General features: G+C 59.3%; 53 protein-coding genes (2 of these 53 running past the window's edge). 34 read left to right on the forward strand and 19 right to left on the reverse strand.

All coding sequences use genetic code 11. The features are described from left to right. Together ACZ5A6_RS22780 and ACZ5A6_RS22785 are read left to right on the forward strand one after the other, a co-directional pair. Positions 1-496: the 3' portion of a transporter substrate-binding domain-containing protein gene (locus ACZ5A6_RS22780; protein WP_112290755.1), read on the forward strand. Its footprint begins 227 nt before the window's first position; the window shows 496 of its 723 coding nt (coding positions 228-723); its start codon lies off the left edge, out of view; the stop codon is at positions 494-496. A gap of 28 nt (positions 497-524) precedes the next feature. Continuing rightward, entirely contained in the window at positions 525-1,565 is a 1,041-nt protein-coding gene (locus ACZ5A6_RS22785) for a DUF2332 domain-containing protein (protein WP_112290752.1), read from the forward strand. Here the strand turns inward: ACZ5A6_RS22785 and ACZ5A6_RS22790 are convergent. From ACZ5A6_RS22790 to ACZ5A6_RS22810, 5 genes are read right to left on the reverse strand one after another with little or no spacing between them, the layout of a single operon-like run. Then, positions 1,562-2,116 carry a sarcosine oxidase subunit gamma gene (locus ACZ5A6_RS22790; RefSeq protein WP_013762067.1) on the reverse strand — a complete coding sequence of 185 codons (555 nt, stop codon included), beginning with the start codon at positions 2,114-2,116 and terminating at the stop codon, positions 1,562-1,564. The two genes, ACZ5A6_RS22785 and ACZ5A6_RS22790, sit on opposite strands and share 4 nt — an antisense overlap. Continuing rightward, the gene (locus ACZ5A6_RS22795) at positions 2,109-5,069 is read right to left on the reverse strand and encodes a sarcosine oxidase subunit alpha (RefSeq protein ID WP_013762066.1); all 2,961 of its coding nucleotides are present in this window, start codon (positions 5,067-5,069) and stop codon (positions 2,109-2,111) included. Before ACZ5A6_RS22795 ends, ACZ5A6_RS22790 begins: the two co-directional genes overlap by 8 nt. After that, positions 5,066-5,380 (reverse strand): sarcosine oxidase subunit delta, encoded by a 315-nt coding sequence (locus tag ACZ5A6_RS22800; protein WP_111804732.1) that lies wholly within the window; start codon positions 5,378-5,380, stop codon positions 5,066-5,068. Before ACZ5A6_RS22800 ends, ACZ5A6_RS22795 begins: the two co-directional genes overlap by 4 nt. Positions 5,381-5,393: 13 nt before the next feature. Further along, positions 5,394-5,804: a hypothetical protein gene (locus tag ACZ5A6_RS22805; RefSeq protein ID WP_162696522.1), complete on the reverse strand. Its 411-nt coding sequence runs from the start codon at positions 5,802-5,804 to the stop codon at positions 5,394-5,396. Further along, positions 5,804-7,057 carry a sarcosine oxidase subunit beta family protein gene (locus ACZ5A6_RS22810; protein ID WP_004431781.1) on the reverse strand — a complete coding sequence of 418 codons (1,254 nt, stop codon included), beginning with the start codon at positions 7,055-7,057 and terminating at the stop codon, positions 5,804-5,806. Before ACZ5A6_RS22810 ends, ACZ5A6_RS22805 begins: the two co-directional genes overlap by 1 nt. A gap of 315 nt (positions 7,058-7,372) precedes the next feature. Between ACZ5A6_RS22810 and rpsU the strand changes: the two genes are divergently transcribed. Together rpsU and ACZ5A6_RS22820 are read left to right on the forward strand one after the other, a co-directional pair. Continuing rightward, complete coding sequence (rpsU, locus tag ACZ5A6_RS22815) at positions 7,373-7,600, forward strand: 30S ribosomal protein S21 (RefSeq protein WP_003498359.1); 228 nt, start codon at positions 7,373-7,375, stop codon at positions 7,598-7,600. Between the two features lie 121 nt (positions 7,601-7,721). Beyond that, the gene (locus ACZ5A6_RS22820) at positions 7,722-8,618 is read left to right on the forward strand and encodes a tetratricopeptide repeat protein (RefSeq protein WP_004431770.1); all 897 of its coding nucleotides are present in this window, start codon (positions 7,722-7,724) and stop codon (positions 8,616-8,618) included. A gap of 73 nt (positions 8,619-8,691) precedes the next feature. Here the strand turns inward: ACZ5A6_RS22820 and ACZ5A6_RS22825 are convergent, their stop codons facing one another. Then, on the reverse strand, positions 8,692-8,958 hold the full coding sequence (locus tag ACZ5A6_RS22825) for a DUF6074 family protein (RefSeq protein WP_004431768.1): 267 nt from the start codon (positions 8,956-8,958) through the stop codon (positions 8,692-8,694). A 338-nt stretch (positions 8,959-9,296) separates the two neighbouring features. Between ACZ5A6_RS22825 and ACZ5A6_RS22830 the strand changes: the two genes are divergently transcribed. Together ACZ5A6_RS22830 and ACZ5A6_RS22835 are read left to right on the forward strand one after the other, a co-directional pair. Continuing rightward, positions 9,297-9,575, forward strand: a complete 279-nt coding sequence (locus ACZ5A6_RS22830) for an exopolysaccharide production repressor protein (protein WP_019566541.1) — start codon at positions 9,297-9,299, stop codon at positions 9,573-9,575. A gap of 110 nt (positions 9,576-9,685) precedes the next feature. Continuing rightward, positions 9,686-10,675 (forward strand): glycosyltransferase family 2 protein, encoded by a 990-nt coding sequence (locus tag ACZ5A6_RS22835; RefSeq protein ID WP_112492814.1) that lies wholly within the window; start codon positions 9,686-9,688, stop codon positions 10,673-10,675. 192 nt (positions 10,676-10,867) lie between these two features. Here the strand turns inward: ACZ5A6_RS22835 and ACZ5A6_RS22840 are convergent, their stop codons facing one another. Both ACZ5A6_RS22840 and ACZ5A6_RS22845 read right to left on the reverse strand, forming a co-directional pair. After that, on the reverse strand, positions 10,868-11,821 hold the full coding sequence (locus ACZ5A6_RS22840; protein WP_111802033.1) for a polysaccharide pyruvyl transferase family protein: 954 nt from the start codon (positions 11,819-11,821) through the stop codon (positions 10,868-10,870). Between the two features lie 51 nt (positions 11,822-11,872). Continuing rightward, complete coding sequence (locus ACZ5A6_RS22845; RefSeq protein WP_004431756.1) at positions 11,873-12,838, reverse strand: glycosyltransferase family 2 protein; 966 nt, start codon at positions 12,836-12,838, stop codon at positions 11,873-11,875. Positions 12,839-12,957: 119 nt separating this feature from the next. Here ACZ5A6_RS22845 and ACZ5A6_RS22850 point away from each other — a divergent pair, with 119 nt between their 5' ends. The 10 genes from ACZ5A6_RS22850 (at position 12,958) to ACZ5A6_RS22895 (ending at position 25,467) form a co-directional block, all read left to right on the forward strand. Then, positions 12,958-14,436, forward strand: coding sequence for a lipopolysaccharide biosynthesis protein (locus ACZ5A6_RS22850; RefSeq protein WP_025595239.1), 1,479 nt, complete (start codon positions 12,958-12,960; stop codon positions 14,434-14,436). 371 nt (positions 14,437-14,807) lie between these two features. Further along, on the forward strand, positions 14,808-15,956 hold the full coding sequence (locus ACZ5A6_RS22855) for an acyltransferase family protein (RefSeq protein WP_149910691.1): 1,149 nt from the start codon (positions 14,808-14,810) through the stop codon (positions 15,954-15,956). A gap of 4 nt (positions 15,957-15,960) precedes the next feature. Continuing rightward, entirely contained in the window at positions 15,961-16,752 is a 792-nt protein-coding gene (gene exoK, locus ACZ5A6_RS22860; protein WP_004431747.1) for an endo-1,3-1,4-beta-glycanase ExoK, read from the forward strand. Positions 16,753-16,812: 60 nt separating this feature from the next. Further along, complete coding sequence (locus ACZ5A6_RS22865) at positions 16,813-17,994, forward strand: glycosyltransferase family protein (protein ID WP_004431744.1); 1,182 nt, start codon at positions 16,813-16,815, stop codon at positions 17,992-17,994. Between the two features lie 17 nt (positions 17,995-18,011). Next, a complete protein-coding gene (locus tag ACZ5A6_RS22870; protein WP_004431741.1) occupies positions 18,012-19,010 on the forward strand; it encodes a glycosyltransferase family 2 protein in 999 nt (332 codons plus the stop codon). Further along, on the forward strand, positions 19,007-19,951 hold the full coding sequence (locus ACZ5A6_RS22875) for a glycosyltransferase family 2 protein (RefSeq protein ID WP_004431738.1): 945 nt from the start codon (positions 19,007-19,009) through the stop codon (positions 19,949-19,951). Before ACZ5A6_RS22870 ends, ACZ5A6_RS22875 begins: the two co-directional genes overlap by 4 nt. Beyond that, positions 19,951-20,946, forward strand: coding sequence for a glycosyltransferase family 2 protein (locus tag ACZ5A6_RS22880; protein WP_004431734.1), 996 nt, complete (start codon positions 19,951-19,953; stop codon positions 20,944-20,946). Before ACZ5A6_RS22875 ends, ACZ5A6_RS22880 begins: the two co-directional genes overlap by 1 nt. 81 nt (positions 20,947-21,027) lie before the next feature. Beyond that, positions 21,028-21,933: a UTP--glucose-1-phosphate uridylyltransferase gene (locus tag ACZ5A6_RS22885; protein ID WP_004431732.1), complete on the forward strand. Its 906-nt coding sequence runs from the start codon at positions 21,028-21,030 to the stop codon at positions 21,931-21,933. 107 nt (positions 21,934-22,040) lie between these two features. Beyond that, complete coding sequence (locus tag ACZ5A6_RS22890; protein WP_464111414.1) at positions 22,041-24,389, forward strand: polysaccharide biosynthesis tyrosine autokinase; 2,349 nt, start codon at positions 22,041-22,043, stop codon at positions 24,387-24,389. Between the two features lie 133 nt (positions 24,390-24,522). Next, positions 24,523-25,467, forward strand: coding sequence for a 2-hydroxyacid dehydrogenase (locus ACZ5A6_RS22895; protein ID WP_174060213.1), 945 nt, complete (start codon positions 24,523-24,525; stop codon positions 25,465-25,467). A gap of 18 nt (positions 25,468-25,485) precedes the next feature. Here the strand turns inward: ACZ5A6_RS22895 and ACZ5A6_RS22900 are convergent, their stop codons facing one another. Continuing rightward, positions 25,486-28,461, reverse strand: coding sequence for a PAS domain-containing protein (locus ACZ5A6_RS22900; RefSeq protein ID WP_013762051.1), 2,976 nt, complete (start codon positions 28,459-28,461; stop codon positions 25,486-25,488). 317 nt (positions 28,462-28,778) lie between these two features. Between ACZ5A6_RS22900 and ACZ5A6_RS22905 the strand changes: the two genes are divergently transcribed. From ACZ5A6_RS22905 to ACZ5A6_RS22915, 3 genes are all read left to right on the forward strand, one after another. Continuing rightward, positions 28,779-29,777, forward strand: coding sequence for an ABC transporter substrate-binding protein (locus ACZ5A6_RS22905; RefSeq protein ID WP_004431723.1), 999 nt, complete (start codon positions 28,779-28,781; stop codon positions 29,775-29,777). Between the two features lie 122 nt (positions 29,778-29,899). After that, positions 29,900-30,787 carry an ABC transporter permease gene (locus ACZ5A6_RS22910; protein ID WP_004431720.1) on the forward strand — a complete coding sequence of 296 codons (888 nt, stop codon included), beginning with the start codon at positions 29,900-29,902 and terminating at the stop codon, positions 30,785-30,787. Then, on the forward strand, positions 30,780-31,835 hold the full coding sequence (locus ACZ5A6_RS22915) for a quaternary amine ABC transporter ATP-binding protein (RefSeq protein ID WP_174060212.1): 1,056 nt from the start codon (positions 30,780-30,782) through the stop codon (positions 31,833-31,835). Before ACZ5A6_RS22910 ends, ACZ5A6_RS22915 begins: the two co-directional genes overlap by 8 nt. On the opposite strand, the gene ACZ5A6_RS22920 is transcribed toward ACZ5A6_RS22915, so the two are convergent. Then, positions 31,832-33,061 (reverse strand): TIGR03862 family flavoprotein, encoded by a 1,230-nt coding sequence (locus ACZ5A6_RS22920; RefSeq protein ID WP_464111415.1) that lies wholly within the window; start codon positions 33,059-33,061, stop codon positions 31,832-31,834. The two genes, ACZ5A6_RS22915 and ACZ5A6_RS22920, sit on opposite strands and share 4 nt — an antisense overlap. A 66-nt stretch (positions 33,062-33,127) precedes the next feature. Between ACZ5A6_RS22920 and ACZ5A6_RS22925 the strand changes: the two genes are divergently transcribed. The 3 genes from ACZ5A6_RS22925 to ACZ5A6_RS22935 are packed head-to-tail and all read left to right on the forward strand — an operon-like array spanning position 33,128 to position 35,074. After that, positions 33,128-33,715: an IMPACT family protein gene (locus tag ACZ5A6_RS22925; RefSeq protein WP_174060210.1), complete on the forward strand. Its 588-nt coding sequence runs from the start codon at positions 33,128-33,130 to the stop codon at positions 33,713-33,715. A 55-nt stretch (positions 33,716-33,770) separates the two neighbouring features. Further along, entirely contained in the window at positions 33,771-34,439 is a 669-nt protein-coding gene (locus tag ACZ5A6_RS22930; RefSeq protein ID WP_174060209.1) for a pseudouridine synthase, read from the forward strand. Positions 34,440-34,447: 8 nt separating this feature from the next. Next, complete coding sequence (locus ACZ5A6_RS22935; protein ID WP_174060208.1) at positions 34,448-35,074, forward strand: class I SAM-dependent methyltransferase; 627 nt, start codon at positions 34,448-34,450, stop codon at positions 35,072-35,074. Here ACZ5A6_RS22935 and ACZ5A6_RS22940 read toward each other — a convergent pair whose 3' ends face one another. Next, positions 35,075-35,260, reverse strand: a complete 186-nt coding sequence (locus ACZ5A6_RS22940; RefSeq protein WP_004431706.1) for a hypothetical protein — start codon at positions 35,258-35,260, stop codon at positions 35,075-35,077. It lies immediately after the preceding gene. A gap of 188 nt (positions 35,261-35,448) precedes the next feature. Here ACZ5A6_RS22940 and ACZ5A6_RS22945 point away from each other — a divergent pair, with 188 nt between their 5' ends. After that, complete coding sequence (locus ACZ5A6_RS22945) at positions 35,449-36,678, forward strand: PQQ-dependent sugar dehydrogenase (protein WP_013762046.1); 1,230 nt, start codon at positions 35,449-35,451, stop codon at positions 36,676-36,678. A gap of 86 nt (positions 36,679-36,764) precedes the next feature. Next, positions 36,765-37,781 carry a DNA topoisomerase IB gene (locus ACZ5A6_RS22950; protein WP_060641902.1) on the forward strand — a complete coding sequence of 339 codons (1,017 nt, stop codon included), beginning with the start codon at positions 36,765-36,767 and terminating at the stop codon, positions 37,779-37,781. Between the two features lie 3 nt (positions 37,782-37,784). Here the strand turns inward: ACZ5A6_RS22950 and ACZ5A6_RS22955 are convergent, their stop codons facing one another. Together ACZ5A6_RS22955 and ACZ5A6_RS22960 are read right to left on the reverse strand one after the other, a co-directional pair. Continuing rightward, the gene (locus ACZ5A6_RS22955; protein WP_004431697.1) at positions 37,785-38,507 is read right to left on the reverse strand and encodes a response regulator transcription factor; all 723 of its coding nucleotides are present in this window, start codon (positions 38,505-38,507) and stop codon (positions 37,785-37,787) included. A 1-nt stretch (position 38,508) separates the two neighbouring features. Further along, complete coding sequence (locus tag ACZ5A6_RS22960; protein WP_112959625.1) at positions 38,509-39,744, reverse strand: GAF domain-containing sensor histidine kinase; 1,236 nt, start codon at positions 39,742-39,744, stop codon at positions 38,509-38,511. Between the two features lie 295 nt (positions 39,745-40,039). Here ACZ5A6_RS22960 and ACZ5A6_RS22965 point away from each other — a divergent pair, with 295 nt between their 5' ends. The 6 genes from ACZ5A6_RS22965 (at position 40,040) to recX (ending at position 46,123) form a co-directional block, all read left to right on the forward strand. Continuing rightward, positions 40,040-41,056, forward strand: coding sequence for an ABC transporter substrate-binding protein (locus ACZ5A6_RS22965; protein WP_004431691.1), 1,017 nt, complete (start codon positions 40,040-40,042; stop codon positions 41,054-41,056). 102 nt (positions 41,057-41,158) lie between these two features. Further along, complete coding sequence (locus tag ACZ5A6_RS22970; RefSeq protein ID WP_013762043.1) at positions 41,159-42,622, forward strand: ATP-binding cassette domain-containing protein; 1,464 nt, start codon at positions 41,159-41,161, stop codon at positions 42,620-42,622. Beyond that, a complete protein-coding gene (locus ACZ5A6_RS22975) occupies positions 42,619-43,560 on the forward strand; it encodes an ABC transporter permease (protein ID WP_004431684.1) in 942 nt (313 codons plus the stop codon). Before ACZ5A6_RS22970 ends, ACZ5A6_RS22975 begins: the two co-directional genes overlap by 4 nt. Further along, complete coding sequence (locus ACZ5A6_RS22980; protein ID WP_004431681.1) at positions 43,557-44,504, forward strand: ABC transporter permease; 948 nt, start codon at positions 43,557-43,559, stop codon at positions 44,502-44,504. Before ACZ5A6_RS22975 ends, ACZ5A6_RS22980 begins: the two co-directional genes overlap by 4 nt. Positions 44,505-44,539: 35 nt before the next feature. After that, positions 44,540-45,460, forward strand: a complete 921-nt coding sequence (locus ACZ5A6_RS22985) for an SMP-30/gluconolactonase/LRE family protein (RefSeq protein WP_111788777.1) — start codon at positions 44,540-44,542, stop codon at positions 45,458-45,460. A 72-nt stretch (positions 45,461-45,532) separates the two neighbouring features. Further along, positions 45,533-46,123, forward strand: coding sequence for a recombination regulator RecX (gene recX, locus ACZ5A6_RS22990; RefSeq protein ID WP_013762039.1), 591 nt, complete (start codon positions 45,533-45,535; stop codon positions 46,121-46,123). A 3-nt stretch (positions 46,124-46,126) separates the two neighbouring features. Here the strand turns inward: recX and ACZ5A6_RS22995 are convergent, their stop codons facing one another. From ACZ5A6_RS22995 to ACZ5A6_RS23015, 5 genes are all read right to left on the reverse strand, one after another. Beyond that, positions 46,127-46,537 carry a c-type cytochrome gene (locus ACZ5A6_RS22995; protein ID WP_013762038.1) on the reverse strand — a complete coding sequence of 137 codons (411 nt, stop codon included), beginning with the start codon at positions 46,535-46,537 and terminating at the stop codon, positions 46,127-46,129. 92 nt (positions 46,538-46,629) lie between these two features. Continuing rightward, positions 46,630-47,157 carry a DUF992 domain-containing protein gene (locus ACZ5A6_RS23000; RefSeq protein ID WP_004431668.1) on the reverse strand — a complete coding sequence of 176 codons (528 nt, stop codon included), beginning with the start codon at positions 47,155-47,157 and terminating at the stop codon, positions 46,630-46,632. A gap of 248 nt (positions 47,158-47,405) precedes the next feature. Then, on the reverse strand, positions 47,406-48,215 hold the full coding sequence (locus ACZ5A6_RS23005; protein ID WP_004431665.1) for an ATP-binding cassette domain-containing protein: 810 nt from the start codon (positions 48,213-48,215) through the stop codon (positions 47,406-47,408). 34 nt (positions 48,216-48,249) lie between these two features. After that, complete coding sequence (fhuB, locus tag ACZ5A6_RS23010) at positions 48,250-50,214, reverse strand: Fe(3+)-hydroxamate ABC transporter permease FhuB (RefSeq protein WP_004431664.1); 1,965 nt, start codon at positions 50,212-50,214, stop codon at positions 48,250-48,252. Beyond that, on the reverse strand, positions 50,211-51,113 hold the full coding sequence (locus ACZ5A6_RS23015; RefSeq protein WP_174060207.1) for an iron-siderophore ABC transporter substrate-binding protein: 903 nt from the start codon (positions 51,111-51,113) through the stop codon (positions 50,211-50,213). The genes fhuB and ACZ5A6_RS23015 overlap by 4 nt, the downstream gene beginning before the upstream one ends. 347 nt (positions 51,114-51,460) lie before the next feature. Here ACZ5A6_RS23015 and ACZ5A6_RS23020 point away from each other — a divergent pair, with 347 nt between their 5' ends. The 4 genes from ACZ5A6_RS23020 to ACZ5A6_RS23035 all read left to right on the forward strand — a co-directional run bounded on the left by ACZ5A6_RS23020 (position 51,461) and on the right by ACZ5A6_RS23035 (position 55,655). Then, on the forward strand, positions 51,461-51,724 hold the full coding sequence (locus ACZ5A6_RS23020) for a spike base protein, RCAP_Rcc01079 family (RefSeq protein ID WP_065663213.1): 264 nt from the start codon (positions 51,461-51,463) through the stop codon (positions 51,722-51,724). Positions 51,725-51,936: 212 nt separating this feature from the next. Further along, positions 51,937-53,592 carry a phosphoethanolamine--lipid A transferase gene (locus ACZ5A6_RS23025; protein ID WP_174060206.1) on the forward strand — a complete coding sequence of 552 codons (1,656 nt, stop codon included), beginning with the start codon at positions 51,937-51,939 and terminating at the stop codon, positions 53,590-53,592. Positions 53,593-53,657: 65 nt separating this feature from the next. Then, a complete protein-coding gene (locus ACZ5A6_RS23030) occupies positions 53,658-54,311 on the forward strand; it encodes a response regulator transcription factor (protein WP_004431644.1) in 654 nt (217 codons plus the stop codon). 6 nt (positions 54,312-54,317) lie between these two features. Continuing rightward, positions 54,318-55,655, forward strand: a complete 1,338-nt coding sequence (locus ACZ5A6_RS23035) for a sensor histidine kinase (protein WP_019566566.1) — start codon at positions 54,318-54,320, stop codon at positions 55,653-55,655. A 61-nt stretch (positions 55,656-55,716) separates the two neighbouring features. Here ACZ5A6_RS23035 and ACZ5A6_RS23040 read toward each other — a convergent pair whose 3' ends face one another. Beyond that, positions 55,717-56,175: the end of an MFS transporter gene (locus ACZ5A6_RS23040; protein WP_004431639.1), read on the reverse strand. The gene runs 846 nt beyond the window's last position; the window shows 459 of its 1,305 coding nt (coding positions 847-1,305); its start codon lies beyond the right edge, outside the window; the stop codon is at positions 55,717-55,719.

A 56,175-nucleotide genomic window follows, 5' to 3' on the forward strand; every position in this document is an offset into this window, starting at 1 on the left:
GTTCAGCCATCCCATCTGGGCGTTGCCTGATGGACTCTTGGTGAGGAAGGGCAACCTCAGAGATCTGGACGGATACGCATCGGCAGCTAAAAATCCGGAATGTACGCTGGTCGCGATCCGTGATCAGATCCAACATCGCGCAATTATGGAAGCGGGCGTGCCCGATGACCGCATTCTCATTTGCGAGACCTACGACGAGGCCGCTCAGGCCGTATTGGATGGGCGTGCCGACGCCTATGCCAGCGTGGCCATGGCCCATCTCGGTTTTATGCAGCAAAATCCAGAGCTCGATTTGGAAGTTGTCTCTGTTTTACCGAAAGAGAGACCAGCAGCCCCAGGCGCATTTGCTTTCCGCCAATCCGACCGGGAACTCCAGAGCGCGGTCGATGCGGCGCTTCTTTGTTATATCGGATCAGACGAGCACCGTGTGCTGATGCGCAATTTTGGTTTTGATGATCAAGCCCTCGTCAACGGCGAGGCCAGTCTGGCAAAGTAACGCCGGACTGCGCAAAGGAGACGGCCCAATGCATGATGAAGCCGTAAGAGACGCGTTTCTCGCACAGGCAAGAGCCTGCGACAGCCTCGGTTCGCCCTTTACCGCACGGCTTTGCCGCGCGGTGGCGGCGCGGCTGGATCGCCAGACGGACGTTGGCGAGATGATTTTGTCCTGGCCTGGCGATGTCGGCCCGTCCGGCGATTCCGTCCCACTGCGGCTTGCCGGTGCCCTGCATGCGCTTGTTATCGAGGACAAGATCACTCCTCTTGTCGATATAGCACCCGAAGACGAGAATGCGCTCTGGCAGGCTTGCGCAAGTGCCTTGCGCTTCCATTCGGGCTTCATCCTCGAAAGGCTGAAATCGCCGCCGCAGACCAACGAAGTCCGCCGTTCCGCTGTGCTGCTGCCGGGTTTTCTTTCCATTGCGGCGCTTTTCGGCAAGCCGCTGGTCCTTTCAGAGGTCGGCGCCAGCGCCGGTCTGAACCTGCAATTTGACCGCTACCAGTATCGTCTTGGCGATCTTGCCTGGGGCAGGCAATCCGAAGTGTCCATGTCGCCGGAATGGCGCGGAGACACTCCGCCCGACAAGCGGATAGAGGTCATCGAGCGCGCCGGCTGCGATCTTAACCCACTCGATCCGTCGTCTGCCGAGGACCGGTTGCGGCTGATGTCATATGTCTGGGCCGATCAGACCGACAGGCTGGAGCGCACGGCGGCCGCCCTGCGTATTGCGGTGGAGAACGGCTTGCACGTTGAAAAGGCTGACGCAATTGACTGGCTGCAACGCCGCCTTGCCGCGCAACATTCGGGCGCTGCCCATGTGGTCTACCATTCTGTCGCCTGGCAATATCTGCCCGATGCGCTGAAAGAGGCCGGCGAAACGCTGATCGCCGGGGCTGGAAGCCGTGCCACCCCTGAGGCTCCGCTTGCCCGCCTGCAGATGGAGGCAGATACGACGCCGGGAAGCGCCGCAATCACCCTGCAAATCTGGCCGACCGGTAAGAAACAGGAAATCGGCCGCGCCGATTTCCATGGGCGATGGGTGGAATGGCAGGGGTGGAAAAGCTAGACCGCCACGTCCTGCGCCGCTTCCTGCAACAGGCCGCCGACATATTCGGCGAAGGAGCGCCAGCACTCTACCCGGAACGTATCGTCAGCCACGCGCAGCAGCACCACTTCCGCCTTGCCGAAAACCGTTCGCGAGCAGGCGCCGATCGGGAACTGTGCGATAGACAGATCCTGCGGGCAACCGGCGTTCAGGGCTGCCTCAGCGCCGGGGCCGGAAACGATGACAGCCGTGTTGCGGTGGGAAACGTCGGTCGCCGAAAACAGGCCGGGAACGGTGGCGAGCGCCGCCATCAGGTCGCTTTCGCCCTGATCGATCACCAGCCATTCGTCCGGACCAAGCCAGAGAGCGGAGCGCAAACCCGATGTGACAGAGCTTTTCGGGCTGTTGGGCAATAACAGGCCGAGTGCATCCGAGAGGGCCGGCAGTGCGCTTTCCCTTGCGCGCAGCGACAGCCGCGACGCCGAGGCGGCGGGCTTCAGCGAGACGAAGGGCGAACCACCGTGGAAATCCTCGAGTACGGATTTGCGTTTTGCGTGAAGTGTGTCAGCCATTGAGACGGGCTCCTTCCTTGTCGAGGAAGACCATGTCGGTCACTTCGACGGCAATTGTTTTATCGGCAAGCGGGATGTAGAGCGTTTCGCCCATGCGCGCCCTGCCATCCGCCACCAGCGCAAAGGCGATGGAGTGGCCGAGATTTTCCGACCAGTAGGCGGAAGTGACATGGCCGAGCATGGTCATGGGTTTCGGCTGGTTTGGATCAGCAACGATCTGGCCACCCTCTTCGGGAACAGTCAGCCGGTCCTTCGTCTTGAGGCCCACAAGCTGCTTTCGACCGGAGCGCATGAGATCCGGGCGTTTCAGACCGCGGATACCGACGAAATCCGTCTTCTTCTTGGAAACGGCCCAGGCAAGCCCGGCATCGTCAGGCGTCACGGTGCCGTCGGTATCCTGTCCGACGATGATGTAACCCTTTTCGGCACGCAGGATGTGCATGGTCTCGGTGCCATAAAGGCATCCGCCCACCGCTTCGGCCCGTTCACGGATCGCGGTCCAGACGGCAGCGCCGTAATCGGCCGGAACGTTGATTTCGAAACCAAGCTCTCCCGTGAATGATACACGGAAGAGACGCGTGGGCACACCGCAGAAGGTGCCTTCCGCGACCGCCATATGCGGGAAGGCTTCGGGCGAAATATCGATACCCTCGACGAAAGGCGCGATCACCTCGCGCGCTTTCGGTCCCTGCACCGCAATCACCGCCCATTGTTCGGTCGCCGATGTCAGCCAGACATTCAGCTCGGGGAATTCGGTCTGGAGATAATCCTCCATGTGCTGGAGAACGCGCGGTGCGCCGCCCGTCGTCGTCGTCACATGGAAACGGTCCTCGGAAAGACGACCGACAACACCGTCATCGTAAACGAAACCGTCCTCGCGCGTCATGATGCCATAGCGGCAACGGCCGGGTTTCAGTGTGTCCCAGGCATTTGTGTAGATGAGGTTCAGGAACTTAGCCGCATCGGGGCCGACCACCTCGATCTTGCCGAGCGTGGAGGCATCGAACACGCCGACGCTTGTCCGCACCGTCTTGCATTCGCGGTTGAGCGCCTCGTGCATATCCTCGCCGCCGCGCGGGAAGAACCATGCGCGCTTCCAGTTGCCGACATCCTCGAAAAGGGCGCCTGCCGCAGCCTCTTCGTCATGCATCGGCGTCTTGCGGGTCGGGTCGAACAGCGCACCGCGCGAATGGTTGATGAGCGTGCCGAAAGTGACCGGCGTATAGGGTTGGCGGAAAGTGGTGAGACCGACCTTCGGCAGATCCCGCCCAAGCGCTTCCGAGGCAATGGCAAGGCCATGCATGTTGGACATCTTGCCCTGATCGGACGCCATGCCATTGGTGGTGAAGCGCTTGATATGCTCGACCGAATGCATGCCTTCACGCACGGCCAGGCGAATATCCTTGGCGCAGACATCGTGCTGGAAATCGATGAAGGCCTTGACGCCGGTGCCTTCGCCTGCCCCTTCCGCAGCGCCGATCATGCCGCCGGTCCAGGCGCGCGCATTCTCGCCGGAGAATTCCGCTGCACCGCCACCTGCGGCAGCAGCCTCGGCGATCAATGCGGCGAGATCGTCCGTGCCGTTGCAGGCGCCGACTGACACACAATTCTGCACATGGATGTCAGGCAGGAACCGCTGGTTTGCCGCGTCAAACTTCAGCTTGCCGCGCGATTGCGAGAAGAGATGCACCGAAGGCGTCCAGCCCGCTGAAACGACGAGCGCGTCGATGGCAATCTTGCGCTTGTTAGAGCCGCCATTGCGGCCAACGCTCATGGAAGAAACGCGCAGCCGCCCTGACGTATCGTAAACACTGTGACCCGCCAGTACCTCGATGCCCAGCGCCCGCGCCTCGTCCAGCAGCCGCCGATCGGGGTTCTCGCGGCAATCCACGATAGCGGCGATCTTCACACCCGCTTTCTTGAGATCGAATGCCGTCTCATAGGCAGAATCATGGGCTGTGTAGACACCGACATTATTGCCGACGGTCACGCCGTAATGGTTGAGATAGATGCGCGCAGCAGAAGCCAGCATGATGCCGGGACGATCATTATTGGCAAAGACCATGTGCCGCTCGATCGCGCCTGCCGCCAGAACGACTTTCTTGGCGCGGACCTGCCACAGTCTTTCACGTGGCTGGTGTTTGGCCGGCGTGGCGAGGTGATCGGTCACACGCTCGGCCAGCGCCACGAAATTGTGGTTGTAATAACCGAACGCTGTCGTGCGGGTCAGAACACGCACATTGGGCAGCGATTTCAGTTCAGTGAAAACTTTTTGCGCCCAGTCATATCCGGACAGGCCGTCGATGACCGCACCGGTATCAAAACGCAGCGCGCCGCCAACTTCGGCATTCTCATCAACCAGAATGACGCTGGCGCCAGTTTTTGCAGCGGCGAGCGCCGCTGTCAGCCCGGCCACACCGCCACCGGCCACCAGCACGTCGCAATGGGCATAACGGCCGGAATAATGATCCGCATCCGGCTCGGTCGGCGCCTTGCCGAGACCGGCTGCGCGACGGATGATCGGTTCATAAATCTTGTGCCACGCGGCCTTCGGCCACATGAAGGTCTTATAGTAGAAACCAGCCGCAAACATCGGCGACAGGAAATCGTTGATCGCACTGATATCGAAGGACAGCGACGGAAAGCGGTTCTGCGAGGCGATGATGGCGCCGTCGAATACATCCTGCACCGTGGCGCGCACATTCGGCTGCTTGCGCAGGCTGTCACGCGATACGTCGATCAGCGCATTCGGCTCCTCCGGGCCGGCGGAAAGGAAACCGCGCGGCCGGTGATATTTGAACGAACGGCCAATCAGATGCACGCCATTCGCCAGAAGTGCGGATGCAACGGTGTCGCCTTCCAGCGCCTGATAGATCTTGCCGTCGAAGGTGAAGCGTGCCGTTCTGGCAGGTGTCAGGCGACCGGCGCCCTTGATACGATAATCGCCGCTCATTGCGCAGCTCCCTTTTGGGCGGAAAGAACCGCGTCGGCATCCGGTTTCGGCTCGCCTGCCTTGTAGGTCATCAGGAATTTGTCGCTGACGGAATCGCGGGCGGCGTTGAAAAAGCGGCCGCAACCGTGAATGTGGCGCCAGCGCTCGAAAACGAGACCTTTGTCATTGTCGCGAATGAAGAAATATTCGGCAAAGGCCTCGTCCGAAATATCGGTAATGTTTTCCGGCCGGGCGATATGGGCTTCGCCCGCCCAGCGAAATTCGAGTTCGGAACGGTCTTCCCGGCAATAAGGGCAATGGATCAGAAGCATCGTGGCTCCACCTTCAAAGAGAACTTTCCGGAAGCATGCTCCCGGCGGGTTGGTCACACAGCCGCTTTCCCATCGCAACGAAGGGGGAAAGCCGCTTCAAGAGCTGCTCGAAATTATCGAATGGTTTCAGCGCCGAGGCCCGACCCATATTGATGATGGCAACCGCCATCATGTCGGTGTCGATCGCGAAGGGCTCGTCCTGCGCACCATTTGCCTTCTCGCCGACGAAATAGACCAGCTTGTCCGCGAGACTCGGCGCGCAGAGCAAAAGGCCTTTTTCAGCCACGAAAGGCCAGTCGCGTTCACCCTGCATTCTCTGGATTTTCTGGCTACGAAAATCCCCCATCTCGGGGATGAGATTGCCCGCCGGCACGACCGCCGCCGCAACACCCATGTTTGCCGAAAGCACAACCGCCGCCAGCATCAGTGCGCCACGGCGGCGGCAGCGGCCTCGTCGATGAGGCGTCCGGTGCGGAAACGATCGAGCGTCAGCCCCGCCGCCAGACGGTGCGGTTCGCCGCGCGCGATGAGATGCGCAAACAGATTGGCCGAGCCCGGTGTCGCCTTGAAACCGCCCGTGCCCCAACCGCAATTGACAAAGAGATTTGGCACCGGCGTCACACTCTGAATGGCGGAGCGATCGGGTGTATTGTCGGTAATGCCGCCCCATTGGCGCATCATCTTGACGCGGCGGAAAATCGGGAACAGCTCGCAGATGGCGTCAAGCGTATGCGTGATGATCTGCAGGCCGCCAGTCTGAGAGTAGGAATTATACTGGTCGGTGCCAGCACCGATGACCAGCTCGCCCTTGTCCGACTGGGAGATATAGGCATGCACCGTATTGGACATGACGACACAGGGGAAGATCGGCTTCAGCGGCTCTGATACCAGCGCCTGTAACGGGTTGGAATGCAGAGGCACACGCACATCCGCCATTTTCATCAGAACGGAGGAGTGGCCGGCGGCGGAAACGCCGATTTTCTTTGCGCCAATGAAACCGCGATTGGTCTCGACGCCCGTGACCGCGCCATCAGGTCCGCGCCTGATGGCCGTGACTTCGCAATTCTGGATAATGTGCACGCCGCGATCGGAAGCCGCACGCGCATATCCCCAGGCCACCGCATCGTGACGCGCCGTGCCGCCGCGCCGCTGGAGGGCAGCACCGTTGATCGGATAACGCGCATTGCCGGAAATCTCGAGCGGCGGGCAATAGGCCTTGGCCTGTTCCGGCGTCAGCCATTCATTGTCGATGCCATAGAGACGGTTGGCATTGATATGGCGCTTGAAGGACTGCTGGTCGTGAATATTGTGCGACAGCATCATAACGCCGCGCGCCGAATACATGACGTTGTAATTGAGATCCTGGCTCAGGCCTTCCCATAATTTCAGGGAATGCTCGTAGATATCCATGCTCTCTTCATAGAGATAATTGGAGCGGATGATGGTGGTGTTGCGGCCGGTATTGCCGCCGCCTAGCCAGCCCTTTTCCAGCACCGCTATATTGGTAATGCCGTGTTCCTTGGCAAGATAATAGGCGGCCCCAAGACCGTGGCCGCCGCCACCGATGATGATGACGTCATATTCCTTGCGCGGCTCGGGCGAAGCCCATTGCGCATCCCACCCCTTATGACCCCGCAACGCCTCGCGCGCCACGGCAAAAACGGAATATTTGCGCATTCGCAGTCTGCTCCTCAAGAACCGGCCAGAAGCCGAAAGCATAGCTCCGGCACATATTATACACATGGCAAATCGGCATCGGAGGCAATATCCATTTTGCGACGCCGCAATGCTTTTGTTTCGACATTGCAGGCAGAATGCCGGGATAGCTGGATTTTGGCTGTTGAATATGCGGTACCGTATGGACTTGCTGCAAATGTTCTGATATTGCACGTCACCAATCGCTAGGCTCGACGGCCGAACGAACGATTTTATTTGCGTGCGAATGCCTTTATTCTCACAGCAAGACAACCAAACAAAAGGAACGGGTTTCACGTGCAGGTACTAGTCCGCGACAATAACGTTGATCAGGCGCTTCGCGCTCTCAAGAAAAAGATGCAGCGCGAAGGCATTTTCCGTGAAATGAAAATGCGCGATTATTACGAAAAGCCTTCCCAGAAGCGCGCCCGCGAAAAGGCTGAAGCTGTTCGTCGCGTTCGCAAGCTGGCACGCAAGCGCGCACAGCGCGAAGGTCTGGTTGCAGCTCCGCGCGCAGGCCGTTAATAGGCCGTCTTTTGGACGTTTTTGAATGCTTGTTGGGCGGGGGCGATCAATTCGCCGCCGCTCTTTGTGTTTGTGGCCGGAGAATGATCTTGAGACCGGCCTGCGAGGGAACCCCCACCGAATGACCGCTGTTGATGCCTGTGTTGTGAAAAACTCCGATGCCTCCACGCGCCGGGTGCTCCTGAAAAACAACAAGAGATTCCGTGTTTCCCTTGTCGTCTGTACCGTCCTTGCCGGTCTTTCCGGCTGCGCTACGTCCAACCAGACTGACGATGTCTTCAGGATCGACCGTGCCCAGGGCTCGCAGGAAAACATTGCCTCGCTCACCTCGGTCATCAACGCCAATCCTCAGGATCCGGAAGGCTATAACGTCCGTGGCTCCGCTTACGGCCGCGCCGGCGATTCGCGCCGCGCTATCGAGGATTTCAACAAGGCGCTGCAACTGAACCCGCGCTTTTATCAGGCCTACGCCAACCGCGCCCTCGTGTATCGCAATTCCGGCCAGCAGCAGCAGGCCTTGCAGGATTACAACGCCGCTTTGCAGATCAATGCGAGCTATGACGTAGCCCTGATCGGCCGTGGCAATCTTTACCGCCAGTCCGGCCGCGTCAACGAAGCTTTCAACGACTTCTCCCGCGCCATCGAACTCGAAACCACCGATGGCCGCGCGTGGCACAATCGTGGCCTGATCTACCAGCTGCGCAACCAGCATGCCCAGGCCATCGAGGACTTCTCCAAGGCCATCTCGCTGTCCTCAACCTCGCCGGAACCCTATAACGGCCGTGGCCTTTCCTATGTCGCGCTGAATGACGACGAAAACGCTTTCGCCGATTTCAACCACGCCATTTCGCTTGATGGCAATGTCGCAGAATCATGGGCCAACCAGGCACTGGTCTATGAGCGCCGCGGCGAGATGGCGAAAGCCGCAAAGTCCTATTCGCATGCGGCACGGCTTGATCCGAAATATAAGCCCGCGCTCGACGGCATTGCCCGCACGCGCGGTGCCGGCGCATCCTGATCAAAAACAGATACGAACAGAAAAGCCGGCGGTGCGACACCTGCCGGCTTTTTTATGGGAAACGCTTAAAGCCTCAATGGCTGTCGCGGCGCGCCTCGGGCGTGGCATCCCCCGCCCACAACTCCGCCTGCACCGCATTTTGAAACTCCATGACCTCGCGCCGCATGGCGGCGTCCTCATAGCCGAGGCCCGTCAGATAGGCGGCCAGTTCACGGCATTCCCTGCGCCAGAAATCATTCGCCTCCACACCATGCAGCCGGTCGAGCATGGTTGCGCACCGTTTTACGTTGGCAATACGGTTCTTTGCCGGAAAGGCGATTACTTCCGAATTCGTCGTCACGCGGGCACCTTGCTCTTCGAGGAATCAATACCGACTTTTTAAAGGCTGGATGGTTAACGAAGTCTGCTACGCAGGAGAGAAGGCCGCTAACGCCTTGCAGGGACGGGTTCTGCAGCCTGTCAGACGCAAGAATCTGCGCTGCCGGAGGACACCGATTCGGGCAAATCGCCGATTACCAAGGAATTTACCAATCAAGATTACCGAAATTTCATGCCGTGGGAGATAGAAGAAGTATATGTGTGTTGAAACAACACCGGTCTCATCGTATATTCTTGCAAAGAAAAAAAATGCCGCAGCGCAGCCAAAAACGGAGAAATCGTTCTCGGGAGGAGAGCACCATGTATGCACCTCGTGTATTTTTCAGCATGATTGGTGCATTGCTTGCCTTTGCGGTCGCTACATATTTCATCCACGGGTCGTTCTATACGGCATTCATCCAGACCCTCATCTGCGCCGTCATTCTGCAAACCGGTTATTTTATTGCACTTCTGGTTCTGGTCGCCCGGGAGAAACGCCGGATGCGCGAAACCTTCGCGCTTGATCGCAGCGCCGAGATCATGACGCCGGACACGGTAAGCAGCGCCCCGCCACATGGCGCGAAACTGACCGATATGTGACCTCTCACGCACATTCTTTTATTGCGCCGCAAAAAAATCACTTGCATCCACACCCCTGACACTTTCTGCTGAGCAAATCCTGACGGTTCGTCACAGCAGAAGGACAACACATGGTGAGCGGTTCACAGCCCATTTGCGTCATCATCGCTGCGAAAAATGCATCTGATACGATAGATATCGCCATCCGCTCCGCCCTTGTGGAGCCGGAGGTCGCCGAAGTCATGGTGATCGACGATGGCTCCACCGATACGACCAGCGATGTCGCGCATGCGGCGGATGACGGCACCGGCCGTTTGCGGGTCGTGCGATTCGATGTCAATCGTGGCCCTTCGGCCGCCCGCAACCATGCGATCTCGATTTCATCCGCGCCGCTCATCAGCATTCTCGATGCGGACGACTTTTTTTTCAGAGGCCGTTTTGCCGCCATGCTGGAAAATGACGACTGGGATCTGGTGGCCGACAATATCGCCTTCATCCAGCAATCGGTTCCGGGCGCGTCGTCCATGCAGCCGGCCCGCTTCGAACCACAGGCCCGGTTTCTGTCGCTGACGGAGTTCGTGGAAGGCAATATTTCCAGACCCGGCGTGGAACGCGGGGAAACCGGCTTTCTGAAACCGGTGATCCGCCGCGCCTTTCTGGACAAACATGCGTTGCGGTACGACGAGCGCCTGCGTCTCGGCGAAGACTACGAACTTTATACCCGCGCGCTTGCCGCCGGTGCCCGTTACAAGGTCATCCGTCATTGCGGTTACGGGGCGATTGTCCGCGGCAATTCGTTGAGCGGCCGTCACAGCACGGAAGATCTTCGCCGTTTATACGAAGCGGACAGGGACATTCTCACCAGCTGCAAGCTGTCGGCCAGCGAGACGGCGATCCTGCTCGAGCACGAAAAACACATCCGCGCGAAATTCGAGCTTCGCCATTTTCTCGATGCGAAAAAGCAGAAAGGGATGGGCGGCGCGTTGAGCCACGCTCTTGCGCGCCTGCCTGCCCTGCCGGCCATCACGCGCGGCATCTGGACCGACAAGACCGCCCGTTTTCGCAAACCGGCGCCGGTTCGGGATATTCGTTATCTGCTGGACGGCACGCCGGTTTCCTGAGGGAAAACCTCCAGCGGCGAGGATGATGGCAAGTTCGATATTCTCTCATTCGTCATGCCGGACTAGATCCGGCATCCAGTCATGGCGCGTCTGCGCCATGAAGAGAGTCTTTTGCGATCAAGGACTTGAGCGCGCTGGACCCCGGACCCAGGCCGGGGTGACTGTGTCCGAAATTGCTGAGGCAACCCGCCTTCAGAGATAATCGCGTTTGACCGTTTCCAGAACAGCGGAAAAACGCTCCTTGCGTTCCTCCAGCCTGCCATCCGGGCTGAGACGCGGTTCGGCACGGCTTGCCTGCCACAGCGCCAGCGTGGAAGGTGCTGCCAGCACTTGCTTGGCCAGTTTGCGCAGCGATAGGGATTGGCTTGCCTGCGGCCGCACCAGCACATCGCCCTCAAGCGCCGGACCGGATCCAGCCTCGGCAATAACGGGGGCTGGCGGCGGCGGGAAGCTCATACCCCAGAAACGCGACCCCTTTTTCGCCGCCTCGGCGCGGGTGGAAACTGGCACGTAACGCGGCTGATACTCCACACCGACCGTGCCTGCCCAATCGCTCCACTTGAAACTGTTGATCGAGGGAGATGTGCTCACCGCCACCCATGGCACGCGGAACGCATCGGCAAGAATGGCGCCATGCATGGATTCGGCCACGATAAATTCAGATTGGGCGATGGCGCGGATGACCGACATCGCCTCGCCGCGCGGGTCGAGATAGGTCAGTCCCGCCGGTTCGCAAACCGTTTCCCACATGCCGAATTCCGCCGATTCCCAATGGGGAACGAAGGTTTTCTTGTAGAGTTTCGGCAGGCCTTTGAACTCTGGCATCTCGGTCACCATCACGGCGGGATCGACAATGCCCTTTTCGGGAGAAAGTCCCAATTTGGCTGCGGTTTTTTCGCCGCGCACGCAGCGAATGTCCCAAAATCCAGTGCTTGTATCCGGCACCGCGCCGTAGCCATAACCGCTGCCGATCACAAGCTTGCGCTGCTTTGCGGGCAACAATGTATCATTGAGAACCGTGCCGACACCGACGAGCATCACATCGTCATGCACGTCCCGCAGCCCGGGCAGCAGAAAGTCCCACAGCCACAGATTGAGATCGTCGCCAAAATTTCCGTGATGCGATTCCCAGTGGTAAGGTTTCATGAAGTCACTCCTGGGTGAAAAACATATAAATTCTTGCAGGCAAGAATTCGATTATCTTGTCCGCACTATTTTGCCTGCGCCGAGCTCAAAAGCCGCTCGCAGGAGTGCCGGATCGCGCATCGCCCACTTCAGCAGCAGTCCGAATTCGGGCACCTTGCGCCGTTTCAGATTGCCCGCTTGGCTCCAGAGCGCCTGTTTGCGCGCCGTATTTTTATAGGAAGCGATCGAGGCCACATCGTCCGGCCGCCGCGAAAATCGCCCCTCCAGCGTATCGAGCGCAACCCAGGTATTGAACTGCTGGCGCAGGAATTCCGGCGAGGTATTGTCGATGCTGTGGAAGATATTGACGCCCATTCCGCGCATGGCACCGGCATCGTCACACAGAAGCGTGCGCTTGGATGCGAGGATGGAATCGCAGAAAAACAGCACATCTTCCGCCGCAAGCCGGAGCGCCGGATCGAAGCGTATCTTTTCAAAAAGCGGGCGGCCGATCACCATGCAGGAGAGATGCAAGAAGCTCCAGTTGCGCAGCATCACGCTCGCCAGATCCGGCAGCTCGATCACCAGAGGCCGCTCGGAAAGCCTTGCGGCGCCCTCGTTCTTCTCCAGCTCGGAAATGGCGAAATGATAATAAAATTCGTCACTTGCCTGCATGGATGCCCAATAGCACTCACCGCCAAATGTCTTCAGCGCGAAGGCCGCATTCTGGAGATGATCGGGCGTCCAGATGTCGTCCGAGTCAAGAAATGCGACGTAATCGCTGCCAGCAGGAACGTGGTCGAGACCGGTATTGCGCGCACCACCCGGCCCGCCATTGGCCTGCTTAATGACGAGAATCCGCTCTTTCTGCGCTTGCGAAAGTTCTGCAAGCTCATTGTCTATCGGATATGGCGATTCGTCATCGACGATGACAAGATCGAAATCCTGGTAAGTCTGCGCAAAAACCGATGCGAGCGCACGTCCAAGAATTCCGTGCTGCTTTTGGTAATAGGGAATGACGACAGTAAATCTTGCCATTGTTTCGCCCCTTGCGTTGATCAAGAAGTGTCGGGCCCGATCCTAAAAGCGGCCCCGATGGTATCGGCAACTCCCCACCGGCGTTCCTCCCCGCCGGCCTCCAGAAACAGGATGCTTGTATGCCCCCAGCTCCAAATGTAAAGACCATCACCACGAATGTCGGCTGGAGCGTCTTGTCTAAGACAGGGACATTCGGGCTTAAATTTGTCACCGTTCCCATTCTTGCACGACTGCTGACACCGGAAGAATTTGGTGTGGTTGCAGTCGGCTTAACGGTTGTACAATTCCTGACCATGATAGCCGGAGCGGGGCTGACCTCGGCGCTGATCGTCGAGAAAGAAGAGGATATGGATACAATCCATACCGTCTTCTGGGCAAATCTGGCGATTTCCTGCACCATGGCCGCTGCGCTCTACATTTTCGCGGAGTTCTTCGGTGGGCTTCTGGGTGCGGTGGAAAGTGCCTATCTGCTGCGTATCATGGCCTTTCTCATTCCGTTGCAACTTGCGGGTGATGTCGCCTATTCACTGCTTGCCCGGCGCATGAACTTCAGCCAGGACGCGCTGTGGAGCATGGCGTCTGAAAGCATCGCGGCGGTTGTCGCCGTGGCTATGGCGCTTCTCGGCTTCGGCGTCTGGGCGCTCATCATCCAGCTTTTCGCCGCCGCACTCATCAGGCTTGTCGGGCTATATGCCGTTTCCCGCTATTGCCCGCGTTTCGTCATGAAACCGCGCCGTCTGGTGCCGCTTCTCGGTTTCAGCTCCGGCCTGATGGGATCGGAAATCGCCAATTTCGTCACCTTCCAGTCGCCGATGGTGGTGATCGCCCGGCATCTCGGCCTTGCCGATGCGGGCGCCTATTCCGCCTCCAACCGTTTTGCCAGCATTCCCAATCAGGTCGTGCTGTCGGCCGTCATGGGCGTGCTGTTTCCCGCCTTCAGCCGTATGATGGACGATCCGCAGCGCCGGCGTGATGCCCTGATGTTCAGCACGCAGGTTCTGACCGTCCTGCTTGCGCCGATGATGTTCGGCCTCTGGGCGGTGGCCGAACCGGCCATGCTGGTGATTTTCGGGCAGAACTGGGCTTATGCCTGGCCGGTTCTCGGTCTCCTTGCCCTCTCGAAAGCCATTCTGACCCCATGCAGCACCTTTATCCCCTATCTCAAGGGTGCCGGCTATGGGCGTGTTCTGTTCTGGTCGGCCACGATCCGCGCCATCGTCACCACAGTTGCCGTCTGGGCTGCAGCCGTCTACGGCAGCCTGATCGACGCGATGATTTGGCTCTGCATCGTCAATGCGGTGACGCTGGTTGCCTACTCATGGGCGGTGTTCAAGGCAAGCGATACACCCTTTCTCAGCGGCCTCTATGTCAGCAGCAGACCGATGATTGCAGCGCTGGTCATGGCCGTTTCGGTGCGTTACCTGCTTCACATCATTGCCGAACGCATCCCCAGCGCAACGCTTCAGGTGCTCGTTGGCGCCGCAGTCGGCGGCGTCATCTATGCGGCGCTGATTTTGCTGACCGAACGCGCCCTGCTTGGAAAAATCCTCGGGATGGTCAAATCGCGGCGAATGCGTGAAAACGCAACCCAAGGTTAGTGTCTCGTAACCGAAAGCGCCTCATTTCGGCCGTTAACAGGTCTCACCCGTCACGGATATGTGTTTCGTGACGGCATGGCAAAGCCATTTTTTTGCGGTGCAATATCGCGTACAATGATAATATCGCTTCCTTTGGCGATTTTTAGTGACGACTTAAATCTAGAAAAAATTAAATATTTTCAGTTGCTTAATTTTTTAAAGTCGCACGGAATGCCGGAACGCCAGACAATCACCCGCAATATCTAAGCTTGTGTTTTTCCCGCGTCGCCACATTTTACCCTAAAGTCGAAACCAGACTTACGAGTGCGGGCTTAAGTTCGCTCTGGTTGCAACGCGGCGTGGGTGGACGCCGCCCAATAGGGGTGACTGATGTGACTGTCGATCAGAACCTATCCTCCCGTATCAATTTGATGCGTATATTGCTGATCTCTGGAATCGTGTTCGTCCATGTGCCGCACGATGCCGAAACCAGCCCTTTTCTTGGCCTTTACGGCTTCTTCGACTGGCTGCGTGTTTTTCTGGGCGACGCCCTGTTTCGCATCGGTGTGCCCTGTCTCAGCGCGATATCCGGCTATCTGCTGTTTCGTCGCGGCATGAGCGGGTTCGATTATCCGGCGACGATCCGTTCGAAGTCGAAAACGGTGCTGCTGCCCTTCCTGCTGTGGAATGGCGTGTTGTTTGCCGCAATTTTGCTTATCCAGCTGTTTGACGTTGGTGTGGGTTATTTCCCGGACCTCTGGAACGCCAGCCCGCGTGAAATCATCAGCCATGGCACGGCGCTCGAAGAACTGCCGGTAAACGTGCCGCTTTATTTCCTGCGCGACCTGTTCGTCTGCATCCTGCTGTCGCCGGTGCTCGCATTTCTCATGCGCCGCTTTGCGCTGCCAACGCTCGCTATCCTGCTCTTCATAACCGCCATGCCTGATCTGACGATCTTCATAGTCCAGAAGAAATCGATCCTGTTCAGCTTCTCACTGGGCATCGCACTTGCGCTGCACCGCGTCGATGTCAAGGCACTCGATCCCTACGCCTTCCCGATCATGGCGCTGACCTTTGTCGCTGCGGCCATGCTGGCAACAGGCCTCTATTTCACCGGCCCGGAGTTTACCTTCTGGCTGAACATGTCTCGCAATTTGCTCGCTGTTTTCGGCGCGCTCGGTTTCTGGGCGTCGTCGGCGCTTTTGATCCGCAGCAGGCTCGGCAAGCGGCTTTCCGAAACCGGAAGCCTCAGCTTCTGGATATTCTGCGCTCACTATCCGTTGCTCGTCATCATGTGGATGGTCTGGAACAAGGGCGGACCCGATTTCTACCCCGCCTTCTATGTCATCGCCACGCTGTCCGCCTTTGTCATTCTGGTGGTGAGCAATGCACAAACCCGCAAATACCTGCCGGCCGTCTATGCCGTGCTGACCGGAAGCCGGAACGGCAAACGCAAGACAACGTCCGAATTCGCTGCAAAACGGGCCTCCATGATCGGCCCGCCCACATCCGAAACACTTTATTCGCAACGACAGAGGTGAACCAATGACAACATTTGTCACCCGCGTTCAGACACGCATTCTTCTCGCCGCCGCCCTGCTGGCGACACCCTTCACGACACCGAGCCAGGCACAAGAAGGCAACGGTGCATCCTTCATCGAGAATTTCGATCAGATGGACCGGTCGTTCTGGTACGTCTCCGACGGCTGGAACAACGGTGCGCATCAGAACTGCACCTGGTCGAAGAAACTGGCCACGGTGGAAAACGGCCAGCTGACGCTTGGTTTTGAGGAAGCAAAGTCCGGCGACCGCAACTTCGCCTGCGGTGAAATCCAGACCAAGGGGCGTTATCGCTACGGCACCTATGAAGCACGGATGAAAGCCGCTACCGGCTCCGGATTGAACTCCGCCTTCTTCACCTATATCGGCCCGACCGACAAAAAGCCCCATGATGAAATCGACTTCGAGGTTTTGGGCAAGAATACGGGCAAGGTACAGCTGAACCAGTATATTTCCGCCAAGGGCGGCAATGAGAAACTGGTGCCGGTAGAAGGCGGAGCTGATGCTGGCTTCAACGATTACGCCTTCGTGTGGGAGCCTCAGCGCCTGCGTTACTACGTCAACGGCAAGCTCGTTCACGAAGTCACGGATGAGACCAAGATTCCGCAGAATGCCCAGAAGATTTTCTTCAGCCTGTGGGGAACCGACACGTTGAAGGACTGGATGGGTGCCTTTTCCTATTCCGGCGCAACACAGATGATTGTTGACCGCTTCGCCTTCACGGCGCTCGGCGACAAATGCCAGTTTCCCGAATCCATCGCCTGCGCCCTTAACTGATTGCTTTTTTAAACCTGAGCCTCGGCGTCCTTGACGTATGAAACCAACCGGAACCCATGCATGATCCATGTTCTTTATCTCGCGCATGATCTGTCGGACCCCGCCATTCGCCGGCGGGTGTTGACCTTGCTTGCGGGCGGCGCGCGGGTCACGCTGGCGGGCTTCCGGCGCGGACAGAACCGGCTTGCAGAGATCGAGGGCGTGGTGCCGGTCATTCTCGGAGAAACCGCCGATGGGCGGTTTCTTCAGCGCATGGCAGCCGTCGCCAAAGCCAGCCTCTCGCTCGGCAAAACATTACGCGGCATCCCCATGCCCGACGTCATTCTTGCCAGAAACCTGGAAATGCTGGCTCTCGCAAAACGGGCCATGTCGCTTTACGACCGCCAGCCGGCACTGGTTTACGAATGTCTCGACATTCACCGCCTGCTTCTCAATGAGGGCAAGCCGGGGCAGCTTCTCAATGCGGCCCAGCGCTATTTCGCCCGGGATGCCAAGCTGCTGGTGACGAGTTCTCCAGCTTTCGTCGAGCATTATTTCAAACCCGTTTCCGGCCTGAACCTTCCCGTGCTGTTGCAGGAAAACAGGGTGCTGGCGCTTGATGCCGCTGTAGCAGCCACCCCACAACCGCGCCCACCTGCCCCCGGCGAACCGTGGAAAATCGGCTGGTTTGGGGCGCTTCGCTGCCGCAAATCGCTCGAAATCCTCGCCGATTTTGCAAGGCGCATGGATGGCAAGGTCGAAATCATCCTGCGCGGCCGGCCGGCCTATTCGGAATTTGCGGATTTCGATGGTTTCGTGGCTGCCGCGCCGCATGTGCATTTCCACGGGGCCTACAAAAACCCTGAAGATCTGGCCACCATCTATAATGAAGTGCAGTTCACCTGGGCGATCGACTTCTTCGAGGAAGGCCAGAATTCAAGCTGGCTGCTGCCCAATCGGCTCTATGAGGGATGCCTTTACGGCACCCTGCCGATTGCACTTGCAGGCACGGAAACGGCTCGTTTCATCGAAAAGCGCAATATCGGTTTTGTTCTGCAAAATGCCGGTGCAGATGATCTGGCCGCTCTTTTCAACACTATGACTCCACAAACGTATACGGACGCCTTCGACGCCCTCTCGGCACTCGATAAGAAACAATGGCTGACCGACCGCGACGATTGCCGTCAGCTGGTCCAGCAATTGTCCTCTCTTACAAAATCCGCTTCCGGCCATGCCCGTGAAGCTGCGTTTTCACCCGTGTAGTGCGTAGGGGGCAAATCATGGAAGGTCTTGGTCATTCCGGCATCAGAACTCTGATCGTCATTCCCTGCCTCAACGAGGCAAAGACGATCGAGGCGTTGCTGCGAAAATTCACCGGCGCGATGGATGGGCGTATTTTCCGCATCGTTGTTGCCGATGGCGGCAGCACGGACGGCACGCGCGACATCGTTTCCGCCTTCGCCGTAACGGATGACCGCGTTACGCTCCTTCCCAATCCCAAGCGCATCCAGAGCGCCGGCATAAACCTGGCCGTATCCACTTTCGGCGAGGATTTCGACTACCTCATCCGCATCGACGCCCATGGCGATTATCCGGATGATTATTGCCAGCGGCTGATTGAAGACGCGGATCGCACCGGCGCGGATTCCGTCGTGGTCGCCATGGATACGGTCGGGCACGGCCTGTTCCAGAAGGCGACGGCGATTGCGCAGAATTCCAAACTCGGCAATGGCGGCTCAAAGCACCGCGAAGGCGCCAAGGGACACTGGATCGACCATGGCCACCACGCGTTGATGCGGATCGCCGCCTTCGACGCGGTCGGTGGTTACGATGAAAGCTTCAGCCACAACGAGGATGCCGAACTGGATTTCCGGCTGCGCAAATCCGGTTTCCGTATCTGGATGACCGACAAGACCCGCATGACCTATTATCCGCGCGCTAGCGTCATGCCTCTGTTCAGGCAATATCTCGCCTATGGCCGTGGCCGGGCAAAGAACCTGCTGAAACATCGCTCGATCCCGAAGATCCGTCAGATGATTCCGCTGGCTGTCCTGCCGGTCTTCGTGCTTGCCCTGCTGTCGCTTGTGCATTGGGCAGCACTTATTCCGCTTGGCCTCTGGATCGCCGCATGTGTGGGTTATGGCTTGTGGATGGCAATAGGTCAGAAAAACCCATACGGCCCGCTCGCCGCCTTTTCCGCAATGGTGATGCATCTGGCGTGGTCCACCGGCTTCTGGCTGGAACTCCTGAAATTCCGGGGAAAAAAGGCTGTCTCATGACCGACCTCATCGTCACCGAACCACACAATTCAAAGACCGTCGATATCGGCATCTGTACCTACAGACGTCCGGCGCTGGTCGCCACACTTCTGTCACTGTTCGAACTGGAAGTGCCCGAAGGCGTGACAGTTCGCCTGATCGTTGCCGACAATGATGAGGAACCAAGTGCCAAGGCAAGTGTGGATCGGCTGCGCGAAACTTCGCCTTTCGAGATCGCCTATGTCCATTGCCCGAAATCGAATATCTCGATTGCCCGCAACGCCTGCCTCTCTGAGAGCCGGGCGGACTATCTGGCCTTTATCGACGATGATGAGACCGCCCCGCCGCACTGGCTGGCCGCACTTATGGAAAAGGCAGGCGAAACCGGCGCGGATGTCGTTCTTGGCCCAGTGACGGCGGTTTACCGTGAGAATGCGCCGGGCTGGATGAAACGTGGCGATTTTCACTCGACCGTGCCCGTCTGGGTGAATGGCGAGATCATCACCGGCTACACCTGCAACACGCTTCTCAAGATGGACGCCCCATCGGTAAAGGACCGGCGTTTTGCGCTGGCGCTCGGCCAGAGCGGCGGTGAGGACACGCATTTCTTCTCGCATCTCCATGCTTCGGGCGGTCGCATCGTCTTTGCGCAAAAGGCCGTGCTCTCCGAGCCGGTGCCGGAAAACCGCGCCCGTTTCATGTGGCTTGCCAAACGTCGCTTCCGCTCCGGCCAGACCCATGGCCGTGTGCTTGCCGAAAAGAAACCCGGCGCAAGACGCGTGATGCAGGTGCTGAAGGCAGGATCGAAAGTTCTCTATTGCGCCGTCTTTGCCGCGCTGAACGGTTTCAACGCCGTGCGCCGCAACCGCTATGCCCTGCGCGGCGCCTTGCATCTCGGCTCGGTAAGCGGCGCCTTCGGAGTGCGCGAAATCCGCCAATACGGCGCGGTGGAGGCAACCTGATGGAGAACCTTAACCCTCAGCCCGATATCAGCTTCGTCATTGCCGCCTATAATGCCGCAGAGACGATCGAAGCCGCCATTCAAAGTGCGCTTGAACAGCAGGGCGTGACACTGGAGGTGATCGTCGTGGACGACCGCTCCGCCGACGAGACGATCTCGCTCGTCGAGGCCATTGCGGCCAACGATCCGCGTGTCCGGCTGCTTGCGCTTGAACAGAACCTCGGACCGGGAGGCGCGCGCAATGCCGGTATCGACGCAGCAACCGGACGCTTTATCGCAGTTCTCGATTCGGACGACGTCATCCGCCCCGACCGTTCCGCCTGCATGATGTGCCGGGCAGATGCGGCCAATGCGGTGATCGCTGTCGACAATCTCGATGTCGCCTATACGGACGGCAGGCCGATGGAAACGATGTTCGCAGAGGAGTTTCTGGAGGAAAGACCCGTCCTTACCCTTGAGGACTTCATTTCCTCCAACATCCTTTTCCGCTCCACCTTCAACTTCGGCTACATGAAGCCGATGTTCCGGCGCGATTTCCTAAATAGCGAGGGATTGCGTTTTCGCGAGGACATCCGCATCGGCGAGGATTACATCCTGCTTGCCTCGGCGCTTGCCGCCGGCGGCCTTTGCGTCATCGAGCCGAAACCGGGCTACATCTATAATATTCGCGAGGGTTCGATCTCGCGCGTCCTCGAAATCCACCACGTCGAAGGAATGATGCGGGCGGACCAGGAGTTTCTGAGCCACTACGCGCTGTTGCCCGCCGCCATGGATGCGCAGCAGGCCAGAAGCCGTAGCCTGCAACTGGCCCGTAACTTCCTGACATTGGTGGAAGACATCAAGCGCCGCTCGATTATCGGCGCGCTGAAGACAACGATCAGAGATCCCGCCGTGCTGGGGCATTTGAGAATGCCCATTGCCGTGCGGCTGAAGAGGTTGCGGAACGCGATGTTTGCGCCCGCGGCAAATACTGGGGTGAAAAGGCAGATTTCGTAAAATTTGTGAGCGGACAAATCTGTACGCGAAAAATCTGCAAGCGGACTGGGGACAGATCAAACCTTGATGAAGGAGAACGCGATGGACCTGAACAAAACTGTCAGAAAAGCCGTCATTCCCGTAGCCGGCAACGGCACGCGGTTTTTGCCCGCCACCAAGGCGATGCCGAAGGAAATGCTCACGATCGTCGACCGGCCGGTCGTGCAATATGCCGTCGATGAGGCCATGCAGGCCGGCATCGAGCACATTATTTTCGTAACCAGCCGTAACAAGACCGCCATCGAAGACTATTTCGACAGCGCGCCCGAGCTTATCAACACGCTCACCCGCTCCGGCAAGACGGTGCAGGTGCTGCAGCTTGAAAAGATGCTGCCAGTCGCAGGCACAGTCAGCTACACCCGCCAGCAGGTGCCGCTCGGCCTCGGCCACGCGGTTTGGTGCGCGCGCGAACTGGTGGGCAAGGAGCCTTTTGCGCTGCTTTTGCCTGATATGGTTTCCTATGGCGCACGCGGCTGCATTGCCGGGTTGATGGAACTCTACGACGAAGTCGGCGGCAATATCCTCGGTGTTGAGGAATGCCTGCCGGAAGAAGTGTCATCCTACGGCGTCGTTGGTGTCGGCCAGAAGGTCAATCACGGCTTTGCGGTGACCGAAATGGTCGAGAAGCCGGAACCATCCAGGGCGCCTTCGAATTATTATCTCAACGGCCGTTATATTCTGCAGCCGGAAATCTTCGACATTCTCGCCAAACAGGAGCGTGGCGCGGGCAACGAAATCCAGCTGACTGACGGCATGAAGCGGCTCGCTGAGAAGCAGGCCTTCCATGCGCAGAAGTACAGCGGTCGCACATTCGACTGCGGCAGCAAGCAGGGCTTCATCGCCGCCAATGTCGCTTTCTCGCTGATGCGTGCCGACATGGAGGCGCAGGTTCTCGCTTCCGTCAAGGAACTCGTCGCAAACCATGAAAGCCGCGTTCAGGCGGCCTGACTTTAATCGTGCTGCCGGGGAGGCGGTCGGCACATCAATAACGGGGGGCGGGAAGCCGAGCGTTGCTCGGCTTCCCGCGTACCATTTTTAATTCACAAGGTAGGTCCATGCACCACAAGACCTTTAAATCCAGCATCGGTTTTCCGGATCCCGGCAAGGATGCCGACACATTTATTGACCTCGATCGCCTCTGGGCAGCCGTGGTGCGCCGCGCCAATGTCATTGCCGCCTCGGTCATCGCCGCTGTGGTTCTGGCCGGCCTTTATCTGGTGCTTGCAACCCCCGTTTACACCGCGATGACTCAGGTGCTTCTGGATGAAAGCCTTTCCCGTTACGCGGAAGAGGAATCGCCGGTACCTGCCGCCCAGATCGTCGACAACCGTATCGCCAGTGCTGTGGAAATTCTGAAATCCAAGGAAATGGCGCTGACCGTGGTCGACAAGGCCAAGCTCGACGAGAACGACACCATCGTCAATCCGTCGCTGTCGCCGGTCGATCTCGTGAAATCTTCCGTGCGCGGTATCGTCGATCTCATCCTGCCCGGAGATCCGCCGGCCTCCGAAGCGGCAATCCGCGCCGGACGCCGCGAAAAGGCAGCCGCCGTGCTGCAACAATCGCTGATCGTAGAGCGTGTCGGCCGCAGTTCGGTCATCGCCATTTCCACCCGTTCGACGGATCGGCAGCTTGCCGCGCTCATCGCCAAGACCTATGCGCAGGCCTATCTGACCGAACAGCTGAACGCCAATTTCGACGCCAGCGAGCGCGCTTCCGTGTGGCTGCAGGAGCGCATGAGCGACCTGAACCAGCGTGCGCAGGCCGCACAGCTTGCTGTCGAAAAATTCAAGACGGACAATAATATCGTTTCTTCGCGCGGCGAGCTGATGTCGGAAGGCCAGTTGGCCGATCTCAACGGCCAGCTGATTGCCGCGCAGGCGGATGTCGCGACGGCTGCTGCACGTTATGGCCAGTACAAATCCATCATCGACCGGGGACCGGATGCAGCCGTTGACAATGCAGTCGTTTCCGCGCGGGATGCCGATAACTCGGTCATTCAGGACCTTCGCAAGCGCTACATCACGATCTCTGACCGATTGCAGGGCGTCGTCCAGCAATTCGGCGCCGACCACCCTCAGGCGGTAGCGCTGGAGAGTGAGAAGAAAGAGATTGCAAGGCAGATCTTCCAGGAACTGCAGCAGGTTACGGGCAGCCTGAAGAACGAATACGACGTCTCCAATTCCCGTGTGCAATCGCTTCGCGACAATATCGACCGCGTGGCGGGCCGCAATTCGCAGGCCAATATCACCATGGTGCAATTGCGTGAGCTGGAGCAGCGGGCAACCGCTCTGCGCACACTTTACCAGTCCTACCTCGGCCGCTTCGAAGAAGCATCCCAGAAACAGTCGCTGCCGATCGCCAAGGCCCGCATCATCTCCGAAGCGGGTCTGCCGACAGCTCCGTCCAGCCCGAAAAAGACGATGACCATGGCGCTTTCCGTCATTCTCGGCCTTATGCTGGGCGTCGGCATCGCAGCGCTTCTTGAGTTCCGGGATCGCTTTTTCCACACCGGCAACGATGTGCGCGACAATCTGCGCATGCGTTTTCTGGGCTACCTGCCCTTTATCGGGGAACGGGGTGCAGAAACCGCAAAGTCGGGTACCCCTGCCGCCACCCCCGGCAGCGAGAGCACGACCATCGACGAAAACGGTCAGGTCTCGTTCCAGAAAATGCTACGCCTTGCCGTCGACAGCCCGCGCTCAAGCTTTGCCGAGACGCTGCGCAACGTGAAGCTGACGGCTGATGTCGTTATCCAGGAACGCCAGTGCCGGGTAATCGGCGTCATCTCGTGCCTGCCGAACGAGGGTAAATCGGTCGTGGCGCTCAATCTCGCCGGTCTGATCGCCTCCACCGGCAAGCGCACGCTTGTGGTGGATGCCGACATCCGCAACCCCGGCCTCAGCCGCATGCTGACAACGCGGCAATCCGCCGGTCTGGTGGAGGTCGTGCTTGACGAGATACCGTGGACGCAGGCAGTGAAGGTCGATACCCGCACGAAAATGGGCATCCTTCCGGTTTCCACAAGCAACCAGTTTGCCCATTCAAGCGAGCTTCTTGCCTCCTCCGGCATGCGCAAATTCATCGAATCGGCGCGTGAGGCCTGCGACTACATCATTGTCGACCTTGCACCCGTCGTTCCCGTCATCGACGCAAAAGCCTTCGCACCGCAGGTCGATGGTTTCGTCTTCGTGACGGAATGGGGCAAGACGCCGATCCAGATGGTGCAGAACCTGATGGCCAACGAACCACAGATTGCCAACAAGACGTTGGGTATCGTGCTCAACAAGACCGATATGACGGAATTGCAGCGTTATGCAGGCCCCGGTGGTTCTGAGCATTATCACGAGACATTCGCGGCCTATTACGGCGACGCCAAACCGCCGGTGAAGGAAAACGCCTGAATGGTGTAGCGGCCCGGTGCAAACCGGGCCGCTTTTTTTTGCAGCTCAAATTTTGCTATCCAGCCTATGGCGTTGCCCGCAAAATTACGCATTGATGGCGACCAACCAATCGCCAGCAAGCAGGACCAGTTTCATGCCATCACCCATCGCCCTTGTTTCGCGGATGAATGCGCAAGCGGAAGCCATCTGGAAGCAAGCGCTTCGCGACGCCATGCCGGAAGAGGAAATCCTCTCCTTTTCCGAATTAAGCGGGGAGCAGAAACGCGCGGTGGACTTCGCCATCGTCGCCAATCCCGATCCAGCCGATATTGCAGCCTTGCCGGGTCTTTCGTGGATTCACAGCCTGTGGGCGGGTGTCGAACGGCTCGTTCTGGAACTGGGAGACAAGGCGCCGCCGATCGTGCGGCTGAAAGACCCGGAGCTTTCACGCGTGATGGCGGAAGCCGTGCTGGCATGGACATATTACCTGCAACGCGACATGCCGGCCTATCGCGTAAACCAGCAAAAAGCCCTCTGGCAGGAACTCGATTATCGGCATCCGGGCGAGATGACCATCGGCCTCCTCGGCCTCGGCGCGCTTGGAACGGCTGCGGCGCAACGCCTGCTTCATGCAGGCTTCAACGTTTCCGGCTGGAGCCGCTCGGCCAAGGCAATCGAGGGAGTGGCAACGCTGACGGGCGATGACGGGCTGGAGGACTTGCTGGAAAAAAGCGACATTCTCGTCTGTCTGGTGCCGCTGACCGATGCGACGCGCGGCCTTCTGAATGCCGACCGTCTCGGCGCCATGAAAAAGGGAGCCGCACTCATCAATTTCGCCCGCGGAGCCGTCGTCGTCGCCGATGACCTGATCGCGGCGCTTGATTCCGGCCAGCTTTCGCATGCGGTTCTCGATGTCTTCGAACAGGAGCCGCTACCTCCCGCCTCCGCATTCTGGCAGCACCCGAAAGTGACCGTCCTGCCACATATTTCCGCGCCGACAAGCCGGGAAAGTTCCGCGAAAATAGTGGCAGGCAATGTCAAGACATGGCGTGAAACAGGCACGCTACCGGAAACGGTCGATATGACGCGCGGTTATTGAGACACGATGGCGGGCGGTTTATTCGCCCGCCATCGTGTTTGCCGTATGGGCCAGTTCGACAGCTGAGACGATCTGCTGTTCGTCATAGGGCTTGGTCAAAAGCACTGCCGTTTCCGGCGCCCCGTTCGGCAGTTGGTTGTCTCCCGTGGCAAACACAATGGCTAGTCCTGGTTTCCGGCGCAATGCCTCAACCGCCAGCTCGCCGCCCTTCATGTCCGGCAGGCCTATGTCGGTAACGAGAACATCGATCTCTTCCGTCTCGATCGCCTTTAGCGCCTGCACAGCATTTCCGGCCTCGACGACGGCAAAGCCGTTATCGGCCAGCATCTCGGTCGAATTCATCCGGATCAACTCGTCATCCTCAACAAGAAGCACGCAAACCGATCTGGTCTCGTCTCCGACGACCTGCGCGGGTTCGGGGGTTTTGGAATGACGCGGTGATGATACCGGCCTCGTCTTGGCGAGAGAAACCTGCTTGCGATTGGCGATGACATGGCGGATGCGCCGCGCCAGCGCTTCGCGCGTGTAAGGCTTGGAGAGCAGTTCCACCCCGGAATCCAGCTTGCCGCCATGCACGATGGAGTTTTCCGTATAACCGGATGTGAAGAGAACGGCGAGATTAGGCAACCTTTCCTGCGCACGGCGCGCCATTTCCCGGCTTTTCAAAGGTCCCGGCATCACCACATCGGTGAAGATGACGTCAATCGGAATGCCGCTTTCGACCACCGTCAAACCAGCCTGCGCATCGCGGGCAGTGAGCACGCGGTAACCGAGATCGCTCAGTGTCTCGACGACGGTGCTGCGCACCTCCTCGTCATCCTCCACCACAAGGATCGTTTCCGTGCCACCCTCGACGGGGCCGGTCGGTATCACCACTTCCCTGTCCTCGTCGGCGGCGGATCGCGGTAGATACATCTTCACCGTCGTGCCCTGCCCCACCTCGCTATAGATGTTGACGTGGCCACTGGACTGTTTTGCAAAGCCGTAGACCATCGAAAGGCCGAGACCGGTGCCTTTGCCTTCCGGTTTCGTCGAAAAGAACGGCTCGAACACCTTTTCCAGAATGTCCGGCGACATGCCCGATCCGGTATCGGTAACAGCCAGCATGACATATTGCCCCGGAGAAACTTCCGAATGCTTGCGCGCGTAATCGCGATCGAGAACCGCATTGCCGACCTCGATCGTCAGCTTGCCGTGCCCTTCCATGGCATCGCGCGCATTGATCGCGAGATTAAGGAGAGCGTTTTCCACCTGGTTGGGGTCGGCATAGGTATTCCACAGGCCGCCGGAGGTGATGACCTCAACCTCGATCGCCTCACCAAGCGAACGGCGCAGGAGATCATCCATGCCGGTAACGAAGCGGGAGATGTTGATAACGCGCGGTTCCAGCGCCTGACGGCGGCCAAAGGCCAGAAGCTGGCTTGCAAGCTTGGCACCGCGATGAACGCCGGCCAGCGCATTTTCCAGCCGCCGTTCGGCACGCTCGTTGCCAATCACGTCCTTTGACAGCAATTGCAGATTGCCCGCGATTACCTGAAGAAGATTGTTGAAATCATGCGCGACGCCACCGGTCAACTGGCCGATGGATTCCATTTTCTGCGCCTGCTGCAACGCCCTTTCGGTCTGGCGGCGCTCGGCGATTTCCGTCTCGACCCGCGCTTCCAGCCCTTCATTCAATTGGCGAAGCTGCTCTTCCGCTCTTATGCGGTGGCGAATCTCGCGTTCCAGATTGCTGGCATGTTCTTTAAGCGTGTTCTCGGCCAGCCGCTGTTCGGTGATATCCGTGTGGACACCCACCCATTCCGCAATATCACCGGAATTGTCGAAAATCGGAACGCCACGGATCGCAAATGTGCGGTAGACGCCGTCATGGCGGCGAACGCGATGCTCCCAAATATAGGTCGCCCGCGCGGAAACGGCTTTTGTCCAGCTTTCCAGCGAATGGTCCCTGTCTTCGGGATGAACCGCTTCGACCCAGCCGAACCCCTGATACTCGTCGAAGCTCTGCCCGGTAAGTGCACCCCACGCAGGCTGCTCACCCAGCATCATGCCGTCGGCGGTATTGGTCCAAAGCACGCCGTGGACCGCATCAACAGCGGCGCGGAAACGGTTATTGCTAAGCACAATTTCGTGCTCGGAACGTTTCCGGTCCTCGATATCGATGATCAGCACATAAATGCCGTCAACCGAGCCATCGGCGATATAGCGGGGAACATAACGGATTTCGGCGGCTCGCTTGCTGCCATCCGGTCTGCTGATCACCGTATCCGAAACGATCTTTTCGCCGCCGAGCGCACGATCGAGATAGGCCCTGCGCGAACTGAAGAACGCGTCTCCAACGATTTCCGGAACGCTGCGGCCGATCACCTCCTCGGCGCTGCGGCCGAACCACTCCAGATAACCGTCATTGGCGAATTTATAGACATAGTCGCGATCGACATATCCCACCAGGATCGGCAGGGCATTGGTAAGCCGGCTCAGCTCCTTGCGGCTCTGCTCCAGCGCCTCCACGGCCTTCACCTTTTCGGTGTTTTCAAGCACCGTGCACAGGACGCCGTCCACCGCGCCGCCATCATTGTAGATCGGCGTATAGAACAGATCGAAGATCACCTCTTCCGGCTGACCGTGCCGCATCAGCGTCATCGGCTGGTCGCGATAAGCCATGACCTCGCCACGAAAGCCAGCCTCCAGAATGCGGCTGTTCCAGTCCCAGATCTCGGGCCAGATACCTGGCACCGTTCCGCCCAGCGCCCGCGGGTGATAATTGCCGGCAATTTCCGCATAGCCGTCATTGTAGATCATCACATGATCCGCACCCCACATCAGCACCTGCGGAATGGGAGAGTTGACGACGGAATTGGCCTTCTGCCTCAAATTCTGCGGCCAGTCGCTAATCGGACCGAGCGATGTCTTCGACCAGTCGAAGCCACGCACAAGCTCACCCGTTTCACCGCCGCCGATCGGCCATACCGGGGCAGCACGAAGATTGGTCATTCAATATCACCACAAAAAAGAGACGAAATTTTCCGTAGTACAGAACGGAATAAATGTCCAAGAAAACAGAAACTTCTGCTTGTTGTTCACGGCTTTTCAGAAGCGCGACCGGCAAGACTGGGGAATTCGCACGCCGCAAATTTCGCAGAAGCACCCCACAAGCGTGATGATTGATTGACGATTGCCATCCTCAATACGCCAAAAACTGCCGCAAACGGAACGGCAACAAAGTAATTATTAACGCTCAATGCGGGTGCTGGCGGTCGCGGTGCCGTCAGCGCCCGGGTCTTCGCACACCGCGACCAGAGGGAACAAAAATGAAAATACTTTTGGGTGCCACAATTCTTTCCGCCGGCTTCGCCCTTACAGGCGGTGCAGCCTTTGCTGCGGACTGTGGAAACGTCACGATCGCCAGCATGAACTGGCAATCCGCTGAAGTCGCCGCCAATCTCGACAAGATCATTCTGGAAAAGGGTTACGGTTGCAGCGCTGAAATCGTCACAGGCGACACCGTACCGACATTGACCTCCATGGCCGAAAAGGGCCAGCCTGATATCGCGCCGGAGGCCTGGGTCAGCCTGCAGCCGGAAATCGTCAAACAGGGACTTGAGGGCGGCAAGGTCGTGGCGGCCGCCAAGATCCTGTCGGACGGCGCTGTGCAGGGATGGTGGATCCCGAAATATGTCGCTGATGCCAACCCCGATCTCAAGACCATTCCTGATCTCTTCAAGCATCCCGAGCTCTTCCCCTCGCCTGAAGACAAGGCAAAGGGCGCCGTCTTCAACGGCCCGCAGGGCTGGGGCGGCACCGTCGTCACCGCCCAGCTCTTCAAGGCTTTTGGTGGTGAAAAGGCTGGCTTCACCCTGGTGGATACCGGTTCTGCCGCAGGTCTCGACGGCTCGGTGGCCAAGGCTTACGAAGCGAAACAGCCGTGGGTAGGCTATTACTGGGCTCCGACCTCGCTGCTCGGCAAATATGAGATGGTGAAGCTCGGCTTCGGCACGGAATATGACTCTGCCGAATGGAAACGCTGCACCTCGGTTGCCGATTGCGCGGACCCGAAGCCCAATGCATGGCAGGTTGACGACGTGCAGACGCTGGTCAGCAAGACCTTTGCCGACCGCGCCGGCCCGGCCATGGACTATCTGAACAAACGCGCCTGGACCAACGACACCGTTAACAAGCTGATCGCCTGGATGACCGACAATCAGGCAACCGGCGAAGATGGTGCGAAACACTTCCTGAAGGAAAACGAGGCTCTGTGGACGGGCTGGGTTTCCCCCGACGTCGCGCAAAAGGTCAAGGCTGCCCTCTAAAAGGGCGGCACGACATATGTGGTCGACAGCTTGGCCCGCCAATGGCGGCGCCCGGCCGTTTTTAAGTTCCGGAGCGCGGCGGATATTGCCCGCCGGCCCCGGTTCGTCGTGGAGAACAGGATATGGATTGGCTTTTCAAATTTCCGACCATGAATGATGATGCACTGCGTGCGCTGAAGAAAGTGATCGACGAGGGGTTTCGGGGTTTCACCAGAGCCTATGGCGGCACGATAGAGGGGCTGTTCACACCGCTCCAGAGCTTCCTCATCTGGGCGGAAAGGCTTTTGATCGGCACCCCCTGGCCGGTCGTTATTCTTATTGTCGGCGTACTCGCCTGGTTTGCCAGCCGCAGCGCCACCATTGTTGGACTATGTTGCGGTATTCTCTTTGCCATCGGCTGGTTCGGCATGTGGGAAGACACGATGAAGACGATCTCGATGATCTTCGTCTGCGCCGTGCTCTCGATTGTGATCGGTTTGCCGATTGGCATCGCCATGGCGCGGTCCAACCGCCTGCAGAGTATCGTGAACCCCGTTCTCGACGTCATGCAGACGATGCCGAGTTTCGTCTATCTCATTCCCGTCGTCATGCTGCTCGGCATCGGCCGTGTCCCGGGCGTTATCGCCGTGGTGATCTACGCCATTCCGCCGATGATCCGGCTTACCAATCTCGGCATCCGCATGGTTGACCGGGACGTGCTGGAAGCGGCAGACGCTTACGGTTCCTCGAAGCGCCAGAAGCTTTTCAAGGTGCAGCTGCCGCTTGCACTCCCCACCATCATGGCGGGCATCAACCAGACAATCATGATGGCGCTCGCCATGGTCGTCATCGCCTCCATGATAGGTGTTCAGGGCCTTGGCCAGCCGGTTCTGAAGGCCATCGCCAACCAGTATTTCACGCTCGGTGTGTTCAACGGCCTGGCAATCGTCGGCATCGCCATCATCTTCGACCGCATCAGCCAGGCCTACGGCCTTCGCCTGCAAAAACACCGGGAAGTGGCGCATGGCTAGTCAATCGATCGAAATCCGCAGCCTTTACAAGATTTTCGGCTCCAAGGCGGAGAATTACATCGACGCCGTGAAGGGCGGCATGTCCAAGGCGGAACTGAACGCCAAGCACGGCCATGTGCTCGGCCTCAGCGACATCAACATCACCATGCCGGGCGGGCAGATCACCGTGATCATGGGCCTTTCCGGCTCGGGAAAATCGACGCTGATCCGTCACGTCAACCGCCTGATCGACCCCACAGCGGGAGAAATCCTTTATGGCGGAACGGATGTCTGTCGCCTCAACGAAGCGGAACTTCTGGAATTCCGCCGCCACAAGACGGCGATGGTATTCCAGAAATTCGGCCTGCTGCCGCACCGCAACGTGCTGCAAAACGTCGTCTATGGCCTTGAGGTGCAGGGCGTCGACAAGGGAGAGCGGGAAGAAAAAGCCGACGTCTGGATCAAGCGGGTGGGGCTGGAAGGCTTTTCGAGCCATTATCCGAACCAGCTTTCAGGCGGCATGCAGCAGCGCGTGGGTCTCGCCCGCGCGCTGACCAACAACGCCGAAATCCTGCTGATGGACGAGGCCTATTCGGCACTTGATCCACTCATCCGCGTCGACATGCAGACAGTGCTGCTGGAATTGCAGAAAGAGCTGAAGAAAACCGTCGTCTTCATCACCCACGATCTGGATGAGGCTCTTCGGCTGGGAGACAAGATCGCCATTCTGCGCGACGGCGAGATCATCCAGCAGGGCACGGCCGCCGAAATTGTCATGAGTCCGGCAGACAGCTATATCGAAGCCTTCGTGGAAGAGGTCAATCGTGGCCGGGTCATTCGTCTCGGCGCAATCGTCCAACCGGACTTTACCGGCCAGTCGCGTCTTCAGCTCGATGCGGACATGACCGTCGAGGAAGGCTTGCGCGCGCTCGTCAGGGAGGATGTCGGCAGTGCCGTCATCATCGGCGATAACGGCAAGTCACTCGGCTCCGTCACCACGGATGCCATCATGCGCTGCCTCGTCAGGACCACGCCAAGCGCGGAAAAAAAACTGGCCGAGGCCGGTTAGGCCAAGCCGTCGAGCCATTTGGTCATGCCCCTGGCGGCGGCCTTGCCAGTGGCAAAACAGGCGGTCAGCAGATAACCGCCGGTCGGCGCCTCCCAGTCCAGCATTTCCCCGGCAGCAAAAATGCCGGGGAGTTTTTTCAGCATGTAGTTCTCATCGATACCTTGCCAGTCAACGCCCCCAGCCGATGAAATCGCCTCGGCAATCGGTCTCGTCCGTGCAAGCGGTATCTCCGCATGTTTGATTCTTGCAGCGACCGGATCATCCGGCATCGCCGAGATATCGTAAAAGATTTCCCGCAGAAGTCCGACCTTGACGGCGGAGAGGCCCACGGCCTTCCGCAACCGGTTTGCAAAACTCTCCTTGCGGCCAAGCTTTGCCAGATCCCGGCCAAGGCGCTCCAAGGTACGTCCCGGCGCCAGATCGACAGCGAGTGTCGCCTTACCCGTGTGTTCCAGCTGGTCGCGAAGTGCGGCGGAATGGGCATAGATGACGCTGCCCTCAATGCCGTGCTGCGTCACCACGAACTCGCCCTGAAACGCCCCGGCCGGGGAAATGGTGGTGACGGATTTCAACGCCTCACCGGCAAAACGCTGCCGGAAGACATCGCTCCAATCGACATCAAAGCCACAATTGGCGGGGCGGAAAGGGTTAAGCGCCACGCCTTCAGCCGCGAGTGCCGGGACCCATGCGGCATCGGAACCCAGACGCGGCCAGCTTGCGCCGCCGAGCGCCAGAAGAACGGCGTCGGCCTTCATGTAGACATCCCCCTCCGGTGTCGCGAAAACCAGCCCGTCTGCGGAAAAACCCATCCAGCGATGCCGCGTCTTGATGATAACGCCGTGCGCCTCCAGCCGGGCAAGCCATGCCCGCAACAGCGGCGAGGCCTTCATAACCGTCGGAAACACCCGGCCCGACGTGCCGACGAAAGTCTCCTGCCCCAGACCTTGCGCCCAGTGACGCAGCGCGCCGGGCGTGAAATCATCGAGGGCGGCGCGCAGCTTTTGCTCCGCGTCGCCAAAACGGTGGAGGAAAATGTCGTAGTCTTCGGCATGGGTGATGTTGAGACCGGATTTTCCGGCCATCAGCAATTTGCGCGCGACGGTCGGCATGGCCTCGAACACCGTTACGGCATGGCCAGCCGCAGACAGCACTTCGGCCGCCATCAGGCCCGCTGGCCCGCCGCCGACAATCGCGACCTGCCTTGCCTTCTTCAAAACCCGCTCCATCGCATCTTCGCCATTGTGGCCTTATACCGATTTCCGCGCGCGAATATATGCGATATTGAAGCGCGCATGTTCACGCTCGACCGACCCGTCACCTTTTCGCAGGATATCAAGAAAAGCCGCTTCATTGCCTTTGCAGCACCTGTCACTGGCGAGGAGGATGCGAAAAGCTTCCTTGCGGCGCATTCTGACTTCGACGCAAACCACAATTGCTGGGCATGGCGAAACGGCCAGACCTATCGTTTCAGTGACGACGGCGAGCCTTCCGGCACGGCGGGAAAGCCAATCCTTCAGGCTATCGACGGTCAGGCGCTGGACAATGTCGCGGTCCTCGTCATCCGCTGGTTCGGCGGCATTCTGCTCGGCAGCGGCGGCCTCATGCGCGCCTATGGCGGCACGGCGGCGGCCTGCCTTCGGCTTGGCGAGACGTCACCGGTCATCGCCTATGTCAGCGCGACCTTGAGCTGCCCGTTCTCCGATCTGGCCCTGGTAAAATCGCGCCTCGCCGCCACGCGAAACCTGCGAGTGGAAAAGGAGGACTTCACCGGCACCGGCGCGGATATGCAGCTTTCGGTTCCCGTAGAGGAGGCCGCGCGACTGACACGGCTCATCAGCGATCTCACCAGTGGCCGCGTCAATCTTCATATTCCGGACTAATCATATTGCGGGGCAGGCATCTGGCCCCATGCCCGATTTGTGCTAAGGAAGCGCAATGTCACTTGTGCTGTCCAACCCCGTCTATAATCCGCCGCTCGAACCGTGGCTCACCATCGTGCACCGGGATGACGATCTACTGGTGCTGGACAAGCCGAGCGGACTTCTTTCGGTGCCGGGACGCGATCCCGTGCTCTTCGACAGTCTTTTGACGCGCGTGCAGAAACAGTTTCCAAAAGCACTGATGATCAACCGGCTGGACAAGGATACATCAGGCATCGTGTTGATGTCCCTGAACCGCAAGGCGCACGCGGCCGTCGCCGCCCAGTTCGAGAACCGCCAGACCCGCAAATCCTATGTCGCCGTCGTCTGGGGGAAAGTCGAGGGTGAAGAGGGCAAGGTGGACCTGCCACTCGCGATCGACCCCGAGAACAAGCCCCGCCACCGGGTGGACCACGACCATGGCAAGCCGGCGCAAAGCCTTTGGCGCGTGCTGGAAAGATTGCCGCTTCCCGCCACGAGGCTCGCACTTGCTCCTCTCACCGGCCGCACCCATCAATTGCGGGTGCATATGAAGGCTCTCGGCCACCCTATCCTTGGCGATGAATTTTATGCAGAAGGTGAAGCGCTCGCCGCCGCGCCGCGTCTTATGCTGCATGCCGAGGCGGTGGGCTTTCGTCACCCGGATGGCCGCGACGTCACCTATACCGTGCCCTGCCCCTTCTGAGGCCTGCGATGAAAGAACAAGACGAAAGCTTCGTGGTGGATTTTGTTGGCGGTGCGGTCGGTCACCGTTTTCGCTCCGGCGAGGGGCGCGGACAGGCTCTGCCGAAAGCCGCGGGCTTCACCAAAGGCCGCACGCCAAAAATCGTCGATGCCACGGCAGGGCTCGGGCGCGATGCCTTTCTGTTGGCGTCACTCGGAGCCGAAGTTACGCTGATAGAGCGTTCACCCGGTATGCACGCCCACCTTGCTGACGGCATTCGCCGCGCATTGGAGGCGGGTGGAGCCTATGCCGAGGCTGCCTCCCGCATGACGCTGCTGCAGGGCGATTCCCGGCTTCTGCTGAAAGAACTTTCACCGGAGGTGGTGATCGTGGACCCAATGCATCCGCCGCGCCACAACACGGCGCTGGTGAAAAAGGAAATGCGGGTGCTGCGGGAACTGGTGGGATCCGATCCCGATCAGGTAGAGCTGATGGAGGCTGCGCTTGAACATGCGACGAAGCGGGTGGTTCTAAAATGGCCTCTGCGCGCCGAACCTATGCCCGGCGTTCGCAAGCCTTCGCACCAGATAGTGGGAAAGAACACCCGATATGATGTCTTCATGATTTTCGGAAAATCGATCGATCCGGAGGAATGATCAGCGGAAGTTCGGCTTGCGCTGAGCGTTCATCAAAAGCTCGTGCCGGGATGCGAATTCTCCGAACAGCCTTCTCAACCGTGTCTCCTCGGCCTTGTCCAGCCGGTAACGGCGGCAAAACTCCGCAACATTGAGAATTGGCTTGGCTCTGTTCCCGTCTATGTTCTTATTGTCGATGATCTGCATGGCGGCGCCCTCCGTGTAACCAGGGGGAAAACGTAGGCGTGGGCTTGCGGTTCCCTGTAAGTTTACATGGATGAAAAAAGAGGATGCCGCCCGTACACGGCCTCATCAAGTTTTCTTGAAACTATCGCAAGAAACGAATTCCTCCCCAAATGGTTCTCTGCCCGATGCAGACAAAGGAAGGGAGACCCATGTTCCGCAACAACCGATTTCTGAGTTCGACGATGCTATTCGCGCTGCTGGCCGTACCACTTGCCGGCGCCGCCCACGCACAGACCGCCCCGGCAGTCGAGACGAAACGGCCCAATGCGCCGGATCAGAAACCGGCTTTCGAGGGTCAGACCCGTGCGCCGCAAGCCGCCACTCAGCCGGATGTCGAAAAAACCGTCATTGCCGAGGGCCTACCGCATATCTGGTCGATGGAATTCCTGCCCGATGGCCGCATGATCGTAGCGGCCAAGGAAGGCGCAATGCACATCGTCGCAGACGGGAAAGCCAGCCCTGCCATCGCGGGCGTGCCGGAGGTGGCGTCCGACGGACAGGGCGGTCTGCTCGACATCGCGCTGGCTCCCGATTTCGAAACCTCCCGTAAAATCTTCTTCTCTTTTTCCGAGCCACGGGATGGCGGCAACGGCACCTCCGTCGCATCGGCCAAGTTGACCGAAGAGGGTGGAGCAGCAAAACTGGAAGACGTCTCGGTGATCTTCCGCCAGATGCCGACCTATGATGGTGATAAGCATTTCGGCTCCCGCCTGGTCTTCGGCCAGAACAACGAGCTCTACGTCACCGTCGGTGAACGTTCAGACGCAACGCCGCGTGTGCAGGCGCAGGACCTGTCGAGCGGGCTTGGCAAGGTCTTCCGCATTGATGCCGAAGGCAAGGCCTTCGAGGGCAACCCCTTCGCCGGCCAGCAGAACGCCCTCCCCGAGATATGGAGCTATGGCCACCGTAACCTCCAGTCGGCAGCACTGGATGGGCAGGGCAGGCTCTGGACAGTGGAACATGGCCCGAAAGGCGGCGATGAGATGAACCTGCCGAAGGCGGGCCTCAATTATGGCTGGCCGGTCATCACCTACGGTGTCGAATATAGCGGTCGGTCCGTTGGCGAAGGTGCCACCGCCAAGGAAGGCATGGAACAGCCGGTTTATTATTGGGACCCCGTCATCGGCCCGTCCGGCATGGCCTTTTACGACGCCGACCAGATTTCCGAGTGGAAGGGAGCCTTCATCGTAGGCGGTCTGGTGAGCCAGGGCCTCGTCATCCTGCACATTGACGGCGACAAGGTTGCGACGGAAAGCCGATTGCCGCTGGAAGCGCGCATTCGTGATGTGAAAGTGGGTCCGGATGGTGCCGTCTATGCCGTGACCGAAGAGCGCGGTGGCGGCAACTCGCAAATTTTGCGGATCGCCAAGGCCGGCTGAGAAAGTCATGACCGGAACAGCAGGCCGCCGGAACGAAGGCGGCCTGTTTCTCGTTTCCTGCAACCTTAAACCTGCCGGAAAAAACGATGCCACAACCGCCCACCCGCCTTCTTGCCAAAATCGGACTTGCCTATGTCAACGATCAGGAGCCGGGCATAGCCCGAGAAAGGCGCGGGCGCGGTTTTTGTTACCGGTTGCCGGGCGGCGAACTTCTGTCCGATAACGTGGAGTTGAAGCGCATCAAATCGCTCGGCGTCCCGCCTGCCTACAAAGATGTCTGGATATGCATCGACCCATCAGGGCATTTGCAGGCAACGGGCTTTGATGCGCGCGGGCGAAAGCAATATCGTTACCATCCCGACTGGCACGCATTGCGCGGTGAGACGAAGTTCTTTCAGCTGAAAAGCTTCGGCAAGGCGCTGCCCGCCATCCGCCGACGCGCGATGGCTGACATTGCAAAACAGGATCATGGTCAGGACATGACACTGGCGGCCCTGACGCTGCTTCTCGATGCCGCCTATCTGCGCGTCGGCAACCGTTCTTATCTTGAAACCAACGGTACCTATGGCGCAACCACATTGCTCAAGCGCCACGTGTCCTTCGGCGAGACAATCGAACTGCGCTTTGCAGCCAAGGGCGGGCAGAAGGTGAAGCGGCAATTGCGCCACCCGCGCCTTCAAAAAATCCTCGAGGAAATCGCCGATCTGCCCGGCAAGGAGCTGTTTGTCTGGCAGGACAGTGAAAACCGGGTTCACTCCGTCGATTCAAGCGATCTCAACGCCTATCTTTCCCGCGTCGGCGGACAAGGCATTTCCGCCAAGACTTTCCGTACCTGGGGCGGAACGCTTGCGGCCTTCTGTCATGCGATGGAACATGTGGCTGCGGGTGAAAAACCCAGCATCAAGGGTATGTGTCAGGCAGCGGCGACGGAACTGTCCAACACACCCGCCATTTGCCGCAAGAGCTACGTACATCCCGCCGTTCTCGATATAGCAACGGAGGAGAAGGCGCAGAAGAAGCTTGGCCGTATTCTGAAGGTGGGCGCAAAGCCGGTCTCGGGCCTCAGGGCCGATGAAAGACGTCTGCTTGCCTTCCTGCCGTGATAATCAGCGGCCAGTCGCCCATTCGCCCAATTCCCGCTCGGCCCTTTCGAGCGCGCTGTAATTCAACAGCTTGCGCAGGAAAGCGACGGTGACGGCGCGGGTTCGAAGATTATAACGGCCTTCCGCCTCGTCATCACCGGCCGCCTGATGGACGTTCAGCTTTTCGTAGAGGCTTTGCAGCCGGTTCTGCACGCTGCGCAACGAAAGGTTACGGCGGCGCGCAATCGCCTTGTCCGTCAGGCCCAGCGCAACATCAACCAGGATTTCATATTCGGAATCGGTGAAGCCATGCGCCTTGCCAAGGCTTTTTTCCTGTAGGCCGCGCACTTCCCGATCGATCACGCATTGCGCCTCGATGAAGATGCTGCGCAACGCCAGCCGCAACCGGTCGTCAGATGCTGATTTCAGCACGTAGCCATAGGCAGCACCTTCGGGCACGATGCGGGAAACGCCGCGCACATAGGCCTCGTCGGAATAGTTGGACCAGAACAGGATGCGGGTGTCCGGCCGCTCCTTCCAGATGGTGCGCGCCGCCTCTATGCCGTTGCGCTCGTTCATCTGCAAATCCATGACGATATGGGCGGCGCGGTTTTCCCGCGCCAGCTTTTCGCCGGTTCTGCCGTTTGCCGCCTCCAGCACCTTGTCGCATTCCGGCAGGGCGGCTCTCACCGCCTCGTTCAGATAGGCGCGGTGTAGCGCATCGTCCTCAACGATCAGCACGTCCATGTCATATTTCCTCCCGCCGGTCGAAAGCGCCTTCCGGCAACGTCACGGTAATGCGGGTTCCAGCGTCTTTGCCATTGCCACCAATATCGAATCTGGCTGAAATCAGCCGTGCACGCGTCTTCATGTTGCCGATGCCGAGTCCACCAGAGACAGCCCCCTCGCCACGGCCGCTACCGTCATCGCTCACGGTCACCCGTAACCCGCCATCCGTCAACGACAGTGTCACCGCGATCGTTTCCGGCTGCGCGTGACGGATGGCATTGTTGACCGCCTCCTGCACGATGCGGAACAGCGAGATGGCAACGGTCTTGTCGAGTGTTTCCACAAGCCCGTCCGTCTCGTCCGTAACCGACCAGTCGATAGAAGAGCCGCTGTCGCGCACGGAGCGATCCACATAGGTCTCGATGGCCTGCACGACGCCGAACAATTGCAGGATGGAGGGTTTCGCCTCCTCAATGATCTCGCGCAGATCCTGCATGCAGTGCTGCAGGCTGCGCACCACCGGTTCCAGCATCTCGCCCGACACGTCCGATGCGTGGCTCATCCGCTCGATGCGCCGTGCAAGCCGCGTCAGGTCCGCCAGCGTCTGGTCGTGCAAATCCATGCCGATCCGCTGCCGCTCGGCCTCCAGCGCTTCGGTCAATTGCAGGGCACCCAGCCGCAACCCCTCCTCGCGGGCATTGGCGCGCGCCTCCTCGATCGCAGACCGTTTGGCCTGTTCGGCGGCGCGGATGGCGTAAAAATAGGGCGCCAGCAAATCCGCAACCGCGCGGGCATTGGCGACATCCTCCATCGTATAGGCATCCGACTGGTGCGAGGAGCAACTGAGCGCGCCGATAATGTCGCCATGCACCTTCATCGGCACGTGCAGGCGGCTATGCAGATCAAGCTCGATGATCGGGCTGGAAAATGCGCCTTCGAAATGGAAGCGCGGATCGGCGCAGGCATCGCCGCTCAAAAGATATTCCACCTCGCCCGAGAGCACGGAACGGATGGGACTGCCGGACAGAAGGGCGGGCGGCTGGCGGCTCCAGGCGCTTGCCAGACCGCTTTCATAGGCGATGTGAAATTTGTCATCCAGCTGCTTGATGCAGACATCCATGTGGACGTGAGGAATGATATGGGTGATTTCGGTGGCGACCGCCTGAATGATGGCGTTGAATTCGAGCTGCCCGGCGAGCAGCCGCGAAATGCCCATGTAGTGATGGAAAAGAGCGCTTTTCGGCGTATCCAGCATGTGCGGACACCCTCCCAAGCGCCTGCCTTGTCAACTTGTGGCGGCGCGACCTGCCCCGTATCAGCTATTCTGCGCCCGGCGGTGGCATTTCGTCCTGCGGGTTCCCGCATCCTTTCTGCGGAAACCCGCAGGAAGATTGCCGTTATCCGCCTGTACAAGCCAAACCTTCTTGGTCATTCTCGCTTTTACTGGGGAAAGGAGCTCCAGTGCAAAGGAATTCCGCCTGCCGCCGAGGAGATTTGCGGGAAAGCGGGTTCCGAGCTCAAAAAGGGCAAGCCACCAGGGAGGAAAATCAATGGCTTTCAGAAAGATGCTTCTGGCATCGGCCGCTGTCGCATGCGCAGCTTTGCCGATCACCGCTCACGCCGACACCTCGGCTAAAAAAATCGCGCTTTCGAACAATTACGCGGGCAATTCCTGGCGTCAGGCAATGCTGACGAGCTGGGACAAGATCACCAAGCAGGCAGTTGCAGACAAGCAGGTCGCTGCCGCTGACGCCTTCACGACAGCCGAAAATCAGGCGACCGAACAGGCGGCGCAGATCCAGAACCTCATTCTTCAGGGTTACGACGCCATCGTCATCAACGCCGCCTCGCCCACCGCTCTTAACGGTGCTGTCAAGGAAGCCTGCGACGCCGGCATCACCGTCGTCTCGTTCGATGGCATTGTCACCGAGCCCTGCGCCTGGCGCATCGCCGTAGACTTCAAGGCGATGGGTGCAAGCCAGATCGACTATCTCGCCAAGGCGATGCCGAAGGGTGGCAACCTGCTCGAAATCCGCGGCCTCGCGGGCGTTTCGGTGGACGATGAAATCCATGCCGGCATCGTCGACGCCGTCGCCAAGAACCCGCAGTTCAAGATTGTCGGTTCGGTCAATGGCGACTGGGCGCAGGACGTCGCACAGCGCGCTGTCGCCGGCATTCTGCCTAGCCTTCCCGAAGTTGCGGCAGTCGTGACGCAGGGCGGTGACGGTTACGGTGCAGCACAGGCTTTTGCCGCCGCCAAGCGTCCGACACCCACCATCGTCATGGGCAACCGCGAAGACGAGTTGCAATGGTGGAAGCAGCAGAAGGATGCCAGCGGCTACGAGACCATGTCGGTCTCCATCGCCCCCGGTGTTTCCACGCTCGCTTTCTGGGTGGCGCAGCAAATCCTCGACGGCAAGGATGTCAAAAAGGATTTGACCGTACCTTTCCTGCGCATCGATCAGGGCAATCTTGAGGAAAACCTCAAGAACACCCAGAAGGGCGGCGTCGCGAATGTGGAATATTCACAGGAAGACGCCCAGAAGGCCATCGCCTCCGCCAAATAGGCAGGACAATTTCCTGGACAAAAGCGATTGCGGCGCTCCCTGAACGGGCGCCGCAACTGCTACCAATATTATCCAAGTTTCAGATCACTGGCGTGAATGCTCATGAATGACATCATCGAGGCGGAAGAAGTCGTTGCCGCGCGCGGCGTGAAGGTCGTGTTCGGCGCGGTAAGAGCGCTTGATGGGGCCGATCTCGTCATCCGTTCGGGCGAATGCCTGGGGCTCGTCGGCCATAACGGTGCGGGAAAATCCACCATCGTCAACGTCATCAATGGCGGGCTGACGCCGCATGAGGGGTCCATTTCCTATCGCGGCGAACAAGGCCGTCAAGGAATCGCGGCAGCACGCGCCAGCGGCGTTCGCTGCGTGTTTCAGGAATTGTCGCTCTGCCCGAACCTGACGATCAGCGAAAACGTCCGCATCATGCATGCCGCGATGAACGGGCGGAACTGGCGCGGACGTGCCCTCACCATGATCCGGCATACGCTGGACGAGATTTTTCCCGGCCACGGTATCGATTGCGAATTGACGATCGCAGAACTCTCCATCGCCGAGCGGCAGATGGTCGAAATCGCCATCAATTTCTGTCGAACCCCGGATGCGCCGAGACTGGTGATCCTCGATGAACCGACTTCCTCGCTCGATGCCGGTCTTGCGGAACAATTGATGGATTATGTTCGCAGTTTCGTGCGCACCGGCGGCTCCGTGCTGCTGATCTCGCATATTCTCGGCGAGATTCTGTCGACAGCAACCCGCATCGTGGTGATGAAGGACGGCCGAGTGGTCGCTGATCGGGCAGCGGGCGAGTTCACGACGCGCACGCTGGTGGAAGCCATGGGCAGCGTCGTCAAGGAACAGGACAGGCAAAAGGGCGAAAACCGCAAGGCGGGAGAGAAGGTGCTTTCGATGCCGGCGCGCCGGGGCGAAGGCCTCGCCTTCGAGGCTTTCCGCGGTGAAATCATCGGCCTTGCCGGTCTCGGCGGCCACGGGCAGACCGAAGCGCTACTCGATCTCTACCTTGCCCGCAACAGCAGCTGGCTGCCCGCGCGCAAGACCGACATCGCCTTCGTGGCGGGTGATCGCAGTCTGAACGGCACCTTCCCGCTGTGGAGCATCCTCAAAAACCTTTCCATCGCCTCGCTGCGGGATATTTCATCCGCCGGAATGGTGGACAGGGGCAAGGAAACCGAGCTTGGCGCGCAGTGGAAAAAGCGCATCGAAATCCGCACGCCCGACATGGGCAACAAAATCCTTTCGCTCTCCGGCGGCAACCAGCAGAAGGTGCTTTTCGCCCGTGCGCTCGCCACCACGGCCAGCACCGTGCTGATGGACGACCCGATGCGCGGCGTCGATATCGGCACCAAACAGGAGGTCTACGATATCTTGAGAACCGAAGCCTCCCACGGCCGCACCTTCATCTGGTACTCCACCGAGATGGATGAAATCCGCCTTTGCGACCGGGTCTATGTTTTCCGCGACGGCGCCATTCAGGCGGAACTGGTGGGAGAGGACATCACCGAACAGAATGTGCTGGCCGCTTCCTTTTCCGGAGAGGACCACGCATGAAACTCTCCGCCAGTGCCCTTCGTCTCATCATTCCCGCCGCCTCGCTCGCCTTCCTGCTCGCCGCCGTCTTTTACATGCAGCCGCGCGCCATGAGCTATAACGGACTCAACTTGCTGTTCAATCTGGCGGTGCCGATTGCACTTGCCACCATTGCGCAGATGCTGATCATGTCCGTCAACGATCTCGATCTGTCGATGGGTACCTTCGTAAGTTTCTGCGCCTGCGTCACCGCCACCTTCCTGCAAACGACGCCACTGCTCGGTATCGCGATCTTCGCCGGTGCGATTGCGGTTTATGCGATGCTGGGCGCCATCATCCACATCCGCGCCCTGCCCTCAATCGTCGTCACGCTTGGCATGAGCTTTGTCTGGGGCGGCCTTGCCGTTCTCATCCTCCCCTCACCCGGCGGCCAGGCGCCAGCCTTCATCCGGGCGCTGATGACGGCAAAACCGCCGCTCGTGCCAATTGCCATCGTTGCCAGCATCGTGATTGCGGTCGTTGCCCACTACATCGTCATGCGCTCCTCCTTCGGCGTGCTGATGCGCGGCGTCGGCGGTAACTTCCGCTCCGTCGAGCGCTCCGGCTGGTCGGTCATCGGCATACGTGCTGCCACCTTCGCGCTGGCCGGTTTCTTCGCGGTGTTGTCGGGCATAGCGCTCGTCGGGCTGACGACATCGGCAGATGCCAATATCGCGCTTCGCTACACGCTGTTGTCGATTGCCGGCGTTATTCTGGGCGGCGGCGAATTCGTCGGCGGTCGGGTCTCGCCCATCGGTGCTGTCATCGGCGCGCTGACGCTCACCCTTGCCGGCTCGTTCCTGTCATTCATGCGCATTTCGCCGGACTGGCAGATAGGCGCACAAGGGGCGATCCTCATCATCGTGCTGGCGCTCCGCATCCTGCTCAACCGTCTCGAAAAGCGGGAGAAAAACCAATGAACGGGCTTTCGTCTCTCTCGAAAAAACCATGGATCTGGTCGTTCGCCGCAACGGCCGCGGTCTGGATCGTTACCGTCATGTTCACCGGCGGCGCCAGCTCCTTCGGCCTGTCGCACGCAGCCCTGACCTTCGCTGCCTTTTCCGTGATCGTCGGTATCGGCCAGATGTTCGTCATCACGCTCGGGCCGGGTAATATCGACCTCTGCGTTCCCGCCACGATGACGCTATCAGGCACGCTGGCGCTCAAATTCATGGATGTGTCCGATGGTCTCATCCTGCCGGGATTGCTGATCGCCATCCTGATCGGCATCGCCATCGGCATCGGCAACTATACGTTGATCAAGCTTCTGCGCATCCCACCGATCATCGCGACGCTTTCGATGAGCTTCATCGTGCAGTCTATCGCCATCTGGTCCAACCGCGGCCTGCGGATCAAGCCGCCGGAAACACTGGCCACCTTTGCCACGTCGAGCTCTCTCGGCATTCCGAATGTTGCCCTCGTCGCCCTTGTCCTCTCGGTCATCGCCTGGCTGCTGCTCGACCGCACCTTTTACGGACGCTGGATTTCCGCCATCGGCCAGAGCACTTTCGCCGCCCGCATGACCGGCATTCCGGTGGATGGAGCACGCTTCGTCACCTATGTGCTCTGCGCGGTACTGGCGGCGATCGCGGGTTATCTGCTCGCCAGCTTCTCCGGCGGCGCAGCACTCAACATGGGATCGGAATATCTGCTGATGTCCATCGCGGTGGTGGTGATCGGCGGCACGGCGGTTGCGGGCGGCGATTCCAACGTACCCGGTATCTGGGGCGCTTCGCTGTTCATGTTCCTGGTGGTCTCGATGCTGAACACCTATGGTTTCGGCGCGGGCATCCGCCTCATCCTCACCGGCCTCATCATCATTTCCGTCATTCTTCTGGCAAGCGGCCCCAAGGCCACACGCTGAACCCCGAACGAAAAGCCCTCAAGCGGACCACGCTCATGACCACAGACAACGCCTCCCCTTACGAAATCCACGATGAACGCTTCCGCCTTCTGATCGTCGGCAATGCGGAACTGGAAGAGCTTTATTCCGGCTGCCGCTGGGCGGAAGGCCCGGTGTGGTTTTCCGATCTGAACTGCCTGCTGTTCAGCGACATTCCCAATGAGCGCATGCTGCGCTGGGTGCCGGATGGCGGGATTTCGGTATTCCGCCACCCCTCCAACTTCACCAATGGCAATACGCGCGACCGGCAGGGACGGCTGGTTTCCTGCGAACATGGCGGCCGTCGCGTCACCCGCACCGAAGTCGACGGCTCGATCACCGTTCTTGCCGACAGCTACGGCGGCAAGCGGCTGAACTCGCCTAATGACGTGGTGGTGAAATCCGATGGCAGCGTCTGGTTCACCGACCCCACTTATGGCATTCTTTCCGATTATGAGGGCTACAAGGCAGAACCCGAACAGAAGACGCGCAATGTTTACCGGCTCGACCCCGCGACCGGTGAAATCAAGATCGCCATCGATGACTTCGTGCAGCCAAACGGTCTGGCTTTCTCGCCTGATGAAACCAAGCTCTATGTCGCAGACAGTTCCTACAGCCATGATGTATCCCGCCCACGACATATCCGCGTTTTCGATGTCGTGGACGGCGTGAAGCTCACAAACGGCCGGGAATTCTGCAATCTCGACAATGGCTTGCCTGATGGATTCCGTCTGGATACAGCTGGCAATCTCTGGACCAGTGCCGGCGATGGCGTGCACTGCTTTTCGCCTGACGGTACGCTGCTTGGCAAAATCAAGGTGCCGCAGACGGTCGCAAACCTCACCTTCGGCGGCCCGAAGAAAAACCGCCTGTTCATCACCGCAACGAAATCGCTCTATTCGGTCTACGTCGCCGCAACCGGCGCGCAGACGCCGTGAGACGCTGCAAAACCGGAGGGCGTGTAGCAGACAGGAACTGGCAAGACGGCTTCGCTGCGCTATAAAAGCGGGATGAACGATGATTCCAGCCCCTTCCTGACCGACGACATGGCACTGGATGGCGAAACGCAGGCCATCGAACCCACCAGCCGCATGCTGTCATGGGCGCGCAATTCCGCTCTCTACCGGCTGGAACAGCGCATGATGACGGAAAAGCAGTTGCGCGATGCGATCACCCGCAAGGCGCGGGAAAAATTCGAGGATATCAGCCCCGCTCAGATAAAGGCCCTTGGCGAATTCGCCGTGACCTTCGCCTATGGCATCAAGGCGCTCGACGATACGGCTTATGCAGAAATTGCCGTGCGAAGTGGCCAGCGCAGCGGCAAGTCGAAGCGCGGGCTTGCGCAAAAACTTCAGATCAAGGGCATTGATCGGGAAACGGCCGCAGTCGCACTGCAGGAAACCAACGATCTGGTGGCGGCCGTCATCTTTGCGCGCAAGCGCGCCTTCGGCCCCTTTCGCCGTGTCGAGCTTGATGAAAAACGCAAGTCGAAGGAATTTTCCGCATTCGCCCGCAACGGCTTCGGCTTCGAAATCGGCGCGAAGGTGATGGCGATGACGGTGGAAGAGGCAGAAGAGATTGTTTCGGAAGCACCGCTTTAAGGGTTATTGCGGCATCGGATGCGTTTTCAGATAGGCGATCAGATCCGCAATATCCGTTTCGCTCCACAGCCCGAAAAAGCGCATCGAGGTTCCAGGGATCGCCTTTTTTGGGCTCGAGATAAAACTTTGCAGCTCCTCCTCCGTCCACACCCGACCCGCGGCACCGGCATCCTTCAGCGCCTGCGAATAATGGCCGTAATCAGCTACGGAGGCTATCGGCCTGCCCACCACGCCCATCAGATGCGGTCCCATGCGGGTGCGCGGCGCATCGATGCTGTGGCAGGTGGAACAGCGGCTGAAAACTTTTTCCCCGTGCACCGCATCGCCTTCGGCCAATGCCGGCGCAGCAATACAGAGGAAAAAAGCCATTGAAGCCGGAAGCGTTCTGAATGCCGAGATCATCATGCCCCGCATAATACAACGCCCTCCCCGTCTGACAACGAAGAGGGCGTTTTTTGACATGCGACAGAATGCCCGGCGTTATAAGCCGGGCAGTACGTCGATGATCAGTTCATCGCAGTGAGCGTCACGGATGTACCGGTTGCGGCGAGGTTGAGGCCAACCTGACCCGTCACGCTGACCGTCTGAAGCTGGATGGAGCCCGAGGTGCCGCCAACGAGGATGTTGGTGCCAACGCCGAGGCCAACGGTTACTTCAGCCGTGGCGCCCTGATAAAGGCCACCGAGCGAACCACGGTGGTAACCCGCTGTCGGGGCGAAAACGGCCCAGACCAGACGGCCCTGCGTGGTGAAGCCAAGGTCAACGCCCATCTTGCGGATGGCGCCGGTATAATGGTCGGTGCGACGCGCGCCCATGGTGGACTGGAAGGTGCAATCCAGTTCCTTGGCCGAGCCGATTACGTAACCGACGCCACCGCCGATATCGCAGGTGAGGTAACCGATCTTGACGCCATTGCGTTCGTCCTGCTCCTGCGGAGCCGGCTCATATCTTGCAAGGTCGGCAGCGAGTGCGGACACGGTTCCACCGAGACCCATCGTCAATGCGGCAAAAGTTACGGCAACAGCCTTTTTCATCTGATTTTCTCCTGTTTTATTCCTACCCGCAGCAGCCCTTCTTGCCCTCTCCGGATATTGAATTCCGCACTGTTAACGTTTGTTCCCCGAAATCGATCCAAAACAACTGAATTGGGTGCAAGGAAAGCAAAACGGTTAACAATGTCTACTGGCGGTAGGATGCCATTAAGACATTGTTAGGGCGGGAAACGCCTGCGGAATTCCTGTTAAAGGCGAGTACGTCAGGGCGTTGTTTTGCTGCAACGATGTCAAAGCGGCAGTGCTACGGGAAAGCCGGTCGCAGCATGGGTCATGACATCCATACGGACGCCATAGATACGCTCCAGCGTTTCCGGCGTCATGATTTCGTTCGGCGTTCCCCTTGCGATAAGCCTACCGGAATGCAGTGCGACGATCTCATCGCAGAACCGCGCCGCCATGTTGACATCGTGCAGCACCACGATGACGCCGAGACCCTTTTCCCGCGACAGTCTTTGCACCAGCGAGAGAACCTCGAGCTGGTGTGCCATGTCGAGCGCCGATATGGGTTCGTCGAGAAGCAGGCTTTCGGCGTTCTGGGCAACCAGCATGGCCAGCCACACGCGCTGGCGCTCCCCGCCGGAAAGCGTGTCCACCAGCCGGTCCCTGAAGGCCACGGTGTCGGTCAGCTCTATAGCCTCGTCCACCCTCTCCTGATCCGCCTTGGTGAATTGGCCGAGCGCGCCGTGCCAGGGGTAACGGCCAAGCGCCACCAGTTCCTTGGCCAGCATGCCGGACGCAGCCGGCGTATATTGCGGAAGATAGGCGAGCTTTCGCGCAAATTCGCGGTTGCCCCAGCTCCCCAGCGGCTGCCCCTCGAACGACACCTTGCCCGCCGTCGGCTCGTGCATGCGCGCGAGAATCTTAAGCAGCGTCGATTTTCCCGAACCGTTATGGCCGATAAGACCGATGGTCTTGCCGGTGGCAAAGCTTGCCGTCAGCGGATGCAGCAATGTCCTGCCCGGAACCTCCATGGTTACCGCTTCCAGAAAGAAAAGCGGGATATCGTCGTAATCTACGGCAGGTGCGGCCTGACCCATTGTTCTCATCTCCGTAAATCGTTCAGAAAAATCATCATCGCCTGCCTGAAAGCCAGATCAGATAGGGCGCACCGGCCAGAGCCGCAAAAAGCCCAAGCGGCAACTCGTAAGGAAAGGTCACGGTTCTTGCCCCGAGATCGGAAAGCGCCATCAGCACCGCACCGAACAGGAACGATGCAAACAGGTGGTCGCGCGGTGTGGTGAAACCGGCCCGAAGCGCAATGTGCGGTGCCATCAACCCGACGAAGCTCAGCGGACCGACCAGCAGTGAGGCCGCACCGGTGGCAATGCCGGCCACGGCGATGACTGCAATACGCGCCGTAGCGAGCGGCAGACCTAGTGAGAGCGGCACATCCCGGCCAAGCGGCAGGATCACCAGCCAGCGCGTCACCGACAGGGCAGCGGCCAGGAGCACGACGGAAAGCACCGCAAGAAAGATCGCCGAACCTGATGTCGCCGTCGAACCCGAGCCGCTGAGCCAGGAGAGAATTTGCCAGGCCCGCTGATCACCAATGGCAAGCAGTGCCGAAAGTACCGCCGAGCAGAGCGAACTGATGGCAATGCCGGCGAGCAGTATTTTTTCAGGCGCCAGATGCCGGCGCACCGAAAAGAACAGAACGAGCATCATGACGGCTGCCGAGCCGAGGCCGGCGCCGCAAAACAGTTCGAACAGCCCGGCGGCCGGAAAGAGCGTGATGGCGGCGGCAAAACCAAGACCCGCGCCACCGCTGACGCCGATCACCTCCGGGCTTGCCATGGGATTTCCGGTCAGCCGCTGCAGAAGCGCGCCCGCCATCGCCAATAAACCACCGGCAGCACAAGCCGCCATCAACCGCGGCCAACGAAAGGGCAGAAGGCTTTGCAGGTCGCCAGCTTTCAGCACCGTCCAGCCCTCCGGCCCCTTGCCGATGGCGAGGGCTGCAAAAACCAGCCCGGCCATGATGACAAGCACCGGCAGCAGGGAGGCAAGCCTGCGTCTGATCGCGAGATCGCCGCCCTCATTGCGATGGATATTCGTAGGCGGGATTTTCGGCAGCAGCCAAAGCAGCAAAGGCCCGCCGATGAGAGCCGTGACCGCACCCGTCGGAAACACTTCCGCTGTCGTACTCGCCAGAAGCTGCACGAGACCGTCGCAGAACCAGAGCAGCAGACCGCCCAGAAGCGGCGAAACGAACAGCACGGAAGATGCACGTCGCACACCCAGCGCACGGGTAAGCGCAGGTGCTGCAAGTCCGATAAAACTGACGAGACCGACGGCGGCGGCGACGAATGCCGACAGCATCACGGCGACGGCAGCCACCGCCAGCCTGATCGAAAAGAGCGATACGCCGAGCGATCGCGCACTGGAATCGCTGAGACCCAGAACCGTCAATGGCCTTATCAGTAGCCCGGTGAGAACCAGACCAGCGAGAAGTTGGGCGGCAAGCAGAAACGCATTCGACCAGTCCTGCTGGCTGAGGGAACCGCCATTCCAGACCACAAGCGACATTAGATATTCGCCTCGTGCAAGCGTCAGCGCGGCGGCAACGGAAGCGGCGGTGATGCCGACCAGCAGTCCCGACACCACCATGGTGACGGGCTCGAAGGACCGCCGCCAGCCGAGAAGAAACACCACGGAGGCCGCAGCGGTACCGCCGGCGAGCGCCACCCATGCGCGGTTGCCATCCAGCACCGAGGGGAAGAACAGGGTCGCGATGACGATTGCCAGCTGGGCGCCGGCAGAGATGCCAAGGGTGGAGGGGTCGGCAATCGGATTGCGCAGCAATTGCTGGAAAAGCGCACCCGACAATCCCAGCATCGCCCCCGCCAGAATGGCAACCGCCACACGCGGCATCAGGCTGAAGGCGAAAATGACCTGATCCATCGACATGGACGCGGCATCGAACGGCAGGCCGGGCCAAGCGCCGAGGGGTAACCGCAGCAATCCGGCATGCAGGGAAAGCCCGCAGGCCAGAAGAAAGACGAGGCCGAAGAAAAGCTGGAGAGGCCGTGCCGTCACAATGCCTCTCCGTGGGTTGCCAGAGCCTCGGTCAAAAGCCGCGCAAAACGCATGGCTGCGGTGATACCGCCATAGGGGCTGACATTACCGAGGGTGACCACCCGGTTTTCCCGCACGGCCGGAAGCGCACGCCAGATGGCACTGTTGCGCAGGCTCTCGCGGGCCTCCACCGGAACATCCGAAACAATGACGATGCGTGCATCGGCCACGTCGGCTAGATTTTCGAGCGGAACCGGGGCGGCGAAGGTGAACTGCGAACGATCTACCCAGGCGTTGGTCAGCCCCAGCCGGCCAAGAATATCGCCGAACATGCTGTCTTCACCGAAGGCGCGGAAATGCCGGGCATCGCCGATGTTGATCACATAAGTCGGCCGCGACGCAAAACCTGCCAGGCGCGTCCGCATGGCTTGCAGCGCGAGGCGTGCCTCGTCCAGAACCTTGCGGGCTTCGTCAGCCCTGCCCAGCTTTTCGCCAAGTGCCGAGACCGCGGCAAGCGACTTTTCAAACGGCGGCTCGCCCTTCACGTAAAATGGCAATGAAAACACCGGCGCTATCGCTTCCAGCCGGCCGGTATAACGCGTGTAGAAAGGTGAAATGAGGATGAGGTCGGGCCGCGTCAGTTGCAGAAGCTCAAAATTCGGCGCGCCGCGCAGACCAAGATCAGAGACGGTTTCAGGAATTTCCGGCTCGACAGCACCTGCCCTGAACTGGATGAGTTCAGTTGCGGCAACCGGCATGATACCGAGCGCGACGGAGGTTTCCAGCATGGCCCAGTCGATCGCGGCAAGACGCGGCGTCACCGCCGCCCGCGCCTTGCCCGCAAGAGCCGAAGCGGCAAGCAGCCCCAGAAATTCCCGCCGCCCCCAACCGGAAGACATCAATCGATCTCTGCGCTTCATGCCCCTGCTGCTTCACTTGATATGCGTTATCACCGATGGGTCAGCTTGCCCGCAACGGTTCTTCCGTCACCGTAATACCATCCGAAAGTGGAGCAACTAGAAATATATTCTTTATCAGTCAAGTTTTACGACAATGCGCGATCCCGGGGATAAAAATTCGCCGCCATCCGCTTGGCCGACAGGAATGGCGATACGGCCAACCCCATGAAATTGCGTAAGGACCATAAGTCTTTCCGGCTGAGCCCGGTGCAGGACCGGAGCCTGCGCCGACATTTGCTTCCCCGCTTGTCCCCGTCACCCCGGCTCACCGCATAATCACGGCGGATTTTGATTTACGGGAGACCACAATGGCTGAGACTTACACACATCATAGCGCCGGCCTCGAATCACCGGCGTCCCACGGTTTCGACATCGTTCCCGATGATAACAACCCGCTACCGTCAGTCACACGTGCCATTTATGTCGGCAATGGCGGGCAGCTATGCCTAACCCTGCTGTCCGGGGCGACGGTGACCTTCCAGAACCTGCCTGCGGGCAGCGTGCTACCGGTCCGGGCCACGCGCGTGTTTTCAATGCGCACCACGGCGACAGGCCTCGTCGGGCTGAATTAATTGATATCCGCTCGAGAGCTTGGTCATCGACATGAAAACACGTGCACCGCCGCATGGAGCGCGGCGCAACATGACAGATTCATGACAATCATTCAGGTTGATGTCAGCTAAATGATGCAACCGCCATCCACTGGCCTCTGAGGCAATTTAAATACGGGCGTTCGCACTTTCATTGCTGATGCCCGCCGTTCTGAATCTGGTGGGACCTGATAGTGGCGCTTTTTACCGCGAAAACGACTGGGACTGTAACTCTTCGTCCGGAAATAGGCAGCGTGCCGCTCTGTCTGCTGACGGGAGCCTATCTGCTGTTTTTTACAAACCAGACGTTCTGGTCGAAGGTTCACACCTATCTTTCCGCCTATCCGGTCGCCATCGTTGGGCTTTATGTCGCCATAGCGGCGCTTTTCGGTGCGCTCATCACCATTTTTTCCGCCAAATATCTCATCAAGCCGTTTCTTATCTTGCTGATATTCGCGGCCGCGGCAGCTTCATGGTTCATGGACCGCTACGGCATCATCATCGACAGCGACATGATCCGCAACGCCGTGGAGACCACGCGGGCGGAAGCGGGCAATCTGATGACACCTGGCCTTTTCTGGCATCTGACCATCTATGGGCTGGTGCCGTCGCTCGTCATCGCCGCCGTCCGGGTTCGGCATCGGCCGATCATCGACAAGCTGCTGTGGAACACCGTCAGCATCCTGATCTGCCTCACCGTTGCCGGCATCATCAGCTTTGCGAATTCCAAAACATTCACCACCGCCGTGCGCCAGCACAAGGATATCGTCAAAAGCGTCAATCCCTTGTCGCCGATCATATCCACCATTCACTATCTGACGCAGGCGGAAAAGGAAGCTGACATACAGGTGAGCCCGATCGGCAAGGATGCGAAAATCCTGCCGGCGCTGGGTGGCATCCACAAGCCACGCATCACCGTCATCGTGGCTGGTGAGACCGCGCGCGCCGCGAACTTTTCCCTGAACGGCTATGGGCGCGACACCAACCCGGAACTGGCAAAGCGCGACGTGATCTATTTCCCTGATACAACCAGCTGCGGCACTGCGACGGCGATTTCCATTCCCTGCATGTTCTCGAAATTCCCGCGTTCTGAGTATAGCCACAACAAGGCGCTCGCCAACGAGAACGTCATGGATGTTCTTGTCCATGCCGGTGTCGGTGCAACCTGGCTGGACAACAACACCGGCAGCAAGAACGTGGCCGACCGCATTCCCTTTTTCGACCTGCCTTCCACCAACGACACCCGCTTCTGCACTGGCGGAGAATGCCGCGACGATATCTTCTTCGACAAGCTCGACGCATGGCTCGATAACGTCAAGAAGGACAGTGTCATCGTGTTGCACCAGATGGGCAGCCATGGGCCGACCTACTATCTGCGTTACACCGACGAATTCCGGAAGTTCACCCCGGACTGTCGAACCGCTGAGCTTGGCAATTGCACGGACGCGCAAATCGTGAATTCCTATGACAACACGCTTCTCTACACCGATCATTTCCTGTCGACCGTGATCGACAAGCTGAAGGCACGTTCCAACACGCTGGCAACGGGGATGATCTACGCCTCTGACCATGGTGAATCGCTTGGCGAAAACGGCGTCTATCTGCACGGCGCACCCTATCTGCTGGCACCCGACCAGCAGACCCATGTGCCGTTTCTCGTCTGGTTCGATGATGATTTCGCCAAATCTATGGGGCTGGATCGCGCCTGCCTTGCAAAAGGCGCAGCAAAGGGCGGGCGCTCGCACGACAATTATTTCCACAGTATCCTTGGAATGATGAACGTCTCCACCTCCGTCTACGATTCCGCGCAGGACGTGTTCGGCGGCTGCACCCAGCGCCAGAATAGCTGAACATACAGTGCTTGACGCTTATCCCGTGAAAGCGATACGCAAGACGACGCGATAAAGGAGCTGTCTTGCGGGTTCTGCTTGTTGAAGACGATCATGTGCTGGGAGAGGCGCTGCGAGACCATGTCGCCGCGGCAGGCCACGCCGTCGACTGGTTTAAGTTGCTCGACGACGCCACGGCGGCGACGCTGACCATGGCTTACGGGCTCATCCTGCTCGACATGCGGCTGCCGGACGGCGATGGCATCACCCTTTTGCAATCACTGCGCAACCGAGACGACTCGACGCCGGTGATCATTCTGACGGCGCACGACCAAGTATCCGACCGGATTGCCGGACTGAATGCCGGAGCGGACGACTATCTGGTCAAGCCCTTCGATCTCAACGAGCTTTCGGCACGCATGCTGGCGGTCTCGCGTCGTTACGAGGGGCGCTCCGCCCCCGTCATTCGCCTGCCCGGCATCGAAATCAACCAGGTGGCGCGCAATATCGTCGTTGACGGAACAGCGCAAACGCTCAGCGCCAGAGAATGGGCCGTGCTGGAAAAGCTGGTCGAGCATCCCGGTGCGGTCGTCTCGAAATCTCAACTGCACGATACGCTCTACGAATTCGGCGCGGAAATAGAAAGCAATACCGTCGAGGTCTATATCAGCCGGCTGCGCAAGAAGATCGGCCATGACCGCGTCGAGACCGTGCGCGGCGTCGGCTACACCATCAGGTAGACAGAAATGGCCAGACCAACCAGCATGACCCGCAAGCTCGTCACCGCGCTGACGAGCGTTGTCGCCATATCCTGGTTTATCGCCTGCGGGTTGGGCGTCATGGTGATGCAGGACGAGTTCGCTGAAATTTTCGACGCTGGCGTTGAGGAAACAGCCGAAAGACTGCTGCCACTGCTGGTGGACGATCTCAGGGAAAACAACACGGGCCCCGCCTCGCAAAAACTCAACCAGTCTGCACATGCGGCGGAATATCTGACCTATCAGGTTCGCGACCGGGAAGGACAGGTCGTCCTGCATTCGCATGACAGTTCGACCGAACCTTTCGAAGTCTCTCTCGACCCCGGTTTTTCTGAAACGGCGACCCAGCGCATCTACACGGTGGCGACACCGGACGGGAATTACTTCCTTCAGGTCGCAGATGCCTTCGCCAACCGGCGTGAGGCAATCGAGGAAGCCGGCACTGCAATTTTGCTGCCCGTTCTCATTCTTATCCCCGCCAGCATCTTTGCCGTTATCTTCGTGGTGCGCAAAACCCTGCAACCGATACAGACCTTGCGCGACGAGATCGGGAAAAAAGACGGCGGCAATCTCGCGCCGCTGGAAACCCTGCCGTTTCCGGCTGAACTTCACCCGATTGCCCGCTCGGTCAATCTGCTGCTGAGGCGGCTGCGATCGACAATCGAAGCGGAAAGGGAGTTTACCGCCAACAGCGCCCATGAATTGCGCACGCCGATTGCCGGCGCGCTGGCGCAGGCGCAGCGGCTGCACGCCGATATTCCGCCTGAACTTGCACCGCGCGTGGAAAATATCGAGAAAGCCCTGATGCATCTCGGCCATCTCGCCGAAAAACTGCTGCAGATGTCGCGCGCGGAAGCAAGGATCGGGGTAACAGACACGGCGACCGACCTCATCCCCATTCTCGAGCTCATCATCGACGATATGAGCAGAACGGCGATCGGCACGTCCCGCATCCGCTTCACCAATCGCTGCGAAGGCGGCCTGAACTGCAAGCTGGGCACGGACGCCTTCGGCATCATCATCCGCAACCTTCTCGAAAACGCCCTGATCCACAGTCCGGCGGAAAGCCCGGTGCACATACTGGCCGAAGAGGACGGTACGATCCGCGTCGTCAATTCCGGCGCGGCGATCGACAAGGCGCTTCTTCCCAAACTGACGACGCGCTTTGTCCGAGGCCCGTCCAAGGCTGATGGCACCGGGCTTGGCCTCGCTATCGTCAGAAGCCTGATGGAACAGATTGGCGGCGAACTCGTGCTATCCTCCCCCGCACCCGGCAGACAGGACGGTTTTGAGGCCCGCATCGTGCTTCCGGTCGAAGACGCCTGAATGCGCTGAAAACAAAAAGCCCCGCCAGGGGCGGGGCTTTCGCTGGTATAATTGTGGCCGCTCAATCCTCGTGAATATGGCTATGGTCGCGCGTATCGCGCATCTTCACATAAACCACCAGCGACAGCGCAATCATGATTGTAACGTACCAGAAGAACCAGTTTTCGTGGCCGATCTGCTTGAACTTCAAGGCTACGAATTCTGCCGTTCCACCGAAAATCGTGTTCGCCAGCGCGTAGGGCAGAGCCACACCGAGCGCCCGGATGTGGGCGGGGAACATTTCCGCCTTCACCACCGCATTGATGGAAGTGTAGCCGGTGACGATCAACAGGCCGACCAGAACGAGAGCGAAAGCCATGATCGGGTCGGTTGTCGTCGCCAGCGTCGTGAAGATGAGATAGGTGAACAGCGTTCCAAGAATGCCGAAGCCGACCATCAGCGGCTTGCGACCCACCTTGTCCGACAGCGCACCGGCAATCGGCTGGCACAGCATGAAGACGAAGAGGGCTGCCGTGGTGAT

The organism is Agrobacterium sp. 6Ca8 (genome assembly GCF_055382765.1).

What these genes read in the sequence shown, in the direction of transcription:
- ACZ5A6_RS22980 (WP_004431681.1), top strand. Translation starts at nt 43,557, where the DNA reads ATGAACGGGCTTTCGTCTCTCTCGAAAAAACCATGGATCTGGTCGTTC.
- ACZ5A6_RS23015 (WP_174060207.1), bottom strand. Translation starts at nt 51,113, where the DNA reads ATGAAGCGCAGAGATCGATTGATGTCTTCCGGTTGGGGGCGGCGGGAA.
- ACZ5A6_RS22870 (WP_004431741.1), top strand. Translation starts at nt 18,012, where the DNA reads ATGGAAGGTCTTGGTCATTCCGGCATCAGAACTCTGATCGTCATTCCC.
- ACZ5A6_RS22930 (WP_174060209.1), top strand. Translation starts at nt 33,771, where the DNA reads ATGTCACTTGTGCTGTCCAACCCCGTCTATAATCCGCCGCTCGAACCG.
- ACZ5A6_RS23035 (WP_019566566.1), top strand. Translation starts at nt 54,318, where the DNA reads ATGGCCAGACCAACCAGCATGACCCGCAAGCTCGTCACCGCGCTGACG.
- ACZ5A6_RS22845 (WP_004431756.1), bottom strand. Translation starts at nt 12,838, where the DNA reads ATGGCAAGATTTACTGTCGTCATTCCCTATTACCAAAAGCAGCACGGA.
- ACZ5A6_RS22900 (WP_013762051.1), bottom strand. Translation starts at nt 28,461, where the DNA reads ATGACCAATCTTCGTGCTGCCCCGGTATGGCCGATCGGCGGCGGTGAA.
- ACZ5A6_RS22910 (WP_004431720.1), top strand. Translation starts at nt 29,900, where the DNA reads ATGGATTGGCTTTTCAAATTTCCGACCATGAATGATGATGCACTGCGT.
- ACZ5A6_RS22915 (WP_174060212.1), top strand. Translation starts at nt 30,780, where the DNA reads ATGGCTAGTCAATCGATCGAAATCCGCAGCCTTTACAAGATTTTCGGC.
- ACZ5A6_RS22935 (WP_174060208.1), top strand. Translation starts at nt 34,448, where the DNA reads ATGAAAGAACAAGACGAAAGCTTCGTGGTGGATTTTGTTGGCGGTGCG.
- ACZ5A6_RS22895 (WP_174060213.1), top strand. Translation starts at nt 24,523, where the DNA reads ATGCCATCACCCATCGCCCTTGTTTCGCGGATGAATGCGCAAGCGGAA.
- ACZ5A6_RS23020 (WP_065663213.1), top strand. Translation starts at nt 51,461, where the DNA reads ATGGCTGAGACTTACACACATCATAGCGCCGGCCTCGAATCACCGGCG.
- ACZ5A6_RS22810 (WP_004431781.1), bottom strand. Translation starts at nt 7,057, where the DNA reads ATGCGCAAATATTCCGTTTTTGCCGTGGCGCGCGAGGCGTTGCGGGGT.
- ACZ5A6_RS23000 (WP_004431668.1), bottom strand. Translation starts at nt 47,157, where the DNA reads ATGAAAAAGGCTGTTGCCGTAACTTTTGCCGCATTGACGATGGGTCTC.
- ACZ5A6_RS22800 (WP_111804732.1), bottom strand. Translation starts at nt 5,380, where the DNA reads ATGCTTCTGATCCATTGCCCTTATTGCCGGGAAGACCGTTCCGAACTC.
- ACZ5A6_RS22905 (WP_004431723.1), top strand. Translation starts at nt 28,779, where the DNA reads ATGAAAATACTTTTGGGTGCCACAATTCTTTCCGCCGGCTTCGCCCTT.
- ACZ5A6_RS22830 (WP_019566541.1), top strand. Translation starts at nt 9,297, where the DNA reads ATGTATGCACCTCGTGTATTTTTCAGCATGATTGGTGCATTGCTTGCC.
- ACZ5A6_RS22875 (WP_004431738.1), top strand. Translation starts at nt 19,007, where the DNA reads ATGACCGACCTCATCGTCACCGAACCACACAATTCAAAGACCGTCGAT.
- exoK (WP_004431747.1), top strand. Translation starts at nt 15,961, where the DNA reads ATGACAACATTTGTCACCCGCGTTCAGACACGCATTCTTCTCGCCGCC.
- ACZ5A6_RS22850 (WP_025595239.1), top strand. Translation starts at nt 12,958, where the DNA reads ATGCCCCCAGCTCCAAATGTAAAGACCATCACCACGAATGTCGGCTGG.
- ACZ5A6_RS22805 (WP_162696522.1), bottom strand. Translation starts at nt 5,804, where the DNA reads ATGCTGGCGGCGGTTGTGCTTTCGGCAAACATGGGTGTTGCGGCGGCG.
- ACZ5A6_RS22795 (WP_013762066.1), bottom strand. Translation starts at nt 5,069, where the DNA reads ATGAGCGGCGATTATCGTATCAAGGGCGCCGGTCGCCTGACACCTGCC.
- ACZ5A6_RS22820 (WP_004431770.1), top strand. Translation starts at nt 7,722, where the DNA reads ATGACCGCTGTTGATGCCTGTGTTGTGAAAAACTCCGATGCCTCCACG.
- ACZ5A6_RS22995 (WP_013762038.1), bottom strand. Translation starts at nt 46,537, where the DNA reads ATGCGGGGCATGATGATCTCGGCATTCAGAACGCTTCCGGCTTCAATG.
- ACZ5A6_RS22880 (WP_004431734.1), top strand. Translation starts at nt 19,951, where the DNA reads ATGGAGAACCTTAACCCTCAGCCCGATATCAGCTTCGTCATTGCCGCC.
- ACZ5A6_RS22975 (WP_004431684.1), top strand. Translation starts at nt 42,619, where the DNA reads ATGAAACTCTCCGCCAGTGCCCTTCGTCTCATCATTCCCGCCGCCTCG.
- ACZ5A6_RS22965 (WP_004431691.1), top strand. Translation starts at nt 40,040, where the DNA reads ATGGCTTTCAGAAAGATGCTTCTGGCATCGGCCGCTGTCGCATGCGCA.
- ACZ5A6_RS22835 (WP_112492814.1), top strand. Translation starts at nt 9,686, where the DNA reads ATGGTGAGCGGTTCACAGCCCATTTGCGTCATCATCGCTGCGAAAAAT.
- ACZ5A6_RS22970 (WP_013762043.1), top strand. Translation starts at nt 41,159, where the DNA reads ATGAATGACATCATCGAGGCGGAAGAAGTCGTTGCCGCGCGCGGCGTG.
- ACZ5A6_RS22840 (WP_111802033.1), bottom strand. Translation starts at nt 11,821, where the DNA reads ATGAAACCTTACCACTGGGAATCGCATCACGGAAATTTTGGCGACGAT.
- ACZ5A6_RS22865 (WP_004431744.1), top strand. Translation starts at nt 16,813, where the DNA reads ATGATCCATGTTCTTTATCTCGCGCATGATCTGTCGGACCCCGCCATT.
- recX (WP_013762039.1), top strand. Translation starts at nt 45,533, where the DNA reads ATGAACGATGATTCCAGCCCCTTCCTGACCGACGACATGGCACTGGAT.
- ACZ5A6_RS22890 (WP_464111414.1), top strand. Translation starts at nt 22,041, where the DNA reads ATGCACCACAAGACCTTTAAATCCAGCATCGGTTTTCCGGATCCCGGC.
- ACZ5A6_RS22985 (WP_111788777.1), top strand. Translation starts at nt 44,540, where the DNA reads ATGACCACAGACAACGCCTCCCCTTACGAAATCCACGATGAACGCTTC.
- ACZ5A6_RS22790 (WP_013762067.1), bottom strand. Translation starts at nt 2,116, where the DNA reads ATGGCTGACACACTTCACGCAAAACGCAAATCCGTACTCGAGGATTTC.
- ACZ5A6_RS22950 (WP_060641902.1), top strand. Translation starts at nt 36,765, where the DNA reads ATGCCACAACCGCCCACCCGCCTTCTTGCCAAAATCGGACTTGCCTAT.
- ACZ5A6_RS22960 (WP_112959625.1), bottom strand. Translation starts at nt 39,744, where the DNA reads ATGCTGGATACGCCGAAAAGCGCTCTTTTCCATCACTACATGGGCATT.
- ACZ5A6_RS23005 (WP_004431665.1), bottom strand. Translation starts at nt 48,215, where the DNA reads ATGGGTCAGGCCGCACCTGCCGTAGATTACGACGATATCCCGCTTTTC.
- ACZ5A6_RS22925 (WP_174060210.1), top strand. Translation starts at nt 33,128, where the DNA reads ATGTTCACGCTCGACCGACCCGTCACCTTTTCGCAGGATATCAAGAAA.
- ACZ5A6_RS22945 (WP_013762046.1), top strand. Translation starts at nt 35,449, where the DNA reads ATGTTCCGCAACAACCGATTTCTGAGTTCGACGATGCTATTCGCGCTG.
- ACZ5A6_RS22955 (WP_004431697.1), bottom strand. Translation starts at nt 38,507, where the DNA reads ATGGACGTGCTGATCGTTGAGGACGATGCGCTACACCGCGCCTATCTG.
- ACZ5A6_RS22920 (WP_464111415.1), bottom strand. Translation starts at nt 33,061, where the DNA reads ATGGAGCGGGTTTTGAAGAAGGCAAGGCAGGTCGCGATTGTCGGCGGC.
- ACZ5A6_RS22885 (WP_004431732.1), top strand. Translation starts at nt 21,028, where the DNA reads ATGGACCTGAACAAAACTGTCAGAAAAGCCGTCATTCCCGTAGCCGGC.
- ACZ5A6_RS22940 (WP_004431706.1), bottom strand. Translation starts at nt 35,260, where the DNA reads ATGCAGATCATCGACAATAAGAACATAGACGGGAACAGAGCCAAGCCA.
- ACZ5A6_RS22785 (WP_112290752.1), top strand. Translation starts at nt 525, where the DNA reads ATGCATGATGAAGCCGTAAGAGACGCGTTTCTCGCACAGGCAAGAGCC.